Annotated in this window: 37 protein-coding genes (2 of these 37 running past the window's edge); 16 read left to right on the forward strand and 21 right to left on the reverse strand. The window is 73.4% G+C overall.

What is annotated here, in order from left to right; genetic code table 11:
* The 4 genes from IE275_RS16620 to pssA all read left to right on the forward strand — a co-directional run.
* Window positions 1–186, forward strand: partial view of a MaoC family dehydratase gene (locus IE275_RS16620; RefSeq protein WP_189712071.1) — the final stretch only. 327 nt of this gene lie to the left of the window's left edge; only the last 186 of its 513 coding nucleotides appear in the window; the start codon falls outside the window, past its left edge; its stop codon occupies window positions 184–186.
* A 2-nt stretch (window positions 187–188) separates the two neighbouring features.
* On the forward strand, window positions 189–1394 hold the full coding sequence (locus tag IE275_RS16625; protein WP_189712072.1) for an acyl-CoA dehydrogenase family protein: 1206 nt from the start codon (window positions 189–191) through the stop codon (window positions 1392–1394).
* A gap of 171 nt (window positions 1395–1565) precedes the next feature.
* The gene (locus tag IE275_RS16630) at window positions 1566–2222 is read left to right on the forward strand and encodes a phosphatidylserine decarboxylase (RefSeq protein ID WP_189712073.1); all 657 of its coding nucleotides are present in this window, start codon (window positions 1566–1568) and stop codon (window positions 2220–2222) included.
* A gap of 22 nt (window positions 2223–2244) precedes the next feature.
* Complete coding sequence (gene pssA, locus IE275_RS16635; protein ID WP_189712114.1) at window positions 2245–3063, forward strand: CDP-diacylglycerol--serine O-phosphatidyltransferase; 819 nt, start codon at window positions 2245–2247, stop codon at window positions 3061–3063.
* A gap of 123 nt (window positions 3064–3186) precedes the next feature.
* On the opposite strand, the gene IE275_RS16640 is transcribed toward pssA, so the two are convergent.
* Window positions 3187–4305: a glycerate kinase gene (locus IE275_RS16640; RefSeq protein WP_189712115.1), complete on the reverse strand. Its 1119-nt coding sequence runs from the start codon at window positions 4303–4305 to the stop codon at window positions 3187–3189.
* Window positions 4306–4516: 211 nt separating this feature from the next.
* Here IE275_RS16640 and IE275_RS16645 point away from each other — a divergent pair, with 211 nt between their 5' ends.
* Together IE275_RS16645 and IE275_RS16650 are read left to right on the forward strand one after the other, a co-directional pair.
* Window positions 4517–5587 (forward strand): ADP-ribosylglycohydrolase family protein, encoded by a 1071-nt coding sequence (locus IE275_RS16645; RefSeq protein ID WP_189712074.1) that lies wholly within the window; start codon window positions 4517–4519, stop codon window positions 5585–5587.
* A gap of 163 nt (window positions 5588–5750) precedes the next feature.
* Window positions 5751–6251: an NUDIX domain-containing protein gene (locus IE275_RS16650; protein WP_189712075.1), complete on the forward strand. Its 501-nt coding sequence runs from the start codon at window positions 5751–5753 to the stop codon at window positions 6249–6251.
* A 4-nt stretch (window positions 6252–6255) separates the two neighbouring features.
* Here IE275_RS16650 and IE275_RS16655 read toward each other — a convergent pair whose 3' ends face one another.
* Window positions 6256–6456, reverse strand: a complete 201-nt coding sequence (locus IE275_RS16655) for a type II toxin-antitoxin system VapB family antitoxin (protein WP_189712076.1) — start codon at window positions 6454–6456, stop codon at window positions 6256–6258.
* A 78-nt stretch (window positions 6457–6534) separates the two neighbouring features.
* Between IE275_RS16655 and IE275_RS16660 the strand changes: the two genes are divergently transcribed.
* Complete coding sequence (locus IE275_RS16660; protein WP_189712077.1) at window positions 6535–7269, forward strand: Sir2 family NAD-dependent protein deacetylase; 735 nt, start codon at window positions 6535–6537, stop codon at window positions 7267–7269.
* A gap of 16 nt (window positions 7270–7285) precedes the next feature.
* Here IE275_RS16660 and IE275_RS16665 read toward each other — a convergent pair whose 3' ends face one another.
* The 3 genes from IE275_RS16665 to IE275_RS16675 all read right to left on the reverse strand — a co-directional run bounded on the left by IE275_RS16665 (window position 7286) and on the right by IE275_RS16675 (window position 11441).
* A complete protein-coding gene (locus tag IE275_RS16665; protein WP_189712078.1) occupies window positions 7286–7768 on the reverse strand; it encodes a methylated-DNA--[protein]-cysteine S-methyltransferase in 483 nt (160 codons plus the stop codon).
* A 9-nt stretch (window positions 7769–7777) separates the two neighbouring features.
* On the reverse strand, window positions 7778–9274 hold the full coding sequence (locus IE275_RS16670) for an AlkA N-terminal domain-containing protein (RefSeq protein WP_189712116.1): 1497 nt from the start codon (window positions 9272–9274) through the stop codon (window positions 7778–7780).
* 136 nt (window positions 9275–9410) lie between these two features.
* Window positions 9411–11441, reverse strand: coding sequence for a heavy metal translocating P-type ATPase (locus tag IE275_RS16675; RefSeq protein ID WP_189712079.1), 2031 nt, complete (start codon window positions 11439–11441; stop codon window positions 9411–9413).
* Between the two features lie 43 nt (window positions 11442–11484).
* Between IE275_RS16675 and IE275_RS16680 the strand changes: the two genes are divergently transcribed.
* A complete protein-coding gene (locus IE275_RS16680) occupies window positions 11485–11847 on the forward strand; it encodes an ArsR/SmtB family transcription factor (protein ID WP_189712080.1) in 363 nt (120 codons plus the stop codon).
* Window positions 11848–11880: 33 nt separating this feature from the next.
* Here the strand turns inward: IE275_RS16680 and IE275_RS16685 are convergent, their stop codons facing one another.
* Both IE275_RS16685 and lpdA read right to left on the reverse strand, forming a co-directional pair.
* Complete coding sequence (locus IE275_RS16685) at window positions 11881–13266, reverse strand: GumC domain-containing protein (RefSeq protein WP_189712081.1); 1386 nt, start codon at window positions 13264–13266, stop codon at window positions 11881–11883.
* Window positions 13267–13484: 218 nt separating this feature from the next.
* Window positions 13485–14897 (reverse strand): dihydrolipoyl dehydrogenase, encoded by a 1413-nt coding sequence (lpdA, locus tag IE275_RS16690; protein WP_189712082.1) that lies wholly within the window; start codon window positions 14895–14897, stop codon window positions 13485–13487.
* Window positions 14898–14982: 85 nt separating this feature from the next.
* Here lpdA and IE275_RS16695 point away from each other — a divergent pair, with 85 nt between their 5' ends.
* Entirely contained in the window at window positions 14983–15297 is a 315-nt protein-coding gene (locus IE275_RS16695) for a DUF6980 family protein (RefSeq protein WP_189712083.1), read from the forward strand.
* 43 nt (window positions 15298–15340) lie between these two features.
* Here the strand turns inward: IE275_RS16695 and IE275_RS16700 are convergent, their stop codons facing one another.
* Both IE275_RS16700 and IE275_RS16705 read right to left on the reverse strand, forming a co-directional pair.
* Window positions 15341–19249 (reverse strand): glycoside hydrolase family 2 TIM barrel-domain containing protein, encoded by a 3909-nt coding sequence (locus tag IE275_RS16700; RefSeq protein ID WP_189712084.1) that lies wholly within the window; start codon window positions 19247–19249, stop codon window positions 15341–15343.
* A 168-nt stretch (window positions 19250–19417) separates the two neighbouring features.
* Complete coding sequence (locus IE275_RS16705) at window positions 19418–23527, reverse strand: bifunctional nitrate reductase/sulfite reductase flavoprotein subunit alpha (RefSeq protein WP_229870268.1); 4110 nt, start codon at window positions 23525–23527, stop codon at window positions 19418–19420.
* A gap of 281 nt (window positions 23528–23808) precedes the next feature.
* Between IE275_RS16705 and IE275_RS16710 the strand changes: the two genes are divergently transcribed.
* On the forward strand, window positions 23809–25653 hold the full coding sequence (locus IE275_RS16710) for a M1 family aminopeptidase (protein ID WP_189712086.1): 1845 nt from the start codon (window positions 23809–23811) through the stop codon (window positions 25651–25653).
* Window positions 25654–25691: 38 nt separating this feature from the next.
* Here the strand turns inward: IE275_RS16710 and kynU are convergent, their stop codons facing one another.
* The 9 genes from kynU to paaA all read right to left on the reverse strand — a co-directional run bounded on the left by kynU (window position 25692) and on the right by paaA (window position 33412).
* Window positions 25692–26948 (reverse strand): kynureninase, encoded by a 1257-nt coding sequence (kynU, locus tag IE275_RS16715; RefSeq protein WP_189712087.1) that lies wholly within the window; start codon window positions 26946–26948, stop codon window positions 25692–25694.
* Window positions 26945–27790, reverse strand: a complete 846-nt coding sequence (locus IE275_RS16720; protein ID WP_189712088.1) for an alpha/beta hydrolase family protein — start codon at window positions 27788–27790, stop codon at window positions 26945–26947. The genes kynU and IE275_RS16720 overlap by 4 nt, the downstream gene beginning before the upstream one ends.
* Window positions 27780–28628 (reverse strand): tryptophan 2,3-dioxygenase, encoded by an 849-nt coding sequence (locus tag IE275_RS16725; RefSeq protein WP_189712089.1) that lies wholly within the window; start codon window positions 28626–28628, stop codon window positions 27780–27782. Before IE275_RS16725 ends, IE275_RS16720 begins: the two co-directional genes overlap by 11 nt.
* Window positions 28629–28706: 78 nt before the next feature.
* On the reverse strand, window positions 28707–29483 hold the full coding sequence (locus IE275_RS16730; protein WP_189712090.1) for an SDR family oxidoreductase: 777 nt from the start codon (window positions 29481–29483) through the stop codon (window positions 28707–28709).
* A 100-nt stretch (window positions 29484–29583) separates the two neighbouring features.
* Window positions 29584–30756 (reverse strand): 2Fe-2S iron-sulfur cluster-binding protein, encoded by a 1173-nt coding sequence (locus IE275_RS16735; protein ID WP_189712091.1) that lies wholly within the window; start codon window positions 30754–30756, stop codon window positions 29584–29586.
* A gap of 11 nt (window positions 30757–30767) precedes the next feature.
* A complete protein-coding gene (gene paaD / locus IE275_RS16740) occupies window positions 30768–31280 on the reverse strand; it encodes a 1,2-phenylacetyl-CoA epoxidase subunit PaaD (RefSeq protein WP_229870274.1) in 513 nt (170 codons plus the stop codon).
* Window positions 31277–32071 (reverse strand): 1,2-phenylacetyl-CoA epoxidase subunit PaaC, encoded by a 795-nt coding sequence (gene paaC / locus IE275_RS16745; protein ID WP_189712092.1) that lies wholly within the window; start codon window positions 32069–32071, stop codon window positions 31277–31279. The genes paaD and paaC overlap by 4 nt, the downstream gene beginning before the upstream one ends.
* Complete coding sequence (gene paaB / locus IE275_RS16750; protein ID WP_189712093.1) at window positions 32058–32366, reverse strand: 1,2-phenylacetyl-CoA epoxidase subunit PaaB; 309 nt, start codon at window positions 32364–32366, stop codon at window positions 32058–32060. The genes paaC and paaB overlap by 14 nt, the downstream gene beginning before the upstream one ends.
* Complete coding sequence (gene paaA / locus IE275_RS16755; RefSeq protein ID WP_189712094.1) at window positions 32363–33412, reverse strand: 1,2-phenylacetyl-CoA epoxidase subunit PaaA; 1050 nt, start codon at window positions 33410–33412, stop codon at window positions 32363–32365. Before paaA ends, paaB begins: the two co-directional genes overlap by 4 nt.
* Window positions 33413–33612: 200 nt before the next feature.
* Here paaA and IE275_RS16760 point away from each other — a divergent pair, with 200 nt between their 5' ends.
* Together IE275_RS16760 and IE275_RS16765 are read left to right on the forward strand one after the other, a co-directional pair.
* Window positions 33613–33861 (forward strand): acyl carrier protein, encoded by a 249-nt coding sequence (locus tag IE275_RS16760; RefSeq protein WP_189712095.1) that lies wholly within the window; start codon window positions 33613–33615, stop codon window positions 33859–33861.
* Window positions 33861–35348, forward strand: coding sequence for a class I adenylate-forming enzyme family protein (locus IE275_RS16765; protein WP_189712096.1), 1488 nt, complete (start codon window positions 33861–33863; stop codon window positions 35346–35348). The genes IE275_RS16760 and IE275_RS16765 overlap by 1 nt, the downstream gene beginning before the upstream one ends.
* A gap of 70 nt (window positions 35349–35418) precedes the next feature.
* On the opposite strand, the gene ccrA is transcribed toward IE275_RS16765, so the two are convergent.
* From ccrA to IE275_RS16780, 3 genes are all read right to left on the reverse strand, one after another.
* Window positions 35419–36642 carry a crotonyl-CoA carboxylase/reductase gene (gene ccrA, locus IE275_RS16770; protein WP_189712097.1) on the reverse strand — a complete coding sequence of 408 codons (1224 nt, stop codon included), beginning with the start codon at window positions 36640–36642 and terminating at the stop codon, window positions 35419–35421.
* A gap of 115 nt (window positions 36643–36757) precedes the next feature.
* Window positions 36758–40558 (reverse strand): type I polyketide synthase, encoded by a 3801-nt coding sequence (locus IE275_RS16775; protein ID WP_189712098.1) that lies wholly within the window; start codon window positions 40556–40558, stop codon window positions 36758–36760.
* Window positions 40551–49274 carry a non-ribosomal peptide synthetase gene (locus tag IE275_RS16780; protein ID WP_189712099.1) on the reverse strand — a complete coding sequence of 2908 codons (8724 nt, stop codon included), beginning with the start codon at window positions 49272–49274 and terminating at the stop codon, window positions 40551–40553. The genes IE275_RS16775 and IE275_RS16780 overlap by 8 nt, the downstream gene beginning before the upstream one ends.
* A gap of 862 nt (window positions 49275–50136) precedes the next feature.
* Between IE275_RS16780 and IE275_RS16785 the strand changes: the two genes are divergently transcribed.
* The 4 genes from IE275_RS16785 to IE275_RS16800 form a co-directional block, all read left to right on the forward strand.
* Window positions 50137–51462, forward strand: coding sequence for a phthiocerol/phthiodiolone dimycocerosyl transferase family protein (locus IE275_RS16785; RefSeq protein ID WP_189712100.1), 1326 nt, complete (start codon window positions 50137–50139; stop codon window positions 51460–51462).
* 123 nt (window positions 51463–51585) lie between these two features.
* Complete coding sequence (locus tag IE275_RS16790) at window positions 51586–52110, forward strand: RNA polymerase sigma factor (RefSeq protein ID WP_189712101.1); 525 nt, start codon at window positions 51586–51588, stop codon at window positions 52108–52110.
* A gap of 7 nt (window positions 52111–52117) precedes the next feature.
* The gene (locus tag IE275_RS16795) at window positions 52118–52954 is read left to right on the forward strand and encodes an AfsR/SARP family transcriptional regulator (protein ID WP_189712102.1); all 837 of its coding nucleotides are present in this window, start codon (window positions 52118–52120) and stop codon (window positions 52952–52954) included.
* Window positions 52955–53231: 277 nt separating this feature from the next.
* On the forward strand, window positions 53232–57671 hold part of the coding region annotated (locus IE275_RS16800) for a type I polyketide synthase (RefSeq protein WP_189712103.1) (this coding region is incomplete at its 3' end). The annotated region continues 1682 nt past the right edge of the window; 4440 of 6122 annotated nt are visible.

Raw genomic sequence — 57671 nt, forward strand, 5'->3', positions numbered from 1 at the left:
GACAAGTGGCCGTCGAAGTCGAAGAACGACCGCGGCATCGTCTACGTCGAGACCAAGGGCTACAAGCAGGACGGCACGCTGGTCTGCGTGTTCCGCCGCAAGGTCATGGTGCCGACCGAGACGTACATCAAGGAGCGCGGCGGCGAGCAGCCCGGCCGCCCCCAGCTCAAGGAGCAGGAGAAGTAGTCATGGCGCGACTCGCCCAGACCGCCGGTCTGACCGACATCCAGCAGGAGATCCTCTCCACCGTCCGCGACTTCGTGGACAAGGAGATCATCCCGGTCGCGACCGAGCTGGAGCACCGCGACGAGTACCCGCAAGCGATCGTCGACGGCCTCAGGGAGCTGGGCCTGTTCGGCCTGATGATCCCCGAGGAGTACGGCGGCCTGGGCGAGTCGCTCCTGACGTACGCCCTGTGCGTCGAGGAGATCGCCCGCGGCTGGATGTCGGTGTCCGGCATCATCAACACGCACTTCATCGTGGCGTACATGCTCAAGCAGCACGGCACGCAGGAGCAGAAGGACCACTTCCTGCCGCGCATGGCGGCGGGCGACATCCGCGGCGCCTTCTCCATGTCGGAGCCGGCCCTCGGCTCGGACGTGTCCGCCATCTCCTCCAAGGCGGTGAAGGACGGCGAGGAGTACGTCCTCAACGGCCAGAAGATGTGGCTGACCAACGGCGGTACGTCGTCCCTCGTGGCCGTTCTGGTGCGAAGTGACGAAGGACACCCCGAGGGCACGCCGCCCCACAAGTCGATGACGACCTTCCTGATCGAGAAGGAGCCCGGCTTCGGAGAGGTCCGCCCCGGCCTCACGATCCCCGGCAAGATCGACAAGATGGGCTACAAGGGCGTCGACACCACCGAGCTGATCATGGATGGCCTGCGGCTTCCCGCGGATCGGGTGCTCGGAGGGGTCACGGGCCGAGGTTTTTACCAAATGATGGACGGCGTCGAGGTGGGCCGCGTGAATGTCGCGGCGCGTGGCTGCGGCGTCGCTCAGCGTGCGTTCGAGCTCGGCGTCCGATACGCCCAGCAGCGTCACACTTTCGGCAAGGCGATCGCCCAGCACCAGGCGATCCAGTTCAAGCTCGCCGAGATGGCTACCAAGGTCGAGGCGGCGCATGCCATGATGGTGAACGCCGCACGCAAAAAGGACTCCGGGGAACGAAACGACCTTGAGGCAGGGATGGCGAAGTACCTCGCCTCCGAGTACTGCAAGGAGGTCGTGGAGGACGCCTTCCGGATCCACGGCGGCTACGGCTTCTCCAAGGAGTACGAGATCGAGCGCCTCTACCGCGAGGCCCCGATGCTGCTGATCGGGGAAGGCACCGCCGAGATCCAGAAGATGATCATCGGGCGCAGGTTGCTCGAGGAGTATCGGTTCCAGGGCTAGTTATCCGGGTTGGGGGTGTTTTCTTCGAGAAGAAGATCACACCCCGTCATCCCGCCCCCTCGACCGACTCGGCTTCCTGACTTACCCAGTTGTGGCCCCGAACCGCTACGATCGCCGGAAAGCCGCCGTCCCCCCGTCGAAGCGCGGCATCATCCGCTACGAAGGTCATCCATGCCCCACAGCAAAACCTCTGCACACCGCGACAGCCTGGTGGGCGCACGCCTCGCGCGCGGAGCGTCGCCGTGGCTTCTGCCGACCGTCGCCACCGCAGCCGTCAGCCTGCTCCGCGCCCGCCGCTCGGGCGTCGCCAAGGCCGTCGCCGTGCCCGCCACCGCTCTCGCGGCGGGCATGCTGTGGTTCTTCCGTGACCCCGAGCGCGAGATCGCCTCGGGCCGGGTCATCTCCCCCGCCGACGGTGTGGTGCAGAGCATCATGCCGTGGAAGGACGGGCGCACCCGGGTCGCGATCTTCATGAGCCCGCTCAATGTCCACGTCAACCGCGCGCCGCTCTCCGGCACGGTCACGTCGGTCGAGCACATCCCCGGCGGGTTCGTTCCGGCGTTCAACAAGGAGAGCGAGAACAACGAGCGCGTCGTCTGGCACTTCGACACCGAGCTCGGTGACATCGAGATGATCCAGATCGCCGGTGCCGTGGCCCGCCGTATCGTCCCCTACATCCCCGAGGGCACGAAGGTGGAGCAGGGCGACCGGGTCGGTCTGATCCGCTTCGGCTCGCGCGTCGACATCTACCTGCCCGAGGGCGTGGACGTCGCGGTCGAGGTCGGGCAGAAGACCGTGGCAGGGGTGACTCGCATTGACCGTGATTGACCCGGAGACACAGGCCGGCTGGGTGCCGGAGGCCGACGAGGCGAACGAAGAGGAGGAGATGCCCCTCTCTCTTCGTCTGTCGATAGCGGACACCCTCACCCTCGGCAACGCCACGTGCGGCTTCATGGCGGTGTACTTCACCACCACCGGCATCCTGATCCCGCACCTCACCGGTAGCCAGGAGTCCGGCATGGCCCGCCACAGCGCGGCCACGGCGGTCATCCTGATGCTCTGCGCGGCGGTCTTCGACCTCTTCGACGGCCTCGTCGCGCGCAAGCTGCGCAGCTCGCCGATGGGCGCGGAGCTGGACAACCTGTCCGACCTGATCAGCTTCGGCCTCGCACCGGCGTACTTCGTCCTGGTCTACGGCATGGTCGCCGACGACGCCCACCAGCGGGTGGCGGCGGTCGGCGCGATCGTCGTGCTGCTGGCCGTGGTGCTCAGACTCGCGCGCTTCTCGTGCGTGACCCCACGCAACGGCATGTTCCAGGGCATGCCCTCGCCGTTCGGCGCGCTGACGGTCGTCTCGATCGTGCTCCTGGAGCTGCCCTTCCCGGCGACGCTGATGGCCATCCTCGGCACCGCCTGGCTGATGGTGAGCCGGGTCGAGTACCCGAAGCCGCGGGGACGCCTCGCCGGTGCGATGCTCGGCTGGATCGTGCTGTCGATGGGCCTGCTGGCCGCCTGGGCCTTCGACGCCCCGAGCGGACAGCTGCTCCTCCAGACCGGCTGCGCGCTTCAGCTGGTCATGGGCGCGGTCATCCCGCTGTTCGCCACGGCCCGCCGGGTGAACAACTTCCGCGACAACCGGCGCGAGGCACGGGCGGCACAGCTGCCGTAGTGCTCCGCCGAGTGCGGGACCAGAGAGAACAGAAGGGCCCCGGGTCGATGACCCGGGGCCCTTCTGTGTGCCCGTGGGGGGCGGGGCGGCGCCGTCGCCCGTCGTCCCGCGCCCCCGAGAATGTCAGGTCAGGAAGTCGCGGCCGATGCGTTCCGCGACGCGCTCCAGGATGGGTCCGGCATCGGAGATGCAGGTCGCCACGTCCGGCTCGACGTCCGTCAGCGGGTAGGCCCGGCGGATCCCGGCCCGGCCCAGCGCCTGCGGGGGCAGGGCGAGCCGCCCGCAGACGGCGACGACCTCCTTGCCGGCCGCACGGGCCGCGGCGGCGACCCCGGCGGGGGCCTTGCCGTGCAGGGTCTGCTCGTCCAGCGAACCCTCGCCGGTGATCACCAGCTCGGCCCGCTCCAGCGCCGGCGCGAAGCCCAGCACGTCGAGCATGACCTCGATACCGGCCCGGAACCGGGCACCGAGCAGGAGCGCGCCGAAGCCGATACCGCCCGCGGCCCCCGCGCCCGGCGCGGCCGCGTACCGGGCCGCCTCGGGCCCGACGGCTCCCTCCAGCACCTTCGCGTAGTGCGCGAGCGCCGAATCCAGCGCCTCGACGTCGTCGGGCGAGGCGCCCTTCTGCGGGCCGTACACCGCCGGTGCGCCCTTCGGCCCGGTCAGCGGATTGTCGACGTCGCTCGCGAGGACCAGCTCGACGGTGGACAGCCGCGGATCCAGCCCCGACAGGTCCGCGCGGGCCAGCTCCGCGAGCCCGCCGCCGCCGGGTGCCACCGGCTCCCCGTCCTCGTCGAGGAAACGGGCGCCCAGCGCGGACAGCATGCCCGCGCCGCCGTCGGTGGTGGCGCTGCCGCCGACCCCGAACACGATCGTCCGCACGCCCGCGTCCAGCGCGGCCCGCAGCAGCTCACCGGAGCCGTACGTCGATGCCGTGAGCGGTGCGAAGACACCGGCCGGCAGCCGCTGAAGGCCGCTCGCCTCCGCCATCTCCACGACCGCGGTGTCGCCGCGCACCGCGAACGCGGCGGTGACCTCGTGTCCGAGGGGCCCGGCGACCCGTGTCTCCCGGCGCTCGAACCCGGCCGCCACGGCCGCGTCGACCGTGCCGTCGCCGCCGTCGGCGACCGGCAGGGCCTCGACCTCGACGTCCGGTACGGCCCGGCGCAGCCCCGCCGTCACCCGCTCGGCGACCTCCACGGCCGTCAGCGACCCCTTGAACTTGTCCGCGGCCACGAGCACCCGTCGGGTGCCCTGCGCTCCGGCGTCCGCCACCTTCCAACCCCTTGCTCTCCGGGCCCCGCGCACGTCAGGGCCAGTCGCGCCGCTGTGACCTTAACCGCCCGACACCCCCGCCGTCATGCGGTGCCCGCACCCTGGAACAACCCTGAGCGCCCGCTGTGGGACGGCTGCAACCCGCGCGGGCTCCCGCGGAATCGGGTAGACCGGTTGCATGACCCCTGTGGGCACCGACGCCGAGTTCGCCGACCGGGTGCTCGGCGGCTGGCTGGGCCGGATCGCGGGCAACATGCTCGGCAAGCCGGTCGAGCAGGGCGAGGTGTGGACCCGCGAGCGCATCGACGGCTATCTGCGCCGCGCGGGCGCCCTGCCGCTCACCGACTACCTGCCGGAGCCGCCCACCGAGGAGGACCGCGCGCGGCTGCGCCCGGAGTGGCGCACGTGCGTGCGCGGCCGGGTGCACGGCAGCTGCCGCGACGACGACGTCGACTACGCCGTCCTCGGTCTGGACCTGCTGGAGACCCACGGCTTCGGCTTCAGCACCGAGCAGGTCGGCGACCTGTGGCTGCTGAGGCTGCCGTATCTCCAGACGTTCACCGCGGAGCGGGTCGCGTACCGCAACCTCGCGAGTGGTCTGAAGCCGCCGCTCACCGCGACGTACGACAATCCGTACCAGGAGTGGATCGGCGCCCTGATCCGCGCCGACGTCTACGGCTGGACCAGTCCCGGCGACCCGAGCCGCGCCGCCTCCCTGGCCCGCCGGGACGCCGTGCTCTCGCACACCGGCAACGGTGTCTACGGCGCGATGTGGGCGGCGGCGACGGTCTCGGCGGCGTTCACCGCGCCGACGGTCCGCCACGCGGTCGACGCGGCGCTGGCCGTCGTACCGGCGGGCTGCCGCCTCGCGCGGACCGTACGCCGGGTCGTCTCCCTGCACGACGCCGGACTGGCCTGGCAGGACACGCTCACGACGATGGAGCGGGAGACGGCGGGACTCGGCTGGATCCACACCGTCCCGAACGCGGCCGTCCTCACCGCCGGGCTGCTGTACGGCGACGGCGACTTCACCCGCACCGTCGCCCTCACCGTCCGCGGCGGTCTGGACACGGACTCCAACGGGGCGACGGCCGGGTCCGTGGCCGGTGTCCTGACGGGCGCGACGGGCATCCCCGCGCACTGGAAGGACCCGCTGGAGGACACCGTGCGCAGTGCGGTGTTCGGTTTCGACGGGGCGCGGATCAGCGAGCTGGCGGAGCGGACGGTACGGCTGGCGGCCGAGGTCTGAGGCGGGGCGGCCCCGGCAACCCGTACCGGCAAGATCACTCCGCGAACTGATGAACGTATGACCGCTGTTCACCCGGCTCCGCCCCGGCCGCCGGGGACACGGACGGGAACGGGGCGCGCCGACTAGTCCGATGAGCGACCCGCGGTCTGGTTACCCTTCGTGAATGAGTACTTCCAGCACGCCCGACTTCGCGGCGTACCTCGCTTCCCTGCCCCGCGTCCTGGCCGGTGCCGCCGTCCTCTTCCGTGACGCCGAGGACCGGGTCCTGCTCGTCGAACCCAACTACCGTGACGGCTGGGCACTCCCCGGCGGCACGATCGAGTCCGACGACGGCGAGTCCCCGCGCGAGGGCGCGCGCCGCGAGACGCTCGAGGAGATCGGCCTGGACCGTGAACTCGGCCGGCTGCTCGCGGTGGACTGGTCGAGCGGCCCCGGCCGGCCGCCGCTGGTGGCGTATCTCTACGACGGTGGCGTGCTCGGCGAGGAGGACCTCAAGGAGATCACGCTCCAGGAGGAGGAGCTGCTGTCCTGGCGGATGGTCCCGCGCGAGGAGATCACCGAGCACCTGCTGGGCTCGCTGGGCCGCCGTGTCCTGGTCGGGCTGGACGTGCTGGCGGACGGCTCGGGCACGGTCGAGCTGGAGAACGGCCACCGGGTGGCCTGACCGCTCAGCCCTGTGTGTCGCGCGGCTTGCCGTCCACCTCGCGCAGGGCGTCGTCCCGCGCGGCGGTCCGGGCCTCGGTGCGGTGGCCGCGCGCGATGTAGTCGCGGACGACCAGCTCGACGGCGTCCTGCGGGCTGCCGACGCCGGAGAGAACCATGACCTCGACGACGAGTTCGGCGTCGAGGGAGACGGTGACCTTGGCCATGGGGGGACCGTAACACCGGTGCCGGGCGCCCGGATATCCGTTCGCGGCCCCCGGACCTCCCGCCTTACGCTCGGCCGCATGAGCAAGCCCCTCGTAGCCCTCCTGACCGGCGCAGGTGTCTCCACGGACTCCGGGATCCCCGACTATCGCGGTCCGAACGGGCTGTGGCGGCGGGATCCGGAGGCGGAGAAGCTCGTCACGTACGAGCACTACATGCGGGACCCGGAGATCCGGCGGCGTTCCTGGCAGCTGCGGCGCGACACGCGTGCGCTGCGGGCCGAGCCGAACGCCGCGCACCGGGCCGTGGTGGACCTCGAGCGCTCCGGTGTGCCGGTGCGGGTCATCACGCAGAACGTGGACGGACTGCACCAGCTCGCCGGCCTGCCGGCCCGTAAGGTCCTCGAACTCCACGGAACGGCATGGGAGTTCGTGTGCACGAAGTGCCAGGCGCGCGGCCCCATGGAGGACGCCCTCGCCCGTCTGGACGCCGGCGAGGACGATCCGCCGTGCCTGGAGTGCGGCGGCATCCTGAAGTCCGCGACCGTCATGTTCGGTCAGCGCCTCGACCCGGTCGTGCTCGGCGACGCCCTCTCCATCGCCAAGGCCTGCCACGTGTTCCTCGCCGTCGGCAGCACCCTCCAGGTCCAGCCCGCCGGCGGCCTCGCCGGGGTCGCCGCCGAGCACGGCGCCCGGCTCGTCGTCGTCAACGCGGAGCCGACGCCGTACGACGAGGTGGCCGACGAAGTCGTCCGGGAGCCGATCGGGACGGCGCTGCCGCGGCTGCTGCGGGAGCTGGCCCGGACGGAGTCCTGACGGGGTACGGGCCGCGCTAGAACAGCGCGGTCCCGCTCTCGAAGTCGAGCAGGCGCTGCTTGCGCTCCAGGCCGCCGCCGTAGCCGGTCAGGCTGCCGCCCGCGCCCACGACGCGGTGGCAGGGCACGATGATGCCGATGGGGTTCTTGCCGTTGGCGAGGCCCACCGCGCGGGAGGCGCCGGGGTTGCCGAGGGCCTCGGCGAGGTCGCCGTAGGAGCGGGTCTCGCCGTACGGGATCTTCCGGAGTTCGGCCCAGACCGTGCGCTGGAAGGGGGTGCCGTGCAGGCGGAGGGGGACGGTGAACTCCTTCAGTTCGGAGGCGAAGTAGGCCTCCAGCTGTTCCTCGGCCTCGGCGAAGAGGCTGTCCTCGCGGGGGCCGAAGTTCTCCTCCGGCGGCCGGTGGCGCTGGGCGGTCATGTAGAGGCCGCACAGGACGCCGTCCTCGGCGACGAGGGTGAGGGGGCCGTACGGGCTGTCGACGACGGTGTGCTGCTTCACGGTGTTTCCTTACGCGGGAAGGAAGTTGATCGGGTGGCTGTCGGTGGCCCAGAGGTACTGCACCGCGTACGCGCGCCACGGGCGCCAGGCCGCCGCACGGGCGGTGAGGGCCACCGGGGTGGCGGGCAGGCCCAACTCCTGGGCCGCGCGCCGGACTCCGAGGTCGGTGGGGAGGAAGGCGTCCGGGTCGCCGAGGGCGCGCATCGCGATGACGTCGACCGTCCAGGGGCCGAAGCCGGGGAGCGCGAGGAGCCGGGCGCGGGCTGTCGGCCAGTCGCTGTCCACGTCCAGGTGGAGTGATCCGTCCGCCAGTGCGCGGACCAGGGTGGTGAAGGTGGTCCGGCGGGTGCGGGGCATCGCGAGCGTCTCGGGGTCGACCTCGGCGAGCGCCTCGGGGGTGGGGAAGAGATGGGTGAGGCCGCCCTCCGGGTCGTGCACCGGGTCGCCGTGCGCGGTGACCAGCCGGGCCGCGTGGGTGCGGGCCGCCGCGGTGGAGACCTGCTGGCCCAGGACGGCGCGTACGGCGAACTCCGCCTCGTCGACCGTACGCGGCACGCGACGGCCGGGGGCCTTGTCCACCAGCGGTGCGAGCACCGGGTCCGTGCGCAGCTGGTCGTCGACGGCGACCGGGTCGGCGTCCAGGTCGAGCATGCGCCGGCAGCGGCTGATGGCGACGGTCAGGTCCCGCAGGTCGCTGAGGGTGAGGCGGCAGCCGATGTGGTCGGGGTTCGGCGTCAGCGCGACGATGCCGTGCCCGTAGGGCAGGCGCAGGGTGCGCCGGAAGGCTCCGTCCCGCCATTCCTCCACGCCCGGTACGCCCGTCGCCGCGAGGTGGCCGAAGAGGTTGTCGGGGTTGAGCGGGGCGCGGAAGGGGAGGCGGAGGGTCAGGGTGCCGGGGGTGGCCCCGGTGCCGGTGCCCGTCGCCGGGCCGGCGCCGCCGCGCCGCGGGACTCGGGCGCGCAGTTCGCTCGGGGAGAGCGCGAACACGTCGCGAACGGTGTCGTTGAAGGTGCGGACGGAGGCGAAACCGGCCGCGAACGCCACCTCCGCCATGGGGAGTTCGGTGGTCTCGATGAGGAGGCGGGCCGTCTGCGCGCGCTGGGCCCGCGCCAACGCCAGGGGGCCCGCGCCGAGTTCGGCGAGGAGTTGGCGTTCGACCTGGCGGGTGCTGTAGCCGAGGCGGACGGCGAGGCCCGGAACGCCGTCCCGGTCGACCACGCCGTCGGCGATCAGCCGCATGGCGCGGGCGACCAGGTCGGCGCGCTGGTTCCACTCCGGTGAGCCCGGACTGGTGTCCGGCCGGCAGCGCTTGCAGGCGCGGAAGCTGGCCTGCTGGCAGGCGGCGGCACTGGGCAGGAAGATCATGTTCTCGGGTTTGGGCGGTACGACCGGACAGCTCGCCCGGCAGTAGATGCCGGTGGTCGTGACCGCAGTGAAGAACCAGCCGTCGAACCGCGCGTCCTTGGACCGCACGGCGCGCACACAGCGCTCCCGGTCGCTGTGCATCCCGTTCTGCATGCGTCCAGGATCGACGACGGGGCCGGTCCGCGCTGGCGAGAATCCGACATCAGCCTCGCGCGGCCCGGAGCGCTCGTCCGGTCCCGGTCCCGGTCCCTGTCCTGGTCCCGCCTCCGCCCCCGCTTCACTTCCCGTGCCAGGCGCGCTCCCGGAGCAGCCGCAGGCCGTTGAGGCCGACCAGCACCGTCGAGCCCTCGTGCCCGGCCACCCCGAGCGGCAGGGGCAGCCGCCCGAGCAGGTCCCACAGGACGAGCACGGTGATGGCGGTGGCGGCGATCACCAGGTTCTGGAGCACCAGCCGGCGCGCGGTCCGGGACAGCCGTACGACCGCGGGGACGGCGGTGAGGTCGTCGCGGACGAGGACCGCGTCCGCGGTCTCCAGCGCCAGGTCGGAGCCCACGCCGCCCAGCGCGATCCCGGAGTGCGCGGCCGCGAGGGCGGGCGCGTCGTTGACCCCGTCGCCGACGAACAGCACCTTGTGTCCGTGCCGCTGGAGATCGCGTACGGCGTTCACCTTGTCCTCGGGCAGCAGATCGGCGCGGACGTCCGTGATGCCGGTGGCGGCGGCTGCGCGGGCGGCGGCACCGGCGTTGTCGCCGGTGAGCAGGACCGGGCCGGCGTCGGTGAGGCCGGCGAGCGCGGCGGCCGCCGCGGGGGCGTCGGGGCGCAGCCGGTCGGTGAGGGTGAGGGTGCCGACGGGGGTGGCATCGCGGCTGACGAGGACCGTGGTGGCACCGGTGGGGGTGGAGTCGCGGCCGTCGGCGGGGCGGGCGGGGGGCCGTACCTCGGTGGGGACGCGCGTCGCGTCGGCAGCGGCAGCGGCAGCGGCAGCGGCAGCGGCAGGGTCTTCGGAGCGGCCCACCGTCACCCTGCGGCCCCCGACCACCGCCGCGACCCCCCGTCCCGGCATCGCCGTGAACTCCTCGGCCGGCACGATCGGCAGACCCCGCGCGCGGGCCGCCGTCACGACCGCGCGGGCGACCGGATGCTCGCTGGGGTGTTCCGCGGCCGCGGCGAGCGCGAGGAGCGCGTCCGCGTCGAGGCCGGAGCCCGGCAGGGGGCGTACGCCGGTCACCTCGGGCGTGCCCTCGGTCAGGGTGCCGGTCTTGTCGAGGGCGACCGTGTCGACCTCGCCGAGGCGTTCCATGGCGACGGCCGACTTGACCAGGACGCCGTGGCGGCCGGCGGTGGCGATGGCGGAGAGCAGGGGCGGCATGGTGGCGAGCACGATCGCGCACGGGGAGGCGACGATCATGAAGGTCATGGCGCGCAGCAGCGCGTCCGTGAGGTTCGCGCCGAGGGCGAGCGGTACGGCGAACACGGCGAGGGTGGCGGCCACGACGACGAACGCGTAGCGCTGTTCGATCCTCTCGACGAAGAGCTGGGTCGGGGCCTTGGTCCGGGAGGCCTCCTCGACGAGGGTGACGATCCGGGCGATCACCGACTCGGCGGGGTCGGTCCCGACCCGGACGCGCAGGGCCCCGGTGCCGTTGAGGGTGCCGGCGAAGACCTCGTCCCCGGGGCGCTTGACGACCGGCAGGGGTTCGCCGGTGACGGTGGCCTGGTCGGCCTCGCTGACGCCGTCCACGACCCGGCCGTCGGCGCCGATCCGCTCCCCCGGCCGGACCAGCAGCAGGTCCCCGACGGCGAGTCCGGCGGCCGGGACGGTCTCCTCGCCGTGGGCGGTCAGCCGGGTCGCGGTGTCGGGGGCGAGGTCGAGCAGGCCGCGTACGGAGTCGGCGGTGCGGGCGGTGGCGAGGGCCTCCAGGGCGCCGGAGGTGGCGAAGATGACGATGAGCAGGGCACCGTCGAGGACCTGTCCGATCGCGGCGGCGCCCAGCGCGGCGACGATCATCAGCAGGTCGACGTCGAGGGTCTTCGCACGCAGCGCGCGCAGTCCTTCGAGGGCCGGTTCCCAGCCGCCGGTGAGGTAGGCGGCCGCGTACGGGACGGCGCAGACCCAGGCCGGCAGGCCGAGGCCGATGTCGAGGATCAGGCCGAGCAGGAACGCGAGGGTCGACGCGAGCGCCCAGCGGGCCTCGGGCAGGGCGAGGACGTGGGTGCGCCGGCGCGGCACCGCCGGGGCGGACTGCTCGACGGGGGTGGACACGGAGGTGAGGGTCGCTGACACCCGGGCCACGATACAGGAACACATGAAGACTCATTCATCTGTTCATGTGCGATGGTAAGATGGCCGCATGGGTCATGGAGCCGTCAGCACCGCAGCGACCGCCGTCGAGCGGGTGCGCCTGGACGCGGACAATGTCGCCAAGGTGGCCACCACCCTCCAGGCCCTGTCCACCCCCTCCCGGCTGCTGATCCTCGCGCGGCTGCGCGAAGGCCCCCTGCCCGCCACGGAGTTGGCGGCCGAGGTGGGCATGGAACAGTCGGCGTGCTCGCACCAGCTGCGGCTGCTGCGCAATCTGGGCCTGGTGGTCGGCGAGCGGCGCGGCCGGTCGGTGGTGTACGCGCTGCACGACGACCATGTCGCCGGGCTCCTCGACCAGGCCGTCTACCACGTCGAGCATCTACGGCTGGGCATCAGCGACACGGCCGAGTAGCGCGGCCCGTCGGCCGACGAGCCGGCCGCGGGGTCATGCGGGGGATTCGGTTCCGGAGTCGCCGGCGGGTACTTCGGTTCCGGAATCGTCGGCGGGTGCTTCGGCGGACAGGAAGTCGACGACGCTCAGGGCGAACAGCAGGGTGAGCGCCAGACCGATGACGACCCAGCCGGTCGGGTACGGCCACAGCAGGTAGACGAGGACGGTCGCCGCGACCAGGATCCAGGTGATCCAGGTACGGAACCGGCGCACGAACGGGCCGACCGGGCCGGTGCGCAGTCCCGCGTGGTCGGCGGTCGTACGGACCGCGCCGATGCCCGCGTGCCACAGGCCCCGGACGAAGACGGCCCGGCGGCCCGGCCCGGTGAGCCAGGCGGCCACGGCCACCACCACACCGAGGGCGACCACCACCCGCACGCCGGTGCGCAGGAAGCGGGTCAGCGTGTCGTACACGGACGCGGCGGCCGGCTGGGAGACACCGGCCGGGAGGGCGTCCAGGTAGACCACCCGGAACACGCTCAGGGCGATGCCGAGCGAGAGGGTGGCGAGGGCGAAGCAGAGGGCCGAGACGACGAGGGCGCGGCGGCGGTGGGCGGCGAGCAGCACGCCCGCCGCGACCAGCAGCACGGCCAGTACCGGCAGCCAGAGCCCGGCCAGTTCCAGCAGCCGGACGTAGGTGCGGATCCGGCCGATGTCGTCGGAGCGGACCAGCGTGAAGTCGGTGTGGAGGGTGGGGATCCGGCGGGCGACCGTCAGGCCGTCGTCGGCGAGGCGTTCCTTGACCTCCTCGACGACCGGGGCGAGGTCGAGGGTGACGGTGTCCTTCTCCAGCCGGACCGCGCCGCCCCCGCTGCCGGTGAGGGCCTTGTCCAGGGTGTCGTGGACGCGCCGGTTGGCGTCGGCCCAGATCCGCTGGAAGGCGGCGGAGGCGACGACCGCCCGGGCCTTGTCGTGGACGAAGCTGCGGACCGCGTCCTGCAACGGCTCCCCCAGCGCGCCCAGGGCCTTCTCCAGCAGCGGCCGCTGGGCCGGGGCCGCGCTCTGGAGCAGGGCCGGGAGGTCGAGGCGGCTCATGACGGCGTCGGTGACGCTCGCCGCGGCCGCGTTCTGGATGTCCGGGTCGGAGGCCAGCGGGCGGACGGTGTCGACGTACCGGTCGGTGTCCCCGACCAGTTCGGCGCTCCAGGCGGCGACGACACCCAGCGGGGCCAGCAGGCAGCCCAGGACGACGAGGACGGCCGCGAGGAGGGAGCGCAGGGGGTGGCGGGCAGGGCGGGAGGGAGCGACGGCCGGGGCGGTGGGGGCGTCGCGGGCCGCGCGGAGTTCGGTCTCCAGTACGGCGACCCGGGCGCGCAGCCGCTCCACTTCCCCCGGGCCGGAGGCGTCCTCGGGGCCGGCGGGCGCGGCGCTGTCCGGCATGGCGCGCTCCCTCGTCCGTCGCTGGGGTCCTGTGGCTGTTGCCAGGACACCCCGGGCGTACGGGGACGGCGAGCGTGGCGGGGCCGTCCGGGTGAGCGGCCCCGCCCTAGGCCGTGTCCGCAAAGTGGCGTCGTCTGCCCGCAGGGCAGGGCGTCGCGAGCCAGACGGGACTTTGCGGACACGGCCGAGGGGGTGTCTCGTCGAGACGCCCCCTCGGCTCACATGTTGATCATGTGGCCTGCCAGGCCGTGCACGGCCTCCTTGACGGCCTCGCCCAGGGTCGGGTGGGCGTGGACGTTGCGGGCGACCTCGTGGACGGTGAGGTCCCACTGCTGGGCCAGGGTGAGTTCCGGCAGCAGTTCGGTGACGTCCGGGCCGATCAGATGGCCGCCGATCAGCTCGCCGTGCGTGGCGTCGCTGATGAGCTTGACGAAGCCGGTGGTGTCGCCGAGGCCGTGGGACTTGCCGTTGGCGGAGAAGGGGAACTTCGCGACCTTGACGTCGTAGCCGAGGTCGCGGGCCTGGGCCTCGGTGTAGCCGAAGCTGGCGATCTGGGGCTGGCAGTAGGTGGCCCGCGGGATCATCGCGTAGTCGAGTTCCATCGTCTCGGCGTCGGCGAGGGTCTCGGCGGCGATCACGCCCATCGCCTCGGCGGTGTGCGCGAGCATCAGCTTCGCGGTGACGTCGCCGATGGCGTAGATGTGCGGGACGGACGTACGGCAGCGGCCGTCGACCTCGATCGCGCCCCGCTCGGTGACCTCGACGCCGGTGCTCTCCAGGCCGTAGCCGGTGACGTTCGGGGCGAAGCCGATCGCCTGGAGCACCTTGTCGGCCTCCAGGACCTTCGAGGTGCCGTCCTTGGCGGTGACGGTGACGCGGACCTGCGGGCCGGACTCGTCGATGGCGTCGACCCGGGTGGAGGTGAGCACGTCGATGCCCAGCTTGCGGTACTGGCGGGCGAGTTCGGCGGAGACCTCGGCGTCCTCCAGGGGTGCCATGCGGTCCAGGAACTCGACGACGGTGACCTTCACGCCGTAGTGGTGCAGGACGTAGGCGAACTCGATGCCGATCGCGCCGGCGCCCGCGACGACGATCGACTGCGGGAGGTCCTCGGCGAGGATCTGCTCCTCGTACGTCACCACGCGCGCGCTGCGCTTGGTGCCGGGCAGCAGCCTGGGGGTGGCGCCGGTGGCGATGATGCAGTGGTCGAAGCCGAGGGTGCGGGTGTTGCCCTCGTAGTCGCTCACCTGGAGGGTGTGCGGGTCGAGGAAGGTGCCACGGCCGTCGAACTCGGTGATCTTGTTCTTCTTCATCAGGTAGTGGACGCCCTTGACGCGGCCGTCGGCGACCTTGCGGCTGCGGCGGTAGGCCTCGCCGTAGTCGAAGGAGATCTGGCCGTCCACCTTGATGCCGAAGGTCTTCGCCTCGTGGGTGAAGATGTGCGCCAGTTCGGCGTTGCGCAGCAGGGCCTTGGTGGGGATGCAGCCCACGTTCAGACAGACCCCGCCCCAGTACTTCTCCTCGACGACCGCGACGCGTTTGCCCAGCTGGGCGGCGCGGACCGCGGCGACGTAGCCGCCGGGGCCGGCGCCGAGGACCACGACGTCGAAGCGTTCGTCCTGCTCGGCCATGGGAGGTTTCCTTTTCCGTGGAGTGCGTGACGGGCGGTGCGTAGTGCTGGTCCGATTCTTCCGCGTCGTCGGGCAGAATGCGCGAGTGATCGAACACTGCTGTCATGAGATGGCCCACCAGGTCGATCGGCGGTGCGAGACGCACGCCGACGCCTTCGCCTGCCCGGACGCGCTCGTGCGGTTCGGACCGCGGTTCCAGGAGTACGGGCTGATCGTCCATGACGGGGGCACCGCGACCGTCCGGATCGCTTTCTGCCCGTGGTGCGGACAGCGCCTGCCCGAGTCCCAGCGGGACCGCTGGTTCGACGAGATGGAGGCGCGCGGGATCGACCCCTGGGAGGACGAGGTCCCCCCGGAGTTCGAGGACGGAAGGTGGCTGAGCACGGTCACCGAGGGGTGACCGTGCCCGGCCGAGGAAACGGTTGTCCGCCGGCCGGAGCCCGCTACTCGGGCGTCGCCGTCGGCCGTCGCGACTCCCTCGTCGCGTCGTCGACGTTCCGCAACGGCCGCAGCCGGTAGGTGTAGGCGTAGTCGCGGTCGGCGAACAGCTTGTACTCGTCGTGGGTGTGCGCGCCCCAGCTGTTGTCGCCGCCCACGCCCATCTGACGGTGGCTGACGCGCAGCACGACTTCGGGGCGCGGGGTGAGCTGGTAGTCGTGGCGGGCCCCGACGGACAGGTCCTCGGGGGTGAAGTGCGAGGCGTTGACCTCCAGGAGCGTTTCGCCGGAGACGAGCAGGCCGGTGCCGTCGCGGCCGGTGAGGGCGATCCAGCGGACGTCCGTCCGGTTGCCGTTCTCCTGCGGGCGCAGGTAGGAGGTCCCCTGCCCGGTGACGGTGCCGGAGTACAGGCCGACGTCGGTGGCGTTGTTGCGGTCCCAGTGGTTCTCCTCCGGGCCGCGGCCGTAGTAGCGCAGGTTCTCCAGCCGGGCGGGCAGGAACAGCAGGGTGCCGACCTCCGGGATGTACGGCAGCGAGGCCGCGCCCGGGTGCAGGGTGTTGTCGACCTTGATCTCGGCGTTCCCGAAGACGGTGTAGGTGGTGGTGTACGTCGACTCCGTGGTCGTGGGCAGGGTGCCGGTGACGCCGATCTCGACGGCCCGGTCGCTCAGCGCCCGTACGGTCACGCCGGTCACCGTGCGGCGGGCGCCGGCGTCGCGCCAGGTCTGGTTGCGGGTGTGCTGGCCGTTGCCCCGGTCGTTGTCGGTGGGGGCCCGCCAGAAGTTCGGGGCCGGGCCAAAGGAGAGCAGCTCGGCGCCACCGGCCCGGTACGAGGTGATGACGCCGGTCTGCTTGTCGACGGCGACGGAGAAGCCCCGGCCGGTGACGGTGACCGTGTCGGCGGTGTCCGTGTGGGCGAGCGCCGGGACACCGTCCGGTGACACGGGGGTGACGGCGGGGCTCGCGGCGTCGACGGCGAGCTGCTGCTTGGCCACCTCGAAGCCGGCCTCGGCCCACTTCGTGGACTCGCGGGTGGTGAAGGACAGCCGGAGGAAGTACTCGGCGCCGGGGGCCGGGTCGCCCGGGAGCCGGAAGGGCACGGTGATGTCCTTGCTCGACAGCGGCGCCACGTCGAGCTGTGCGCGGCTGAGTCTGCCGCGCCGGACCACCTGTCCGTCGCCGACGAGTTCCCAGTGTCCGTCGAACGCGCGGAGGTTGGTGAAGAGGTACTCGTTGGTGAGGGTGACGGCCGCGCCGGGGGCGAGCCGGTCGCCGTCGGCGGGTGCGGCGTTGACGGCCTGGTAGATCTGCTTGACCTCGGCGGACTTGCCGGTGAGGCCGCGGTCGGCGGTGACGATGCCGTCGCCGGAGAAGGCGCCGTCGTTGGGGTTGTCGCCCCAGTCGCCGCCGTAGGCCAGGAACGTCTCGTCGCGGGGCCGCTTCTCGGTGTGGCCGGCGGTGGCGGCGTCGAACCAGAACCGTACGCCGTCGTCGCCCGCGCCCCGGCTGTCGGAGGCCAGTTCGGCGGCGGTCAGGGAGCGTGCGTAGACCCGGGCCCGGCGGACGGTGCCGCTGAACTCGCGGGTCGGGTTGTCGACGTCGGTGGCGAGGGCGAGGGACGCGGTGTTGCCGCTGGGGCGCCGGGTGGTGGTCCGGGTGGCGCGTACGGAGCCGTCGACGTACAGGGTGAGGGTGCCCGCGTCCGCGTCGAAGACACCCGCGACATGGTGTTCGCGGCCGGTCCAGTCGTCCGGGAGCGCCCAGGTGGCGGTGATCCACTGGCCGCCGCCGTGGATGAAGAACTCCAGGGTGCGGCCCGACTGCTTGAGGGCGTACTGGGTGTCGCCCTTGGCGATGATCGGCTGGTGGTAGCCGGTCGCGCCCGGGGTGATCCAGGCCTCCAGGGTGAGGGAGCCGGTGAGGTCGAGGCGTTCGTCGCGGGGGAAGACGGTGCCGCCCCGGACGCCCTCGTCCCGGCTGAAGGTGCCGGCGGGGGCGATGATCTCGCCGCTCAGGGCGGCGGGCCCGGTCTCGGTGAGGAACGTGCGGGCCGGGGTGGGCCAGCTGAGGGCCTGGTCGACGAAGTCCCAGATCCAGCCGCCCTGGAGCACGTCGTGGCGGCGGACGAGGTCCCAGTACTTCTTGAAGTTGCCGTTGGAGTTCCCCATCCCGTGGGAGTACTCGATCATCACGTACGGGCGGGTGTCGGCCGTGTCCTTCGCGCGGGCCTCGACGCGGGAGGGGCTGTCGTACATCTCGGAGCGGATGTCGCTGATGCCGGGGCGGTCGTCGCCCTCGTACTGGATGACGCGGGTGGTGTCGTAGGAGCGGATCCAGTCGTACATGGCGGTGAACGTGCTGCCGCCGCCCGCCTCGTTGCCGAGCGACCAGATGACGACGCTGGCGTGGTTCTTGTCGCGGTGGACCATGTTCTGGGCGCGGGCGACGCACGCCGTGGTCCACTCGGCGTGGTCGCCGGGGTACTGGCCGCGGATGCCGTGGGTCTCGAGGTTGGTCTCGTCGACGAGGTACAGGCCGTACTCGTCGGCGAGTTCGAGCCAGATCGGGTTGTTGGGGTAGTGCGAGGTGCGGACGGTGTTGATGTTCAGCCGTTTGATGATCTCGATGTCCCTGACCATGTCGGCGCGGGTGAGGGCCGATCCGTGCACCGGGTGCATCTCGTGGCGGTTGGTGCCCCGGAGGGAGACCGGCTTGCCGTTGATGCGCATCAGGCCGTCCCGCAGCGCGAACTCGCGCAGGCCGACCCGGTGGGAGAGGGTCTCGATCACCTTTCCGGCCGGGTCGCGCAGCCGGAGCACGGCGGTGTACAGGTCGGGGTGTTCGGCCGACCACAGGCGTGGCCGGGGCACGGCCCTGGTGGCCCGGACGGTCTGTTCCTCGCCCGCGCCGAGGGCGACGGCCTGCGTGAGCGGTCTGGGCCACACCGGGTGCCCGTCGGCGTCGTGGAGCTGGGTCTCGACGGTGTAGCGGCCGGCGCCCTCGCCGCCGTAGTCCCGCACGCTGGCGGTGACCGAGAGCGCGGCGGCCGTGTGGTCGTCGCTCAGCGGGGTGTCCAGCCGGAAGTCGCGCAGATGGACGGCCGGGGTGGAGTACAGGTAGACCGAGCGGAAGATGCCGCTCAGCCGGATCATGTCCTGGTCCTCCAGCCAGTCGCCGTCGGAATAGCGGTAGACCTCGACGGCGATCTGGTTGGTGCCCGGCGAGAGGTGCGGGGTGATGTCGTACTCGGCCGGGTCGTAGGAGTCCTCGTGGTAGCCGACCAACTGGCCGTTGATCCATACGTAGTGGGCGGACTTGACCCCTTCGAAGTGCAGGAAGGTCCGCCGTCCGTCCCAGTCGCGCGGGACGGTGAAGGTACGGCGGTACTGGCCCACGGGGTTGTAGCGGGTGGGGGCGGCCGGCGGCTGCGCGTCCTCGCCGTGGCCGTTGGCGCCCCACCACGGGTAGGTGATGTTGATGTAGATCGGGCGGTCGTGGCCGTGCAGCTGCCAGGCGGAGGGGACGGGGATGGTGTCCCAGCCGCTGTCGTCGAGGTCGGTGCGATGGAAGTCGGCGTCGCGGTCGTCCGGGCGGTCGGCGTGGGCGAACCTCCAGATGCCGTCGAGGCTCAGCCGGTACGGGGAGCGGGTGCGGTCGGCGGCGAGGGCCTGGGCGAGGGTTCCGTACGGCATGAGGGTGGTGTGCGCGGGCTCGGTGCCGAGGCGGAAGACGTCGATGTGGCCGTTCCACTCGGGGGTGGTGCCGGCCGCGGCGGCCCGGTGGGTGCCGGCGGGTGCGGACAGGGCGAGCGCGCCGAGGACGGCGGCGGATCCTTCGAGGAGACGACGACGGCTGACGACCACCCGCTGGGGGCGGTCCGGCCGGTCCATGGACGACACGTGCGGGTGCGACATGACCACGACCTTCCTCGGGGCGGACCGTGCGGCTGCACGGACGGAGGGTGCGTCAGATCTTGTCGGATAGTGTTGATAAACCGAACAGTGGCACGCCGTGATGGCCAAATTTCAACTCACTTCGGCGCAACGCCACTTGGCTCCCGGCGGCCCCGTCCGCCGCCGCCCTCAGTACACGTCCCGCACGTACCGCTTGTCGGCGGCGAGCTGCTTGACGTACGCCGCCGCCTCCGGCTCGCCGAGGCCGCCGTGGACGACGGCGACGTCGCGCAGCGCCTGGTCGACGTCCTTGGCCATGCGGGAGGCGTCGCCGCAGACGTAGAAGTGCGCGCCGTCCTGGAGCCAGGACCACAGCTGGGAGCCGTGCTCGCGCATCCGGTCCTGCACGTACACCTTGGCGCGCTGGTCGCGGGAGAACGCGGTGTCCAGGCGGGCGAGGGTGCCGTCGGCCGTCAGGGCGGCCAGTTCCTCCTCGTAGTAGAAGTCCGTCGCCCTGCGCTGCTCGCCGAAGAACAGCCAGTTGGGCGCCCGGTGCCCGCGGGCCCGGCGCTCCTGGAGGAAGCCGACGAAGGGTGCCACGCCGGTGCCGGGTCCGACCATCACCATGGGCGTGGCGGAGTCGGCGGGCGGCCGGAACTGCGGGGCGCGCTGGACGTGCACGGCGACCTCGGTGTCCGGGGCGGCGTCCGCGAGGAAGGGCGAGCAGACGCCCTGGCGGGGCCGGCCGGCCAGGTTCTCGTAGCGCACCACGGAGACGGTGAGGGAGACGAGGTGGGGGTCGATCAGCGGGCTGGAGGATATGGAGTACAGGCGGGGCTGGAGCCGGCCCAGCACCTCGGCCCACTCCTGGGCACCGGCCCGGATCCCGAACTCGGCGACCACGTCGACGGCCTGCCGGCCCCAGGACCACTTCGCCAGCTCCCCCTTGTTGTCCGGGCGCAGCAGCTTGCGCAGCTCGCGCGGGTCGCGGGCGCGCTCGGCGGTGAAGCGGAGCAGGGCCGGGGTGATCCGGGTGATGTCGAGGTGGCGCAGCAGCGCCTCGCCGAGGGGGAGCTCGCCGGTCGCGCCGAGCCGCACCGGTGCGTGCGCGTCGAGTCCGGTGACGGTCAGCCACTCCTGCACCAGTGCCGTGGAGTTGAGCGGCCGCACGCCGAGGGCGTCGCCCGCCTCGTACGTCAGCGGGGTCTCGCTGTCGCGGGTGTCGAAGGTGAAGCGCCGGACCTCCTTGCCGGAACCCGGAAGGCTCAGCAGCCGGTTGCCGGTGAGGCGGGCGATGACGGGGGCGGGGCGCTTGGGGCGGGCGGGGACGGCGGCCGGAGCCGCGGCGGGGACGGCCTCGGTGACCGTCGTGGCCGCCGAGGGAGCGGCCCCCGCCGCCTCCTTGAGCGCCGTGAGCACCTGGTCCAGCCAGGCCTCCGCCTGCGGCTCGAAGTCGGGTTCGCAGTCGGTGCGCGGGGCCAGCCGGACCGCTCCGAGTTCGTCCATCCGGTCGTCCAGGCGGCGGCCGTGCCCGCAGAAGTCGTCGTAGGAGGAATCGCCGAGGGCCAGGACGGCATAGCGGCGGCCGCTGAGGCGGCCGGTGTCGAGGGCGGTGAGGCCGTCCCAGAAGCCGGCGCCGTTGTCGGGGGCGTCGCCGTCGCCGAAGGTGCTGGTGATCAGCAGCAGGTCGGCGTCGGAGGGCAGGGTGGCGGGGTCGGCCTCGTCCATGGCGACGAGGGAGGGCGCGTGGCCGCCCGCCTCTAGCCGGGCGGCGGTGGTGGCGGCGAACTCCTCGGCGTTGCCGGTCTGCGAGGCCCACAGGATCACCACGCTGCGGCCGGGGGCGTCCTCGTGCGGGTGCGCGGGTGCCGTGGCCGTGCGGGAGTACATGCCGGCGAGGGTGCCGTTGACCCACAGGGCGTGCTCGGGGCTGAAGGGCGCGTCCGCGGGCAGGACGGGGACGCCGGGGGCACCGGCCGGGATGCCCGCGAGGAAGCCGACCAGGTACTGGCGCTCACGCTCGGTGAGGACCGGCGGCGGGGCGGGCGCCAGCCCGAAGACGGAGGCGGCGGACGGCAGCACGGCGGTGGGCGCGAGGACGGGGGCCGGTGTCACGGCCGCCGGGGCCTGCACGCTGACCGGTGTGGACACTTTCGTCAGGGACACCGCGCATACCTTCAGCTCGGGCTGGAAGGAGAGCGGGTCGACGGCGTCGCTGGTCACCGCGTTGACGCTGAGGTACTCGCCGAAGAGGTCGTTCCAGTGGAACGGCGCGAAGCAGGAGCCGGGCAGCACCCGGTCGGTGACCACGGCGGGCAGCACGGCGCGCCCGCGCCGGGAGGCGACCTCGACCGAGTCGCCGTCGGCGACGCCGAGGGCTGCCGCGTCCTCGGGGTGGACCTCGACGAACGGCCCGGGGTCGAGCTTGTTGAGCTTGGCGACCCTGCCGGTCTTGGTCAGGGTGTGCCACTGGTGCTGGAGCCGGCCGGTGTTCAGGACGAACGGGTAGTCGTCGTCCGGCATCTCGGCGGGGGCGAGGTGCGGGCGGGGGTGGAAGACGGCGCGGCCGGACGCGGTGGCGAAGGTGAGCGTGCCGTCGGGGCCGGCGTAGCGGACCGGGTTGCGGGCGGGGCCGCCGGCGGTGGCGGCGGGCCACTGCACGGGGGTCTCGCGGAGCCGGTCGTAGGTGACTCCCCGCAGGTCGTAGCCGGTCTGCGGGTTGTGGAAGCGCTTGATCTCCTCGAAGATCTCCTCCGCCGAGTCGTAGGAGAAGCCGTCCTCGTACCCCATCGCGCGGGCCACGGCGGCGATCAGGCGCCAGTCGGCGGTGGCCTCGCCGGGCGGGTCGGCGGCGGGGCGGGCGAGGGTGAGGTTGCGTTCGCTGTTGATCAGGACGCCCTCGGTCTCGGTCCACAGGGCGGCGGGCAGGACGACGTCGGCGTAGGCGTTGGTCTCGGTGTCGGCGAAGACGTCCTGGGCGACGACGAACTCGGCGGCCTCCAGGCCCTCGATGACCGTCCTGCGGTTGGCGACGGAGGCGACCGGGTTGGTGCAGATGATCCAGCAGGCCTTGATCTCGCCGTCGGCCATCTTCCGGAACATCTCGACGGTGCCCTTGCCGACGCCGTCGGCCCGGATCGTGCCGGGCTCGAGCCCCCAGACGTCCTCGGTGAGGGCGCGGTCGGCGTCGACGAGCACGGAGCGCTGGCCGGGCAGGCCGGGGCCCATGTACCCCATCTCGCGCCCGCCCATGGCGTTGGGCTGGCCGGTCAGGGAGAACGGGCCGCTGCCGGGGCGGCAGATCTTGCCCGTGGCGAGGTGCAGGTTGATCAGGGCGTTGGTGTTCCAGGTGCCGTGGGTGGACTGGTTGAGGCCCATGGTCCAGCAGCTGGTCCACTCCCCCGCCTCGCCGATCAGCCGGGCGGCCTCGCGCAGGTCGGCCTCGGGGATGCCGGTCAGCTCCGCGACGGTGGCCGGCGGGTAGTCGGCGAGGAAGCCGGGCATCGCCTCCCAGCCCTCGGTGTACGCGGCGACGAAGTCGGGGTCGGTGTGGCCGTCCTCGTGCAGGAGGTGCAGCAGGCCGTTCAGGAGGGCGAGGTCGGTACCGGGCCTGACCTGGAGGAACAGATCGGCCTTGGCCGCCGTGGCGGTGCGGCGCGGGTCGACGACGATCAGTTTCGCGCCCGCCTTCACCCGGTCCATCATCCGCAGGAAGAGGATGGGGTGGCAGTCGGCCATGTTGGAGCCGATGACGAAGAAGACGTCCGCCGTGTCGAGGTCGTCGTACGAACCGGGCGGGCCGTCGGCGCCCAGGGACAGCTTGTAGCCGGTTCCCGCGCTCGCCATGCACAGCCGGGAGTTCGACTCGATCTGGTTGGTGCGCAGATAGCCCTTGGTCAGCTTGTTCGCCAGGTACTGCGCTTCGAGGCTCATCTGGCCGGAGACGTAGAGGGCGACCGCGTCGGGGCCGTGCTCGTCGACGATCGCCCGCAGCCGCCGGGCGGTCTCGGCGACCGCCGCGTCCACCGGGGCGGGCTCCGGTTCCTCGCCCCGGTCCGCGCGGACGAGGGCGGTGGACAGCCGGCCGGGGGCGGCGAGCATGTCGGCGGTGGTGGCGCCCTTGGTGCAGAGCCGCCCCTGGTTGGCGGGGTGCTGCTTGTCCCCGGACGCCTTCAGGACCGTACGGCGTCCGTCCGGTCCGCGGCCGATGTCGAGGACCATGCCGCAGCCGACACCGCAGTACGAGCAGACCGTGCGCACCTTCGTCGCGCTGTCGGTCCGCGGGTCCGGCACGGCCACGGGCGCTCCCTTCGTTCTGACGATCGGCCTGGTGAGAGCCATGGTGACCGTACGAAGTGTGCATTACGCAGGTGTCTCCCGAACGGGCCACCAGGGGTTAAGCCCGGCGCACAGCGGACGGCGGGCGGATGTGAGCGGGAGCCCGTGGCCCTCCCGGAGCCGCTTTCTGTGGGATTCCTTTGCCTTGCCTCTATGGCATGGACTTGTCAAACATGTCAGGCTTCCCTCACCCGTCGCACACCGCTGCTCTCCGTTCGGCCCACCCCGCAAAGGAGCCACGTGTGAGACCCACCCCCCGCAAGGCCCTGGCCGCGAGCGCGCTCGCTCTCGCCGCCGTCGCCACCCTCTCCCTCCCCGCGACCCCGGCGGCCGCCGCACCGGACGCCGCCTGCACCCCGGCCCAGGTGGTCGCCAACGGCGGCTTCGAGAGCGGTGCCACGTCCTGGACGCAGTCCTCGACGAGCGTGGTCACCAACCGCACCGGCCAGAGCGCCCACGGCGGCGGCTACTACGCCTGGCTGGACGGCACCGGCGGCACCCACACCGACACGCTCTCGCAGAGCGTGACCGTCCCGTCCGGCTGCGCCAGTGCCACCCTCACCTTCTGGCTGCACATCGACACCGCCGAGACCACGTCCTCCACGGCCTACGACAAGCTCACCGCCAAGATCGGCTCGACGACCCTCGCGACCTGGTCGAACCTCGACAAGAACACCGGATACGTCCAGAAGACGTTCGACGTGTCCGCGTTCGCCGGCCAGACCGTCGCCCTCGCCTTCACCGGCACCGAGGACTCCAGCCTCCAGTCGAGCTTCGTCCTCGACGACATCGCGCTGAACACCGCCGACGGCACCACCCCGCCCGCGGACTCCACCCGGACGCCCATCTCCCCGTCGTACACCGTCAGCCTCACCAGCAACACCGCCGGGACCGTGTGGACCGGGCACCAGAGCGCGACCTTCACCAACGCCTCCGCCACTCCGCTCGGCGAGGTCTATCTGCGGCTGTGGGACAACTACCACGGCACCTGCTCCACCACGCCGATCACGGTCGGCAATGTCACCGGCGGCACCGCGGGCGCGCTCTCGGTCGGCTGCACGGCACTGCCGATCACCCTGTCCACCCCCCTCGCACAGGGGCAGAGCGCCACGATCGGCTTCGACCTGGGCATCTCCGTACCCAGCGGCGCCGACCGGTTCGGCTACGACGGGGCGTTCAGCTTCATCGGGAACGCGCTGCCCGTCCTGGCGGTGAAGGACGGCGCGGGCTGGCACCTGGACCCGTACACCAACAACGGCGAGTCGTTCTACTCGCTGGCCGCCGACTTCCGGGTGACCCTCGACCACCCCAGCACCCTGCTCGTCCCGGCCACCGGCACCTCGGTGGACACCCCCGGCACCAGCGGGCGCACGGTCACCACCGCGACCGCGACCCAGGTCCGCGACTTCGCCTGGGCCGCCGGGCCGTTCAGCAAGATCTCCGGCACCTCGGCCGCCGGCACCCCGGTCAACGTCTACTCCGTCTCCGGCATCAGCGCCGCCAACGCCCAGTCGATGCTGACCACCGCCCGGACCGCCGTCGACGCGCACGCCGCCCGGTTCGGCGCCTACCCGTACGGCGAGCTGGACGCCGTGATCGACAACAACTTCTGGTTCGGCGGCATGGAGTACCCGGGCTTCGTCCTCGACCTGGTCAGCACGACCGCGCTCACCCATGAGATCGGCCACCAGTGGTGGTACGGCATCGTCGGCGACGACGAGTACACCAGCCCCTGGCTGGACGAGTCGTTCACCGACTACGCCACCGACCTCGCGCTCGGCAAGACCGGCACCGGCTGCTGGAGCAGCGTCTCCTGGGCCTCGTCGGCCGAGAAGATCACCAACTCGATGGCCTACTGGGACACCCACTCCTCCCGGTACTCCACCGTCGTCTACGGCTACGGCAAGTGCGCCCTGCACGACCTGCGGCGGCTGATCGGCGAGACCGCCATGACCAAGCTGCTGAAGGACTACGCCACGGCCCACTGGTACGGCGTCTCGACCACGGCCGAGTTCAAGGCGGCCGCGCAGGCCGCCACGACCACGGACCTGACGTCGTTCTGGACCACCCACCGCATCGAGGGCTGAGCGGGCCCCGGGGACGGCACGGCCGCGGCCGTGCCGTCTCAGGTCACCGCACCGCGCTCGGGCGCCGCGTCGTACGCGCCCGTCGTCACGATCTCCCGCAGACAGGTCACCGCCCGAAGGACGTCCGCGTGCGAGAGGTAGAGGGCGTTGACGCCGAAGCGCAGCAGGTCGGGGGCGCGCATGTCGCCGACGATCCCGCGCGCGGCCAGCGCGCGGACCAGGCCGTAGGCGTGCGGGTGCCGCAACGACACCTGGCTGCCCCGGCGTTCGGGGTCGGCCGGGGTGACCGGCTCGAAGCCCAGGCCGTCCAGCAGGGTGCCGGCGCAGCGCAGCAGGAAGCCGGTCAGGGACAGGCTCCTGGCGCGGACCTGCTCCAGGTCGAGGTCGTCGAAGACGGTGAGCGCGGCTTCGAGGCAGAGCAGGGAGAGCATCGGGGGTGTGCCGATGCGGCCCCGCGCGATCCCGGGGGCCGGGGTGTAGGTGTCGTGCAGCCCGAACGGGTCGGCGTGGCCGGTCCAGCCGGTCAGGGCGGGACTCCAGTGCTCGTGGTGCCGTTCGGCGACATAGAGGAAGGCGGGGGCGCCCGGTCCGCCGTTGAGGAACTTGTAGCCGCAGCCGACGGCGAAGTCCACGCCGAGCGCGTCCAGCCGGACGGGCATCGCCCCGGCCGCGTGGCACAGGTCCCACAGGACGAGCGCGCCGGCCTCGTGCGCGGCCCCGGTCAGGGCGGCGATGTCGTGGAGTTCACCGGTGCGGTAGTCGACGGGCGAGTAGCCGACCACGGCGACCCGGTCGCCCTCGGCGGCGAGCAGGCCGTGGAGGTCGGCGGGCCGTACCCGGCGCACCTCCAGACCGGTCCGGGCGGCCACCGAGTCGGTGAGGTACCGGTCGGTGGGAAAGTGGTCGGGGTCGGTGACCAGCAGGGGGCGGCCGGGGCGCAGGGCGGCGGCGGCGCCGAGGGCGTTGTACAGCTGCACGCTGGTCGAGTCGCCGACGAGGGTCTGCCCCGGGGCGGCGCCGACGATCCGGCCGACGGTGTCGCCGACCCGGACGGGGGCCTCCCACCAGGCGTGGGTGTTCCAGGAGGCGATGAGGTCGGTGCCCCACTGCCGGTGCAGGACGTCGTCGAGGACGGGCGGGACGGCGGCGGGCAGCGGGCCGAGCGAGTTGCCGTCGAGGTACACGACGTTCTCGGGCAGCAGGAACCGGCCGCGGGTGTCCGCGAGGGGCGCCTCGGCATCCAATGCGGCTGCTCTGGCGGCGAGTTCGGTGTGGGAGGGTGGTGCGGTGGTCACGGTCGGGGGGACTCCTCCGGTGCGGGGCCGCCGTCCCCGGCCCGGGGTACGGACAGACGGCGCAGGGTGTCGGCGACGGCCCGCGCGGCCGGGGCGCCGGGCTCGATCAGTGTGTAGTGGCCGGTGCCGGGCAGGACGACGGTCTCCAGGTCCCGGTGCACGGCGGCGTAGTCCGCGAACTGGGTGAGCGGGACCTCCTCGTCGGCCTCGCCGTGCAGCAGCACGGTACGAACCCCGGTCGTGCCCGCCTCCTTGAGCAGGGTGAGCGGATCGACGAACGGCAGCCGTTCGTCGAACTCCGCGGGTCCGCCCAGGAGTTGCAGTGCGGCATCACCGCTGAGGCGGTCCCGGCGGGTGGCGTCGAGATCGGTCAGCGGGGCGAGCGCGAGAACGGCCGGAGGCAACTTTGCGGTGTGCCAGGGGGATTCGGGCGGCAGCAGGGAGCGGGCCGCGCACCACAGCGCGAGATGACCGCCCGAGCAGTGCCCGGCCAGCACGTACGGGCGCCCCTGGGGCAGGGTGTCGACGATCCGGGCGATGTCGTCGAAGGTCTCGGGGTACCCGCCGGCGCCCCCGGACCTGCGGAAGCCGGGCAGCAGCACCGAGAAGCCCTGCTGCGCGAGGTGGGCGGCGAACGGGGTGAGGTGCATCCGGTCGTAGCGCCAGTAGCCGCCGTGCAGCAGGATCACCAGCGGGGCGGCCGGGTCCTCGGCGGGCCACGCGTCGTAGACCTGGTGCGGATGGTCGCCGTACCGGCCGTGGACGGGGGCCAGGACCGGCCGCAGCGACAGGACGCGCTTCTCCTCCTCGGCGGCGAACGCCGAGATCTCCCTAGATGTCACCGCGGACCGCCCACAGTTCGGGGAAGACCAGCCGGTCCGCGCGCGCCCGGAGGAAGTCCACCCCCGAGGAACCCGCGCTGCCGGTCTTGGCGCCCATGGCGCGCCGCACCACCATGACGTGGTCGAAGCGCCAGCGGGTGACCCGTTCGGCGATGTCCGTGAGGAGTTCGCCGAGCGCGAGCAGCGGATGGTGCTGCGGGCCGGTGTACACGTGCCGCCAGGCCTCGGTGACTCCGGGATCGGCCTCGTAGGGCAGGGTGACGTCCCGCTCCCGGACGTGTTCCGGCACGGGCAGGCCCTGGCGGTACAGATACGCCAGCACCTCGTCGTAGAGCGAGGGTTCCCGGTGGGCGTCGCGCAGCGCCTCGTGGACCCTCGTATCGCCCTGATGGGCGCGGACCAGCGTCGCGGACTTCTCGCCGAGCAGGAACTCCATGTGCCGGTACATCGCGGACTGGAAGCCGGAGGCCTGGCCGAACGCGGCCCGGAATCCGTTGAACTGAAGGGGCGTCAGGGCAGCGATGGGCTGCCAGGAGTCGACGAGGGCACCCACCGCGCGCCGGCTGCGCACCAGGGCGTCCGTGGCGGCGTCCAGGTCGTCCTTGGCGAAGGCGTCCCGGGCGGTGCGCCATTCGTGGACGATCAGGGTGAACCAGAGTTCCATCACCTGGGTGGTGACGAGGAAGCCCATCTCGTCGGCGGCCTCGGTGAGCGGCTGCTGGAGGGAGTTGAGGACCGAGGCGTGCACATAGTCGTCGTAGGGGCTCACGCCGGGAAACGGCTGGACCAGCGGGTCGTCCGGTGACAGATCCGCGAGCGCGGACGTGCCGTCGTTCATGGATGGCTCCTTGGGGCTTCCGCTCTGGGGGGTGGGCGGGGCGCGGCGGGGGTGGTGCGCGCGCCGGTGGGGCGGGGCTCACAGGCCGAGGTGGACGCCTCCGGTGGCGTCGATCCACTGGCCCGTCACCCAGCGGGCCTCGTCGCTCGCGACGAAGGACACCACGTCGGCGATGTCCGCGGGGGCGCCGAGCCGGTTGAACACCGAGGCCGCGGCGAGCGCCTGGCGGATCTGCGGGTTCTGCAGGGTGGGGTTGATCTCGGTCTCGGTGAAGCCGGGCGCGACCGAGTTCACGGTGATGCCGCGCGGGCCGAGCTGGAGGGCCAGCGAGAGGGTGAGGCTGTCCAGGGCGGCCTTGGTCATCGTGTACGTGGCGATCGCCGGGTAGGCGATCCTGGTGGCGCCGGAGGAGACGGTGATGATCCGTCCGCCGTCCCGGATCCGCCCGAGGGCCTGCTGGAGGATGAAGTACGGCGCCTTGGTGTTGATCGCGAAGACGCGGTCGTAGTCCTCCTCGGTGACGTGCTCGATCGGCCTGGGCAGGGTGATGCCCGCGTTGTTGACGACGATGTCCACGCCGGGCGCCGCGTCGCGGGCGGCCAGGGCGCGGTCGAAGGCGTCCCAGAGGGTGGCGGCGTCGCCGGGGACGCCCAGTTCGGCGTGGATCGCGAAGGCTCGGCCGCCGTCCGCCTCGATCTCCTTGACCGTGCGCTCGGCGGCGGTGTGGTCGTGCCCGTAGTGCACGGCGACCAGCGCGCCCTCGCGGGCGAGGCGTCCGGCGACGGCCCGGCCGATGCCGCGGCTGCCGCCCGTGACCAGGGCGGTCCTGTCCTGGTGTCGTCCGGTGGTGGTCAAGTGCGTGTCCTTTCGGGCGGCCGCCGGACGGTTCTCGGGCGGCTTTGGGGGCTTTGGGGGCTTTGGGGGTCGTTCGAAGTGCGTTCGGGCGACGAGCCCTTCACGCGTCGAAGTCGAGCGTGAGGTCGTCGCCGGCGGGCCGGGCGCGGCAGGCGAGGGTGTAGCCGGCCGCCAGGTCCCGCGGGTCGAGGGCGTGCTGACGGCCCAGGGTCACCTCGCCGGACACGACGAGTGCCCGGCAGCTGCCGCAGACGCCGTCGCGGCAGGCGTACGGGGCGTCCGGGCGGGCCCGCAGCACGGCGTCCAGCACCACGTGGTCGTCGGGGGCCATCGTCACGGCGGTGGTCCGGCCGCCGATCACCGCGCGGACCCGGCCGGGCCGGGCGGACCCGGCGGATCCGGCGGGGGTGGCGGTCGTGGCGGGGTCCGGTTCGGGGGGCGCGCCGTCGGCGGAGAAGAGTTCCCGGCGGATGTTCTCGGGGGGCGCGCCCCAGGCGGTGAGGGTCGTGCGCGCGGTCTCGACCAGGCCCCACGGTCCGCACAGCGCGAACGTGGTGGAGCGGTCGGGGCGGGCGCCGAGGAGGGCGAGCAGACGGCGCAGGCGGTCGGCGTCGACGCGACCGGTGAACAGGTCGCTCTCGCGGCGCTCGCGCGAGAGGACGTACAGGGCGGTGAAGCGGTCGACGAACGCGTCCTTGAGTTCGGCGAGTTCGTCGGCGAGCAGGGCCGTGCCCGCCGTGCGGGCGGCGTGGACCAGGGAGACCCGGCAGCCGGGGTCGTCGCGCAGGGCCGCGGCGGCCAGGGCGGCCAGCGGGGTGATGCCGCTGCCGCCGGCGATCAGGACGTGATGGGCGCCGGGGATCGCCGGCAGGGCGAACGTCCCTGCGGGCGGAGCGAGTTCGAGGGTGTCCCCGGCCTCCAGGGCGGTGCGGGCGTGAGCGCCGAAGCCGTCGGGGGTGTTGCGCTGGATCACCAGGCGCAGGGCGCCGGGGTCACCGGGCGGCGGGCACACCGAGTAGGTGCGGCGCAGTTCGCGGCCGGGCGGCCGGTGGCGTACGACGACATGCCGGCCCGGGGCGGCGGCGAAGGTGGCGGCGAGGTCCGGCGGGACGACCAGCGTGACGGCGACGGCGTCCTCGGTCAGCGGCTCCTTGTGCGCGACGGTGAGCCGGTGCCAGCCGGTACGGCGGGCCGCGGTCACGGGAACCGCCGATGCGGCCGATACGGCCGGGGTGGTCGGGGTGGTCGGGGTGGTCGGGGTGGTCGTGTTCATGGTGGCGCGCCTCACACCGTGGCCAGGTAGGGGAACGTCTCGCGGCAGGACGTGCACACCAGCACCGACTGGCACCGGGTCGGCCCGAACGGCGAGTGCGGGCGGGTGGCCCGGCTGCCGCAGTTCGGGCAGGGGGCGCCGAGGCCGATCCGGACGGGCCTCGGGGCGGTGGTCGGGCCGGGCGGGGCGATGCCGTGCTCGGCGAGCGCGCGCCGCCCGGAGGGGGTGATCCGGTCCGTGCTCCAGGCCGGGGTGAGCACCTGGCGGACCCTGCCGTCCGGGTGCCCGCACTCCGCGAGCGTCCCGGCGACGGCGGCGGTGATCTCGGACAGGGCGGGGCAGCCGAGGAAGGTGGGGGTGAACTCGACCTCCATCCGGCCGTCGGGAGCGAGGAACACGCCCCGGACCACGCCGAGTTCGCCGAGGGTGACGAACGGCAGCTCGGGGTCGGGGAGGGCGTGCACCCGGGCGCGCACCTCGTCGGCCGTGAGCGGCTGCGCGCCGGTGCGGGCGGGGCCGGTCACCAGGTACCTCCCGGGAACTGCCGGTGCACCGACTGGAGTTCGGCGATCAGTGGCGCGAACTCCTCGCCGTGCAGGCCCTGCCGGCCGCCGCGCGCCTCCCAGCGCGGGGCGGGCACGGCCAGTCCGGCGCGCTCCACCACCGCGTGCACCCGCTCCCGCCACACCGGACGCAGCGGTCCGGGCGACGCGGCGGCCCCGGTCCCGGCCAGCCGGGCCACCAGGTCGTCCTCGTCGAACAGCTCGGCCGTGTACGGCCACACCCGGTCCAGGGCGGCCTGCATACGCCGCCCGCTCTCGGCGGTGCCGAGGCCGAGGCGTACGGTCCAGCCGTCGGCGTGCCGCCGGTGGTAGTCGACCTCGGTGGCGGCCCGCGCGGCGCACGCGGCCAGCCCCGGTTCCGCGCTGCCGGCGAGCGCCTCGTAGTAGAGGACGGCGTAGTGGCTGTAGGCGAGCTGCCGGGCGACGGTCACCGCGAAGTCCCCGTTGGGCAGCGCGGTGAGCAGGGTGTTGCGGAACTCCCGGTCGCCTCGGCCGTAGGCGAGGTCGTCCTCGGTGCGGCCGGTGCCGTCAAGGGTGCCGCTCAGGGCGAGCAGGGCGCGGGCGTGGCCGATCAGATCGAGGGCGATGTTCGACAGGGCCAGGTCCTCCTCGATCGTCGGGGCCCGGGTGATCCACTGGCACAGGCGCTGGCCGAGGACGAGGGCGTCGTCGCCGAGCCGGGCGGCGAGCAGGGCGAACCCTGCCGTGTCGCCCCGCGCTTCCCGGGCGCCGTGCGTCTCAGTCGTCGTCATCGTGGTCGCCTCCCCCGGTCAGCGGGGTGAAGTGCTCGGGGTAGCGGTACGGCTTGTGGTGGGCGTTGCTGAAGAACGGGTCGCGTTCGGTGGGGGACGCGGCGTGCACGTCGGCAGAGCGCACCACCCACAGCGACAGCGGTTCGCCCCGCCGGGTGTACAGGTCGCGGGCGTGCTCCAGCGCCATGTCCGCGTCGCCGGCCCGTACGGAGCCGACGTGCTGGTGGGACAGGCCGCGGCGGGGCCGCAGGAACACCTCCCAGGACGCCGTCACACCCTCCGTCTCCCGGCTCACAGCGCGGCCTCCGGGGCGTCCTCGCGGGCGGCGTACGCGGCGGCGGCCTCCCGGACCCAGGCACCGTCCTCGTGCGCGGCGACCCGGTGGGCGACGCGCCGGCGGGCGGTGTGGGAGTCGTCGGCGAGTGCGCCCCGGTAGCTCTCCCAGTCGATGGGCCCGAAGTCGTAGTGGCCGCGTTCCTCGTTCCAGCGGATGCCGGGGTCGGGGAGGGTCAGGCCGAGACCGCGCGCCTGGGGGACGCAGTGGTCGACGAAACGCTGGCGCAGTTCGTCGTTGGTGTGCCGCTTGATGCCCCAGGCGATGGCCTGCGCGGAGACCCGCGCGCCGAGGGCGGCCGTGCGCGCGTCGGCGCCGCCGGCGAGCGTGTCGGGCGGGCCGAACATCAGGGCCACGGCGGGCAGCCACCAGCGGTCGACGGCGTCCTGCGCCATCTCCCGCTGCGCGGGGGTGCCCTCGCACAGGGCCTTCATCAGGTCGTATCCCTGCCGGACGTGGAAGGCCTCCTCCTGGCAGACCCGCCGCATCGCACGGGCGTAGGGCCCGTACGACGTCCGGGTCAGCGGGGCCTGGTTGATGACGGCCGCGCCGTCCGTGAGCCAGGCGATGGCGCCGGTGTCGGCCCAGGTCAGCGCCGGATGGTTGAAGGTCGCGGCGTAGCGCTGCTGGCCCCGGTGGAGGGCGTCCAGCAGGTCGGCGCGGTCGACGCCGAGGGTCTCGGCGGCGGCGTACAGGTACAGGCCGTGGCCGGCCTCGTCCTGGACCTTCGCGAGGAGCACGGACTTGCGGTGCAGGGAGGGTGCCCGGGTGAGCCAGCCGCCCTCCGGCTGCATGCCGATGATCTCGGAGTGGGCGTGCTGGGCAATCTGCCGGACCAGCATGCGGCGGTAGCCGTCGGGCATCCAGTCACGCGGTTCGACGGTCTCGCCCGCCCGCAGGAGCGCCTCGAAGTGCGCGGCGAGGGCGGCGGCCTCCTCGTCCGGCGCGGCCTCCCCGTCCGCCGCGCCGCCGGCCGCCTGAACGATCGCCTCGGCCGTGTCCACCATCACTCCCTCGCCTCGGTCCGTCCCCGGGACGGACCTCCCCGGGGGCTTTCACCGATACAAGAGGCGGTGGACCCGGCCCGCTATCCCGGCCGCCCGCGGTCGGTGCGCGTGACACATGTCACCCGCATGTCCGGGGAGTGCGGGGCTCCGCGGGCCTCTCTTCCCCTGATGACACGCAGGACGAGATCGAAGGGGAAGACATGAGCTCCATCAGGGAGTTGCTGGTCGAACTCACCGGCACGGTCGAGTACGCGCAGACCATCGGCGACGAGGTCGACCTGGCGGGCAGCGGTATCGACTCCGGTGACCTGGTGCGGCTGGTGCTGCTGGTCGAACAGCGGACGGGCGTGGAGATCACCGCCGAGGACATGGAGAAGCTCCGTACGATCGGCGACTACGAGCGGTTCGTCGCCGAGCGCGCCGCCGGCGGTGTGTCGGGCGGCGCGTGATGTGGCTGACCCAGCTGCTGGAGCGCAACCGGCAGTGCTTCCCGGACCGGTTGGCCCTCGTCGACGAGCAACGCTCGGTCACCTGGGCGGAGTTCGACGCGCGCACCACCGAACTCGCCCTGGGTCTGGCCGAACTGGGCATCGAGCGCGGCGACCGGGTCGCGGTCCTCTCCCTGGACCGGATCGAGGTGCTGGAGAGCTACTTCGCCCTGGCCCGGCTCGGCGCGGTGTTCGTCCCGCTCAATCACAGCCTCGCCCTGCCGGAGGTGGCCGGGATCATCGAGCGGGTCGGCGCGGTCGCGGTGCTCGGCGAGTCCGCCCTGCTGGACCGGCACACCGAGCTGCCCGCCTGTGTGCGGATCCGGGTGGCGCTCGACAAGCCCGTGTTCGCCGCGCTCGGCTCGGTCGCCGCGCCCCGCGCGCTGCCCGGCGTCCCGGACACCGACCCGGTCGCCGTCCTGCACACCTCGGCGACCACCGGGCAGGCCAAGGGTGTCACCGTCGACGAGGGGTCGTTCCGGGCGATCGGGCTGGGCTGGCTGGCCGTCGCCCGGCCCGACGACGACATCGTGATGGTCAACTGCTGCCCCCTCTACCACGGCAGCATGGTCGTCTCCCTCACCTATCTGGCGGCCGGGGCCACCGTCGTCCTGATGCCCGGCTTCACCCCGCAGCGGGCGCTGGCCGCCGTGGAGCGGCACCGGGCCACCCATGTCTGGCTGGTGCCGCAGATGCTGCGGTTCCTGCTCCAGGCGAAGGCCTCGCACCGCACCGACCTGTCCTCGCTGCGCGAGATCCTCTACGGCGCCGCGCCGATGCCCCTCGACGTGTACGCCGACGCGGTGGACCGCCTGGGCTGCGGCTTCCGGCAGGTGTACGGCATGACGGAGGTCGGCGGCCCGTTCGTCACCCTCGGCCCGGACGAGCATCCGGCGCCCGGTGACGTCAGCGCCCGCATCCCGTGCGGCCGGGTGATCCCGGGCATGTCCGCGCGATCGCTCGGCAAGGACGGCCGGGAGGCCGCCCGGGGCGAGGTCGGGGAGATCGTGGTGCGCGGCCCGGGTCTGATGCAGGGCTACTGGAACGATCCGGCGGCCACCGAGGAGGTGACCGACGACGGCTGGGTGCGCACCGGGGATCTCGGGTTCATCGACGAGGAGGGCCGGATCCACCTGGTCGACCGCAGCAAGGACCTGATCATCCGGGCCGGGCAGAACGTCTACCCGTCGGAGATCGAACGCGCCCTGATGACCCATCCGGCGGTCCGGGACGCGGCAGTCGTCGGCATCCCGGACGAGGACTACGGCGAGGTGCCGCTGGCGTACGTGGTGGCCCCCGAGGGCACCGACGCCCGCGCTCTGCTCGCGCACCTGGGCGAGCGTCTCGCCCCGTACAAGCGGCCCCGGAACATCGAGTTCATCGAGCAGGTGCCGCGCAACCCCGCCGGGAAGATCATCAAGAAGCTGCTCCGGGCGGAGACCGGCTAGGGCGCGGCGGTCCACGACGGGTACCCGGGGAGGGGCCGGCGACGCGAGGTCGCCGGCCCCTCCCCTTCGTTCATGCGCCCGCGTTGACCAGGACGGCCATGTTGCCCGCCGGATGCCGGTTCTCGTGGAGCAGCTGGTGGGCCAGGCCGATCTCCTCGAAGCCGAAGGTCCGTGACAGGCACGGGTCGATCGCACCCTGGTCGATCAGCCGGGTCACCTCACGGGCCTCCCGCCGGCTCGCCACGTGCGAGCCCTGGAGCCGCTTCTGGCGCATCCACAGGAACCGCAGGTCGACATCGCCGTTGTAGCCGGTCGTGCCGCCGCAGATGACGACCATGCCCGCGTTGTCGACCATGTAGATCGAGGTCGGGATGGTGTCGGCGCCGGAGTGCTCCAGTACGATGCTCGGCGCGCGGCGCTCGCCGAGCACCTCCCAGTAGCGGCGGCCGAAGGCACGGGCACCGGACAGCCAGGCGCTCATGGCGGCCTCGTCGTCGGTGTGCGGCAGCCGGCCCCAGTGGTCGAACTCCCGGCGGTCGATCCATCCCTTGGCGCCGAGCCGCATGCAGAACTCGCCGCGTTCCTCGCTGGAGACGACGGCGATCGGGATGCCGCCGGCGTGCTTGACGAGCTGGATGGCGATGCTGCCCAGGCCGCCCGCGCCGCCCCAGATCAGGACGGGGTCGCCGGGCCGTACGGTGTGCGGCTGCCAGCCGAACAGCTGCCGGTAGGCGGTGGCCGCCGTCGCCATGTAGCAGGCCGCCTCGGCCCAGTTCAGGCGGGCCGGCTTGGGGTGGACCATGTAGTCGTCGACGACCGCGAACTGGGCGAAGGAGCCGTAGTTCTCCTCGTAGCCCCAGACCCGCAGCGAGGAGGAGGTGACCGGGTCGGCGCCCAGGCGGATGTCCTCGGCCGACTCGTCCCAGCGGCAGGCGAGGACGGTCACCTCGTCACCGGGCTGCACTCCGCGCGCGCCCTCGCCGACGGCCCAGACGATGCCGGACAGGTCGGAGCCGCCGATGTGGAAGTCCTCCGTGGCGCCCTGCTTCTGCCGGGCGGCGATCACGTCGAGTGGTGTACCGAGCGCCGCCCACACGTTGTTGTAGTTGACGCCGGCCGCCATCACCTTGATCAGGACCTGGCCCGGCAGCAGCGGCGGCACGTCCACCACCTCGGTGCGGAAGGCGCCGATCGGCTCCCCGTAGCGCTCCTGGCGGATGAGCGAGGCGTACATCCGCCGGGGTGCCGTGCCGAGTTCGGGGGCGTCGCCGAGTTCGTACAGGTCCTTGTTCACGGGGAGTCTCCTGAGCGTCGGTTCGGTGGCCGGCGAGAGGCCGTCCGGTGGTGCGGGGAAGGGGTACGGGGGGCGGGACCCCGGGAGGCCCGGGTCCCGCCGAGGGAATGAGCGGTCAACCGGCGGCTGAGCGGAGGTACTTGGCCACCGCCCCGCCGATCAGGGCCATCGGCGCCGGTTCGGTCATCTCGTAGTGGCCGCAGGGCACGGCGTGGTCGTCGAGCGAGCCGTCGACGTACGGGCGCCAGCTGTCGGCCTTGTCCGGGGCGAGCGAGAGGTCGTCGCCGGCGCCGGGGGCGTCCCGGGTCGCGCTGAAGAAGAGCACGTCGCCGTGGAACACGCCGGGCCGGAACTGCGGGGCGATCCGCAGGTTGTTGCGCATCACGGCGGCGATCGCGGCGGCCTCGGCGCGGGTCACGGGCCCGGCCGCCGGGTCGTCGGACGGGTCTTCGGGGATCCGCCGGAGCACGGCGTCGACGTCGAGGCCCGGGGTGTCCAGCCCCGCCACCCGGGCCAGCAGCGCCGCCACCTGCCGCTCCGCCTGGTCCGGGTGGTGGGCGGTGCCGTGCGGCTGGGGCGCGTCCAGCAGGGCGAGCAGCTCGACCTCCTCGCCCTGTTCCTGGAGCGCGCAGGCCATCGCGTGGGCCACGAACCCTCCGTAGGACCAGCCCAACAGCCGGTAGGGGCCTTCCGGTTGAGCCTCGCGGACCAATTCCGTGTACGCCGCCACCATCGCCCCGGCGTCCGGCGCGGGCGGCCGGGTCCCGTCCAGCCCGAAGGCCTGGATGCCGAACACCGGCTGCCGCTCGCCGAGATGGGGCAGCAGCCCGGTGTACCGCCAGGAGACGCCCGCGCCCGGATGGACGCAGAACAGCGGGGCCTCGGTGCCGTCGGCGCGCAGGGGCAGCAGGGGCCGCAGGGCCTCGGGTCCCGGTGTGCGCCGGGTCGCGGCGGCCAGCAGCGCGGCGACGGTGGGGGTGGCCAGCAGCGCGGCCGCCGGCACGTCCAGCACCCCGGCCTGGCGGAGCCGTCCGGCCAGCAGCACGGCCCGCATCGAGTCGCCGCCCAGGTCGAAGAAGTTGTCGTGCACGCCGATCCCGTGGACGCCGAGGGCCTCCTCCCACAGCTCGGTCACCGCACGCTCCTCCACGGTGCGTGGCGCGAGGTGCTCGGTGCTCAGCCGCGGGCGGGGGACGCGCGCGCCGCCCGGGTCGGGGGCGGACTCGTCGTCGTGCGCGGTCGCGGTGGCGCCGGGCGCGTCGATCCAGTGCCGGCGCCGCTCGAAGGCGTAGCCCGGCAGCGGCACGCGGCGCGGGGCCGCGCCGTCGCGGCCGCCGTCGTCGGGCAGTGCGGCGTCCACTCCGGCGGCCCACAGCCGGCCCAGCGCGCCGGCCAGCACGAAGCCGTCGGGCCCCTCGGCCTTGGCGTGCCGCATGGTGGTGACGGTCACCGGTTCCTGGTCCGCCAGCCGGGCGCGGGCCAGTTTGACCATGCCGTCGCCGGGTCCGATCTCCACCAGGACGGGCCGGTCGCGTTCCCAGAGGGCGGCGACGCCGTCGGCGAACCGGACCGTGCGCCGGGTGTGGGCGACCCAGTGGTCGACGTCGGTGGCCTGGGCGTCGGTGATCCAGGTGCCGGTGACGTTGGTGACGTACGGGACGGCGGGCGGCCGCAGCCGCAGGGTGCGCAGGCGGTCCGCGAAGGTTCCGAGGACGGGGTCGAGGACGTGCGAGTGGGCGGCGGCGGGCATCCGCAGCCGGCGGAACGGCACGCCGCGGCGGGTGAGTTCGGCCTCCAGCCGGTCCACCGCCTCGGTGCGGCCCGCGACGGTGCAGGCCTCGGGGCCGTTGACGGCGGCCAGCGACAGGTCCGCGCCGAGCAGCGGGGCGAGGTCGTCGGCCGGGGCCGCGATCCCGACGGTGGCCCCGCCGCATGCGGCGATGAGCCGGATGCGTTCGGCGACCAGGGGAAGCATCCCGTCCAGGTCCATCACCCCGGCCAGGCAGGCCGCCGTGTACTCGCCCAGGGAGTGGCCGATGAGGGCGTCGGGGCGTACGCCCCGGTCCATGAGGGTGCGGGCCAGGGCGTACTCGGTGACGACCAGGGCCAGGAAGGCGGAGGTGCCGCCCGGGTCGACCCGCTCGAAGAGCGCGGTGCGCAGGTCGTCGCCGGTCACCGGCCGCAGGATGCGGGCGCATTCGTCCACCACGTCGCGGTAGACGGCGTGGTCGCGGTACAGCTCGGCGCCCATGCCGACGTACTGGGTGCCGCCGCCCGGCAGCAGGAACGCCACCCGGGGCGGGTCGTCGGGCACGGGCGGGAGGGGCGGTGCCGGGGTGCGCAGCGCGGCCACGGCCTCGGCGGTGGTGGCGGCGGTGACGGCGGCGCGGTGGCGCAGCGCCGGGCGGTCGGTGCGCAGGGTGTGGGCGAGGTCGTCGAGCCGTAGTCCGGGCCGCCGTTCCAGGTGGCGGGCGAGGGCCTCGGCCTGGCCGGGCAGGGCGCCCGCGGTGCGCGCGGACAGGGGCAGGACGTGCCGGCGCGGGACCTCGGCGGGCCGGGGCACCTCGGTGGCCGCGGGCGCCTCCTCCAGGACGAGGTGGGCGTTGGTGCCACCGACGCCGAAGGCGCTGACGGCCGCGCGCCGGGGGTGGCCGGCGGCCGGCCACTCCTCCAGCGAGGTCGGCACCCGGAACGGGCCGGAGGCGAAGTCGATCAGCGGGTTCGGCCGGTCGAAGTGGAGGCTGGGCGGGATCTGACGGTGTTCCAGGGCGAGGACGGCCTTGACGAACCCGGCCATGCCGGCGGCGGCGCCGAGGTGCCCGATGTTCGTCTTCACCGAGCCGAGGGCGCAGAAGCCGCGCCGGTCGGTGCTCTGCCGGAACGCCTCGGTCAGCGCGGAGACCTCGATGGGGTCGCCGATGTGGGTGGCGGTGCCGTGCGCCTCCACCAGGCCGATCGTGCCGGCGTCGACGTCGGCCTCGGCCTGCGCGGCGAGGATCACCTCGCGCTGGCCCTCGGCGCTGGGCGCGGTGAAGCCGACCTTGCGGCGGCCGTCGTTGTTCACCGCCGAGCCCCGCACCACCGCGCGGACGCGGTCGCCGTCGGCCAGGGCGTCCTCCAGCCGCTTGAGGACGACCGCGCCGACGCCGTCGCCCGAGGAGGTGCCGGCCGCGTCCGCCGCGAAGGCCCGGCAGCGGCCGTCCGGGGAGAACGGTCCGCCGGGCACGTGCCGGTAGCCGAGCAGCGCCGAGGGGTTGAGGGAGACGGCCGCGGCGAGCGCGGTGTCGCAGCGGTGGTCGAGCAGGTCCTGGCAGGCGGTGTGCAGGGCGACCAGCGCGGTCGAGCAGGCCGTCTGCAGGGACAGGCTCGGCCCGGTCAGGCCCAGTTCGTAGGAGATGCGGGTGGCCAGGGTGCCCAGCGAGTTGGCGGTGGCCGCGTGGACGAGCGCCACCGAGCCGGGCTGTCCGGCGTAGCGCGGGTGCAGGTGCGCCGGGTAGTAGCGGCTGTCGCCCGCGCCGGCGTACACGCCCGTGGTGCCCTCCCGGGCCGCGCGCAGACAGCCGGCGTCCTCCAGCGCGTGGTGGGCGGTCTCCAGCAGGAGCCGTTGCTGCGGGTCGACGACGGCCGCCTCGGCGGGGCTGTAGCCGAAGTACTCCGCGTCGAAGCGGTCGATGCCCTCGATCACCGACGCCATCCGTACGAGGCTCGGGTCGTCGAGGTCCCGGGGGTCGCCGCCCGCCGCGAGGAACTCCTCGTCGGTGACGGGCCGTGCGGCGTCCCGGCCGGCCGCGAGGTTCTCCCAGAACGCGTCGATGTCGTCGGCGCCCGGGAAGCGCGCCGCCATGCCGATGACGGCGATGGCGGGCAGGTCGTCGTCGCCTCGTCCGATGGGGTTCTCCGCCGGTGCCTCAGCCATCGCGCCGGTCCTTTCGTTCGCGTGCGGAGCGGCGGGCGCCGCGGGCGGCCCGCTGCCGTTGTGCCTGCTGTCGGGCCTGGTCGAGCGCGGTCGGCGGGGCGGTCTGCGGGGTCGGGGTCGCCTCCTCCGGTGCCGCGCCGGGTGCCGCGGGGGCGGCGGGTACGGCCGTCGTGCCGACCAGGTGCCGGGCGAGCGCGCGCACGGTCGGGCGGGCGAACAGGTCGACCACGCCCAGATCGCAGCCGAGGGCCTCGTTGACCGCGGACCGGGTTCCGACCAGGAGCAGTGAATTGCCGCCCAGGTCGAAGAAGTTGTCGTCGCGGCCCACCCGGTCCCGGCCCAGTACGCGGCACCAGATCTCGGCGAGCCGCGTCTCCAGCCGGCGCAGTGCGTCGTCGGCGCCCGGGTCGGCGGTCCGCCGGGCGCTGCCCGCCGAGCGCAGCGCCCAGGCTTCCCCGAGGCCGAGGCTCCGTGCGCCCCGCGCCGCGGCGGTGTACAGCGTGCCGAGGTCGGTGCCCTCGTCGAGTCCGACGCGGGCGGCCACCCGGCGCACCTGGCGTACCGGGCCCGTGACATGGCTGCGGACCCAGGGGGCGGTGCGGTCGGCGCCGATCAGCAGATGGGGTTCGTCGACGGAGCGCGCGAAGTCGAAGGAGCGCAGCGCGGCGGCGGTGTCCAGGACGCGGTAGCCGCGGGCCTCGGTGAGGGAGGTGAGCCCGTAGCCGCGGCTCATGCCGGTCTCCCGCCACATGCTCCAGGCCAGGCTCTGGGCGGGGAGTCCGGAGCGTCGGCGGTGCACGGCGAGCGCGTCGAGGTAGGCGTTGGCGGCCGCGTAGGCGGAGTTCATCGACCCGCCGAACCAGCCGTTGACGGAGGAGAAGGTGACGAAGGAGCCGACGGGGTGGTCGGCGGCCACCTGGTGCAGGGCCTGGGCGCCGCGCACCTTGGCGTCCAGGGCGGCGTGCCAGCTGTCGGGGTCCAGGTCGCGGGCGGGCCGTTCGTCGAAGGCGCCGGCGAGGTGCAGCACCGAGGTCAGCGGCACGCCGAAGGCGTCGGCCGCTTCGCGCACGGCGGCCCGCACCTGGGCGGGGTCGGTGACGTCGGCGCGGGTGTAGCGCACCTCGCCGAGCAGGCCGAGGCGGCGCAGGGCGTCGGCCCGGTGCTCCGCGCCCGGCGCGGCCGGATCGGTCCGGCCGATGAGCAGCAGCCGGGTGCCGGGGGTCCTGAGCAGATGGGCGGCCACCTCGGTGCCGACCCCGCCCAGGCCACCGCTGACCAGGTGGAAGCCGTCGGCGGCCGGGGGTGCCGGGCGCGGCGGCGGGTCGGGCAGGGGTGCCAGCCGGCGGACGTGGCGCAGGCCGGCGCGGTGGGCGACCTCCGTGTCCACGGGCGGGGCGGCCGCCTCGGCGAGGAGTGCGTCGACGGTGGCCGGCGCCGTGTCGGCCGGGAGGTCGACATGGACGCCGCGCAGCCACGGGGCTTCCTCCCGCAGCGACTTCAGCAGGCCCACGGCGGGGGCGTGGGCGCAGGCCGGTGCCGGGTCGTCGGGCACGACGGCCTGCGCGCCACATGTCACGAGGACCAGGGTCAAGGGGTCGTGCCGGTCCGGATCGTGACGGTCCGTCAGCGCGCGGGTGAGCGCCAACAGGGACAGGGCGGGGTCGTGGTCGGGGTCCGGGAGGACGGTGTCCGTGTCCAGGGCGCCCAGGTGCAGGACGGCGTCCACGGCCCGCCCGTCGGCGGCGAGGGCGTCCAGCAGCCTGCCGTGGTCGGTCACGTCGGCGGGCCGCACCCGGTAGTGGGCGGCGTCCAGGCGCTCGTACGCCGGTCCGTGCTCGACGACCGTGCACAGGCCGCCGTCGGCGCGCAGCCGTCGGGCGGCGTGTGCGGCCAGGGCGGCCGCCGGTTCGGCGCGCCCCGTCAGTACGAGGGTGTGGCGGCCGGCGGGGGGCGCCGGCGGGTGCAGGACGGCGGCGGGTGTCCAGACCGGGCGCAGGAACCAGTCGGGCAGGGTGGCGGCGGTGCCGAGGAGGAGCTGGGTCTCGCGCACCCGCTCGTCGAAGTCGCCCGCCTCGAAGCTCTTGCGGAGCCTGGTGCGCTGGATCTTGCCGATCTCCGTCTTGGGGATGTCCTCGGCGGCGACCGGGACGAGGAAGGCGGGGCTGACGCCGATCTCCCGGGTCACCTTGCCGCCGATCTCGCGCAGGGCGGCGGCCGGGTCCTGTCCGGGGTCGAGGCGGACGAAGAGGGCGAGTTCGTCGGTGGTGGCCGAGGGGTCGCTGCGGACCGCGCAGGCCGCCGTGAAACTCCGTACTACGTACGGGAGTTCCTCGACGCAGGACTCGATCTCGTGACTGTAGTGGTTGACGCCGTTGACGATGATGACGTCCTTCACGCGGCCGGTGATGTACAGCTCGCCGTCGCGCAGGAAGGCCAGGTCGCCGGTGTCGAACCAGCCGTCCTCGGTGAACGCCTCGGCGTTGGCCTTCGCGTTGTCGTGGTAGCCCCGGGTCACGGAGGTCCCGCGGACCTGGAAGCGGCCGACCTCGCCCTCGGCGAGCACGGTGTCCCGGTCGTCGACGACCCGCATGGCGAACCCGGGGTAGGGCAGCCCGCAGCTGACGAACGCCTCGTCGTGGTCCGGGGGTGTGCCGGGCAGGACGGCGTCGGTCACCACGGAGCAGGTCTCCGACATGCCCCAGCCGGGGTGCATCACGTCCTGCGGCAGCCCGAAGGGGCGCAGGGCGTGCAGGAAGCCGCGGGCGGCGGAGGCGACGACCACCTCGCCGGCGTTCATCACCAGCCGCATCGGCGTCAGGTCCCAGGCGCGCCCGGCGAACCGGTCGGCCTGGGCGGCGAGCAGTCCGAAGGCGAAGTTGGGGGCCCAGGTGACGCTGACGCGGTGCCGGTCGGCGAGGTCCATCCAGCGCAGGGGGTCCTCCAGGATCCAGGAGGTGGGCGCGTGGATCTGGCGGCAGCCGAGGTAGACGTCCCGGAGGTGGAACATGACCACGCCGGTGACATGGTCCATCGGGATCCAGTTGAGGCTGACGTCGTGCTCGCCGAGGCCGTTCATGGCCTCGGTCGCGGCGGACCGGGTGAGCACGCCCCGGTGGGTGATCCGGACGGCCTTGGGCAGGCCGGTGCTGCCGGACGTCATCAGCATCAGGATCAGGTCGTCGGGCCGGGCGGGGTGCCAGTCGCGGTCCTCGGGCGCCTCGCGCAGCGCGTCGGCGGTGGTCAGCCGCAGGCCCGGCAGTTCACCGCGCCCGGCCAGGTCCTCGAGGCCCGGCGCCTCGGCGGGCGAGGCGACGATCCACGGCTTGTCCAGCATTCGCCAGATGCCCTCGAGCTTGGTGAGGGCGGCCGAGGCCGTCGTGTACGAGGTGGGCACGGTCAGCGGGACGGCGACGAACCCGCCGAGGACACAGCCCCAGAGCGCGGCGACGAAGTCCTCGGTGTCGGAGCACTGGAGGATGACCTTGTCACCGGGGCGCAGTCCGTGCGCGCGCAGTCCGGCGAGGGTCCGGGAGGCCTCCGCGACGAGCGAGGCGTAGCTGCGCGGGGTCTCGGAGCCGTCGGCTCGGACGTGCACGATCTCGCCGCGCGCCCGCCCGGCGGCCCGGGTCAGTGCCTCGGCCCAGCCGGACACGGAGGGCTCGGGCAGCGGGGCGCCCTCGCTGAACGCGGGCACCCGCTCGTCCGGTACGGCATCGGCGTCCGGGGCGCCGCGCTCGGCGGGCGCCTCGGTGCGGGGCGGTCCGGCGTGCACGCGGCCCAGTTCCTCGGCGAGGTCCTCCGGCTCGGTCTCGGCCGTGCGGACGCCGGGGATCAGGGCGAGGAGGTTTGCCCACTCGGCGGCGGCCATGCGGTCGACGGCGGGCAGGGCGCGCAGGGCGGCGGTGTCGAGGGCGCCGTCGGGGGTGCGCGGCAGGGTGTTCACGGCGGTGACGCGCACGGTGGGCCGGGAGTCACCGGCGAGGAGCTGTTCGACCTGGCCGGCGGCGCCGGCCCGGCCGGGCACGACGTACAGCGACGGCGGACCCGGCTCCCCCCGCGGCGGCAGGGCGACCGCGTCCCGGACGCCGGCCACGGACCGGGCGGTCGCCGCCGGGTCCGCCGGGGCGCCGGCCGGGGCGGGGGCGCCCTCGGTGCGCGGCGCCGGGGCGGGGAGGGAACCGACGGGGAGGCCGGGGTCGGCGCAGACCGCCTCCAGCGCGGCCGTCAGCGCCTGGGCGAACCGGGCGGCGGTGTCGGCGGTGTACAGGTCCGTGGCGTACTCGACGTACAGGTCGAGGCCCTCGGGCGTGCCCTGTTCGTCGTGCCGTTCGAGGACGTCGACGAAGAGGTCGAACTTGGCGGTGCCGGTCGCCGTGGGCCGCAGCGGGGTGCGCTGTCCGCCGAGCCGGAGCACGGCCGGCTCGTTGTTCTGGAGGGCCAGCATGACCTGGAAGAGGGGGTGGCGGGCCGGGTGGCGGCGCGGGTTGAGGGCGTCGACGAGCAGGTCGAACGGCAGGTCCTGGTGGTCGAGGGCGGCGAGGTCGGAGCGGGTCGTGCGGGCGAGGAGGTCCCGGAACGCGGGGTCGCCGGCGGTGTCGGTGCGCAGCACGAGGGTGTTGGTGATCAGGCCGATCACATCGTCCAGGGCGGGTTCGGAACGCCCGGCGACGGGGGTGCCGATCGCCACGTCCGGCCCGGCGCCCCAGCGGGAGAGCAGTGCGCCGAGGACGGTGTGCAGCACCATGAAGAGGCTGGTGTCCTCGGTCTCGGCCAGCCGCAGCAGCCGGCGGTGCAGCGCGGGGTCCAGGGCGGCCGAGACGCTCGCGCCGCGTCCCGCGGCGGTGGCGGGCCGGGGCCGGTCGGCGGGCAGGGTGCTCTCCTGCGGCAGTCCGGCCAGGGCGTCCCGCCAGAACGCGGTGAGGCGGTCGGCGCGGCCCGCGCCGTCGGGCCCCGGGTCCAGCACGCGGCGCTGCCAGAGGGCATAGTCGGCGTACTGCACCGGCAGCGGTTTGCCGTGCGGTGCACGGCCCTCGCGGCGTGCCTCGTAGGCGGCGCCCAGGTCGTCGGCGAGCGGGCGCAGCGACCAGCCGTCGGCGGCGCTGTGGTGGAGCACGAGCAGCAGGGTGCGGGTGCCGCCGCTGCCGAAGACGCCCGCCCACAGGGCACTCTCCCGGGTCAGGTCGAAGCGGCGGCGGGCGGCCGCGGTCACGTGCGCCGCGACCTCCTCGGCGGGGCAGTCCACGATCCGCAGCTCGGGCCGGAGCGCGCCGGGCGGCAGGATCCGCTGGTACGGTCCGCCCGCCTCCCCCTCGTGACCGCGGTCGTCGGCGATGACGGTGCGCAGGCTCTCGTGCCGGTCGACGACATCGGCCAGGGCGGTGCGCAGCGCCGTGTCGTCGAGGGCGTGGTCCAGCGGGACGACCAGCGGGATGTTGTACGTGGCCGCCGCGCCGTCGAGCCGGTCGAGGACCCACATGCGTTCCTGGGCGAACGACAGCGGCACCCGGTCGGGCCGCCGGGCCGCCTCCAGCGCGGGCAGCCGGGGCGCGGCCTCGGCGTCCGCGACGAGCCGGGCGGCGAGCGCGGCCGGGGTGGGCGTGTCGAAGAGCACGGTCAGCGGGATCTCACGGCCCGCCTCGGTGCGCAGCCGGGAGAGCAGGCGCACGGCGAGCAGGGAGTGGCCGCCCAGGTCGAAGAAGCTGTCGGTGACGCCCACGGTGTCGGCGGGCAGCCTGAGCACCTCGGCGAACAGGGCGCAGACGAGGGCCTGTTCGGGGGTGGCGGGCCGCAGGTCGGGGGCGGCCGCGGTGAACTGCGGGGCGGGCAGGGCGCGGACGTCGAGCTTGCCGTTCGCGGTCAGGGGCAGTGTGTCGAGCAGGACGGTCGAGGCCGGGACCATGTGGGCGGGCAGCCGCTCGGCCAGGTGGGCGCGGAGCGCGGCCGGCTCGGGCGGCTCGGCACCGGCCGCCGGGACGGCGTAGGCGACCAGCCGGGCCTCCTCGTCCTCGCTCGTGCGCAGGACGACGGCCGCGGCGGCCACCGCGGGGTGCTCGGCGAGGACGGCCTCGATCTCGCCCGGTTCGACCCGGAACCCGCGGATCTTCACCTGCTGGTCCGCGCGGCCCAGGTAGGCGAGCAGGCCGTCGCCCGTGCGCCGGGCGAGGTCGCCGGTGCGGTACATCAGCGCGCCGGGGGGCCCGTACGGGTCGGGCAGGAAGCGTGCGGCGGTCAGCTCCGGGCGGTCGAGGTAGCCGGGGGCCACGCCGGCTCCGGAGACGTACATCTCGCCGGTCACGCCCGGGGGCACGGGCCGCCCTGCCGTATCGAGCAGGTGGACGCAGAGGTCGGCGAGCGGGACGCCGATCACGCCGGCCCGCCGCGGGTCGTCGAGGTCGGCGCGGGTGAGGCGGTGGAACGTGACGTGGACGGTCGTCTCGGTGATGCCGTACATGTTGACCAGCGCGGGCGCGTCCGGTCCGTACCGGTCGGCCCAGGGGCGCAGTCGCTCCGGGCGCAGTGCCTCGCCGCCGAGGACGACGTACCGCAGGTCGCCGCCCGGCTCGTGCTCGGCGTCGGCGCGGATCAGCTGCTCGAAGGCGGACGGCGTCTGGTTGAGGACGGTGACGCGTTCGGCGCGCAGCAGCCGCAGAAAGTCCTGCGGCGAGCGGCTCACCGTGTACGGCACGACGACGAGCCGCCCGCCGTGCAGCAGCGGCCCCCAGATCTCCCAGACGGAGAAGTCGAAGGCGTACGAGTGGAACAGCGTCCACACGTCGTCCGCGCCGAAGTCGAAGTGTTCGGCGGCGGCCGCGAACAGCCGCAGCACGTGGGCGTGCGGGATCGGCACGCCCTTGGGGCGGCCGGTGGAGCCCGAGGTGTGGATGATGTACGCGAGGTCGTCCGGCCCGGTGGCGGCGGTGCGCTCGGCGTCGGTGAGGTCCCCGGCCGGGCGCCCGGCGAGGTCGTCGGCCACCTCCGGGGTGCCGAGCACGACGGTGGGGGCGGCGACCGGCGGCAGTGATCCGGCCGTGCCGGCGTCGGTGACGAGTACGGCGGGCGGGACGTCCTCGGTGACCAGGCGGAGCCGTTCGGCGGGGTGTCCGGTGTCCAGGGGCAGATAGGCGGCACCCGTCTTCAGGACGGCGAGCAGGGCGACGACCAGCTGGGCGGAGCGGGGCAGCGCGAGCGCCACGACCCGGCCCGGACCGGCGCCGTGGCCGATCAGGAGCCGGGCCAGCCGGTTGGCCCCGGCGTTGAGCCGGGCGTAGGTGAGGGTCTCGTCCTCGCAGGTCAGGGCGGGTGCGTCGGGGACCCGGGCCGCCTGCTCCTCGAAGCGTCCGGTGAGCGTGCCGGTGACCGGGTAGGTGCGTGCGGGCCGGGTGGCGGGCTCCTCACCGGGCAGCAGCAGATCGAGGTCGGCCACGGTCGACTCGCCGGGAACGAGGGTGAGTTGCCGCAGCAGTTTCAGGAACCGCCGCAGATGCCGGTCGAGCTCGGCCTGCTCGTAGACGGCCGGGTTGGCGTCGAAGGCGATCCACAGGCCGCCGGGCTCGGCCCCCGGGCGGACGGAGATCTGAAGGTCCTCGACCGCGCCGCCGGACAGGTGGTGGGAGGTCGAGGGGTGCCCGGCGAAGACCAGGTCCTCGGAGAACGGCACGATGTTCACCACCGGGCCGTGGACCCGGTTGCCGGCGCCGAGCAGGCCCAGGTCGCGGCGGACGAACTCGCCCCGGTACTGCTGATGGACGCGCAGCGCACGCAGTTCCCCGGCCACCTGGCGGGCCAGTTCGCCGACCGGTGTGCCGGCGGTGGCGGCCACCCGCAGCGGCAGGATGTCGGAGGCGGTGCCGGGGGTGCGCAGCGCGGCCGAGCCCAGCCGGCTCATGGTGGCGAGGCCCAGGACCAGGTCGTCGGCGCCGGTCATGCGGTGCAGGTGGGCGGCGACGGCCGTGACCAGGAGGTCGGTGCGGGAGACCTCCGACCGGCGGGCCGCGGCGGCCAGTTCACCGGCCTCGGCGGGGGTGAGGTCGTGGGTGGCGCGCAGGAAGGGGGCGGTGGGCGGCGCGGTGCGCCCGGTGAGCCGTACCGGCGTGGGCAGGCCGGTGAGCCGGGCGGCCCAGTGGTCCCGGTCGCGGGTGTGCCGCGGCGAGGCGAGGTACGCCTCCTCCTCGTCGTACAGCCGGGTGACCGACTCGAAGCCGGCGGGCGGCGGTTCGTCCCCGGCGGCCAGCGCGGTGTAGGTGTCGGCGAGGCGGCGCGCGACGAGCTTGTAGCTGTAGCCGTCGAGCAGGATGTGATGGGCCCTCAGGAACCACAGGTGCCGGTCGGGCGCGACGGTGATCAGCGCGTGCGAGAACAGCGGGCCCGCGACGAGGTCGCAGGGGATCGCCAGGTCCCGCCGGATCCAGTCCTCCGCCGCGGCCCCGGGGTCGGGTTCGGCACTGACGTCGACGCGGTGCAGCGGCCAGTCGTCCGGCGCGGCGGCCCACTCCCGGCGCGGCCCCTCGGGGGTGTCGGCGAAGCGCAGCGCGAAGGTGTCGGCCTCGGCCACGGTCCGCCGCAGCGCGGTCTCGAACAGTGCCGGGTCGACGGGGCCGTGGATCTCCACGTACTCACCGGTGTTGTACGCGGCGGCGTGCGGCGCCAGCCGCCCGGCGAACCACAGTCCCTCCTGTGCTCCCGACAGCGGTCGACGTTCGTGCTCGTGGACTGACATGGCACCAACCCTCAACTGGCGAGCGGTTCTTCACACGCCTCGCACACGGAACCCGGCGGGCGGCCGGGGCGGTGAAGCCGGACAGGCGTACGCGATGCCACCGGCCGCCCGCACACCGGGCCGCCGCGCCCTGCAACGGGGCGCGGGTGAATACGGTGGCGGATACGGCGGCACGGCGGCCGATATGGCGTAAGGAAACGGATGCGCGCGGCGGCGCGGGAATCGTCTGGTCTCGGAACGATCATCTGCCGACGCCTCACTCTGCACGACCGGTCGTCGGACCGTCAAGGCGGCTCGATGCGTGCAGAATGACGCACGGAATACGTCCCCGGAACACTTTTCAGCCGCGCCGGCAACGCTTCTCGGCCCAAGGAATTGATTTCAGACATCCTTCTCGGGCGCCCTGTTGCCAGCCGCCCGGACACATCCCTGACCTGCCGTTACCGCACCGGAAGGCCCGAACCGGCCCCCGGCACGACCACCACGCACCCCGGCCGCGGGCTCGATCCTGGTTGTGAATCAGTCAACTTGCGAAGTCCATCTGTCCGTTGGCGGATACCTTGTGGGGAGTGACCGTACTCGTGAGGGATTCGGCGGCAGGAGCAATGGAGAACCCCAGTTCTTTTCCACTGAGTGGAAAGCCCGCAGTAAACCCCGCTTTCCACTGGATGGAAAGCGCATGCAGTCACCAGGGCTTTCTCCGGCGAACCGGGGAGATCCCTCGTACCGCCCCCTTCACCGTTTACCACTCCCTTACCGCTGGGCGGTCAGGCTCCCCAGCGGAATCTCTCGACCACGTGTGAAGAAACCGTCGGCAGACCGGCAGTCGGGCGCGAATCCGACGGGAAGAAAGGCTGAACGTATGCGACGCGAGCTGTGCCCGGTGGAAACCCTGTACGTACCCCAGCGGAGCAGGGCGGTCCTGTCCTGCGCCCTGGCCGGCCCCGTCGACGCGCCGGCCCTGGCGACGGCGTTCGAGGCCGTGACCGCCGAACAGCCGACCCTGCTCACCCACATCGTCGCGGCCGAGGCGGGCCCCGTCCTCGAACTCCTCCCGGAACCCGAACGGCCACGGCTGATCACCCGGCCCTCGGACGAGGACGCCTACGCCGAGGAGCTCAACAACCCGCTCACCGTGGGCGGACCACTGGTCAGGGCCGTCCTCATCGGCGAACCCGGCGGCGACACCCACACGTTCGTACTGGCGGTGGACCATGTGATCACCGACGGACACAGCGCCATCACGCTGCTCAACAGGATCTGGGACCGGTACGGGCAGGTCCTGGGCGCCGGCGCGGACGCCGTCACCGTCGCCCCGCCGGCCGTCACCGAGGTGCCCGTGTGGCCCGCCCCGGTCAGCAGCCTCCTCCCGCCGACCGACGCGGCGGAGACCGCCAAATACCTGGACCGCCGGACCGAGGAGACCCGCCGCCGCCCGGTCGCGCTGCTCCCCTACGACGTGCCCCCGGCCGCGGAGTCCGACGAGGGACGGCCGGCGCCTCGTATCGAGGTGGCGCGGCTGCGGCTGGACGCCGACGACACCCTGCGGCTGCGCGAACTGGCCCGCTCCACCGGCCTGTCCGTGCACGGCCTCGTCGGCGCCGCCCTGCTGACCGCGGTCCGCCGGCGCATGGACGGCGCCGGCCCGCGCGTCCTCGGCTGCATGTCACCGGTGGACGTCCGCTCCCGGCTGACCCCGCCGCTGTCCGCCGAGGTCATGGTCGCCGCCGTCACCGCACACCTGCACGCCCTGGAGGTGAGCCCGGACAGCTCCCCGCTGGAGCTGGCCGGCGAGCTGGGCGCCGCCCTCGGCAACCACATCGAGCGCGGCGACCACTTCCAGGAGATGCGGATCATGCCGGAGGTGCCGCGCAATCCGCTGCTCCAGATGGGCACGGTGATCAACACGAACATGGGCGTCGTGCCCGGTCCCCGCCTGCCCGAGGGCCTGCGGGTGACCGACGTGCGGCTCGTCCCCGCCCGCGAGAACTACTTCCCGCAGGCCGGCCGCAGCCCCCTCATGGCCTGCGTGACCTCCTTCGACGGCCGCCTCGCCGTCGAGTTCCCGCACCACACCGCGTGTTTCAGCACGGAGTTCATGGCCGCGCTGCGCGACGACGTCCACGCCACGCTGCTCGCCCTGGTCGACACGGACGGGACGCGGCCGCCGGCGGAGGTCATGGCCTGACCGGCGGGGGCACCGGACGCGCCGGACGCATCGTGCGGCCGGCCGGTGCCTCCCACCGCACCGAAGTCCCGGCCGCGTCAGTCACGTTCCCGGCCTCCCCTTCCCAAGGAGCGACCCTCCGAGATGAAGACCGAGCACGAACCCCCCACCGCCGTCGCCGCCCTGCTGTCCCGGGCCCGGGCCGGCGACGCGCAGGCCATGAACGACCTGCTCACCGAGATCACCCCGTACGTCGCCCACGTCTGTTTCCCGATCGCCCGCGACAACGCCTCCGACGCCGTCCAGGAAGCCCTGCTGGCCATCTACCGGGGCCTCGGCACCCTGCGGGAACCCGCCGCCTTCTACGGCTGGGTCCGCTCGGTGACCGTCCGGGAGGCGGTCCGCACGGCCAAGCGTCTCAAGGTGGCGGAGGCGGCGTGTTCGGAGGTGGAGTCCGGCCATCCGGCGAACCCCCTCGACGCGGTCCACATCAACGACGTGCTGGACCGCCTCTCCGCACAGCACCGGCAGGTTCTCGCCCTGCGTTTCTACGGTCTGAACGAGGACGAGATGGCGGCCACCCTGTCCCTTCCGGTCGGCACGGTCCGTTCCCGGCTCTACCGGGCCCGCCGCCGGTTCCAGGAGGCGTGGCAGCCCCACGCGGCGTGACCGGACCATGAAAACCTTCTCGAAGACTTCTCCTTCAGTATGTCCCGGGAGTCTCATGCCGACCGTGGTTCACACAATCCACTTCAATGTTCTGGGCCCTTTGAATGTGTGCCTGCACGGCCGTCCCGTCAATCTCGGGTCCGCGCGTCAGCGGGCGGTGCTGTCCGCCCTTCTCCTCGCTCCGGGGCGACCGATGACGGCGGAGGAACTGACCGAGGCGATATGGCCGCGGAAAGCCCCGGCCGGCGCCGCCGGATGTCTGCACAGTTACGTGTCCCATCTCCGCCGCGTCCTGGAACCGCAGCGGGCTCCCCGCGAGCGGGACAATCTTTTGCGCCGGCAACCGAATGGCTATGTTCTCGAGGTCGCCCCGGAAAGCCTGGACGCCATCCGTTTCGAACGGCTGCTCCAGGAGGGCCGCGCCCAGTTGTCGGCCGGACGGCCCCAGCAGACGATCCTCACGGTGCGGGAGGCACTCGCGCTCTGGCGCGGCGGTCCGCATCCGGAGGTGAGCGACTATCCGGGGGCCGCACAAGTCGCCGCACGGTACGAGGAATTGCGGCTTCTCGCGCTGGAAACCCTGTGGGAGGCCGAACTGGCGTCGGAGCACGGAATGACGCTCCTGACGGACGAACTCCCGGCCCTCAGCCGGAAGTTTCCCACCCGCGAACGGTTCAGCTGGCTTCTCATGAAGGCGCTCTACCGGTCGGGGCGCAGAGCCGAGGCCATCGACGCCTACCACCACACCCGCCGCACCCTCGCCGAGGAATACGGAATAGATCCCGGAGCGGAGTTGCAGGAGTTGTTCGGCCGCATCATCTGCGGCGATCCGCTGGCCGGCTGACCCATTCCCCCGAACACCCCCCGACCTGCGAGAACCACCCCGCGCTCGGTTCGGCCGCAAGGCGACTTCAAGAGGACTTCAAGTTCCCTGCAAGTCTCCCGTGGCAAAGTTCTGTTGATCAACGTCACCGGTGTGCACGGCCCCGAGCCCGCCTTTTCCGACAGGCCATCACAAAGACGTGGGCCGAATGCACCGGACGCGGGCGGGGCCACACGTGGACGCGCGCCTTGCCACGGAGGAGACGCGCGACGAGTCGAGCGAGGAAGCCGAGTAAGCCGTGCCCGAGACAGAGCCCTGGCCCGCACCTGACCACGCCGCCGACGAACCGACCACGACGATCGCCCCGGCGACGGCGGGCATCGCCCCGGCGACGGCTGGTATCGCGCCCGCTGCGGCAGGCGCCCCTCGCGCGACGGCCGGCGGCTCCCTCGGCGTCTCCTCCGGGGCGGGCGGCGTGGACACGGACGTACCGCCGGTCGTGTCGTCCCTCGTACCGCTCGTGCTGACGGCGGCCGACGACACCGCGCTCGCCGCGCGAGCCCGGCAGCTCCTCACGCTGGCCGAGGGCGATCCGGACATGAGCCCGTCGGACCTGGGCCGGGCGCTGGCGACGACGCTCCGTGCGTCGACGGGCGAACGGCGGGCCGTGCTCCTGACCGCCGGCCGGGCGGACGCGGTACGGGGACTGCGGGCCCTCGCCGAAGGCGGTTTCGCACCGTTGCTGTTCCGCGGCTCCCCAGGTGTCGGTACCGCCCCCGCCGCCACCTCCGGCGCGGTGGGCGAGGGGCGCGCGGTTCACGTGTTTCCCGGCCAGGGCTCCCAGTGGGCCGGCATGGCCCTCGGGCTGCTCGACGCCTCCGCGGTGTTCCGGGACCACATGGAGGCCTGTGCGCGGGCGTTGGAGCCGCACGTGCCATGGTCGCTGTTCGACGTGCTGCGCGGCGCCGAGGGGGCGCCGCTGTGGGAGAGCGTCGACGTCGTCCAGCCCGTGCTGTTCGCGGTGACGGTGTCGCTGTCGGCGCTGTGGCGGGCGTGCGGTGTGGAGCCGGCGGCGGTCGTCGGCGCCAGCCTGGGCGAGATCGCCGCGGCGCACGTCGCGGGAGCGCTCACCCTCGACGAGGCCGCCCGTGTCGTGGCGCTGTGGAGCCGGATGCAGGCCCGGGCCGACGGCGAGGGCGACCTGGCCTCCGCACTGCTGTCCCGCGAGGAACTGCGGTCCCGGCTCGACGCCCCGCACCGGCGGGGCCGCGTCCACTTCGCGGGTGCCAACGGCCCGCGCACCCTGCTGTTCAGCGGCGAACGGGCGGCCGTGGCCGAGCTGGTCGGCGCGCTCACCGCCGAGGGCTTCCGCGCCAGGACGCTCGGCAACGGCCTGGCCGCCCACGCGCCGGACCTGGCCGTGGTCCCCGCCGACCTGCTCGCCGGCACCGCCTCGATCCGGCCCGCCGCGGCCACGGTCCCCTTCCACTCCTCGCTGACCGGCGGGCCGGTCCCGACGACCTCGCTCGACGGCACGTACTGGCACCGCAACATCACTTCGGAGATCCGTTTCGAGGAGGCCGTACGCGGCCTGATCGCGGCCGGTCACGTCACGTTCCTGGAGGTCAGCCCGCATCCGGTGCTGATCGGCGGGGTGCAGGAGACCCTGGAGGACACCCGGGGCGGCCCGGCGGGGGCGGCCTCGGGAACGGCGTCCTCGGGATCCGTGTCCTCGGGATCCGTGTCCTCGGGAACGACGGGCGCGGGAGCCGTCGGCACGCTCCGGCGCGGCGAGGACCCGGTGACCGGACTGCTCACCGCGATGGCGGAGCTGTACGTCCGGGGAGTCACCGTCGACTGGGAGGCCCTGTTCCGCGGCGGTACCGACGCCCGGCGGACCGTCCTGCCGCCCGCGCCTTCCGCCGTCGGCGCCCCGGCAGCGCCGCACGGGGACGATTCCCCTCGGGCCCGGTACGCCCGGCTCTCCGACGCCGAACGGCGAAGGTGGCTTGGGGAGTTGGTGCACTCCCAGATCACCGCGCTGCACGACGGCGCACCGGAGCCAGGGCCAGGGCGGGCGTCAGGGCCGAAGGTGGCGAGCGACGCGCGGACGACCTTCAAGGACCTGGGCTTCGACTCCGTCACGGCGGTGGCACTGCGCAACCGGCTGGTCGAGGCGACCGGGCTGCCACTGCCCGTCACCCTGCTGTTCGAGCGCCCCACGATCGGCGACCTGACCGATCACCTGCATGCCGAACTCCTGGGCCTGGTCCCCGAATCGACGGCGGTGTCCGGCCCCGGTGACGTGGACGAACCCGTGGCGATCGTCGGCATGGCATGCCGCTTCCCCGGTGGCGTCGACTCCCCCGAGTCGCTGTGGCGGCTGGTGTCCCGGGGCGAGGACGCCGTCTCCGGGTTCCCCGACAACCGGGGGTGGGACGTCGAGTCGCTGTACGACCCCGACCCCGACGCGCCGGGCCGGTCCTACGTCCGCGAAGGCGGATTCCTGCACGACGCCGACCGGTTCGACGCGGACTTCTTCGGGATCAGCCCGCGCGAGGCCCTCGCCATGGACCCGCAGCAGCGGCTGCTCCTGGAGACGGCCTGGGAGGCGTTCGAACGGGCGGGCATCGACCCGACGACGCTGCGCGGCAGCCGCGGCGGAGTGTTCGTCGGCGCGATGGCCCAGGACTACGGCCCCCGCATGCACGAGGCGGACGAGCGCGTCCACGGGCACGTGCTGACCGGCACGACCGTCAGTGTGCTGTCCGGGCGGCTGGCCTACGTCTTCGGCCTCGAGGGCCCGGCGGTGACCGTGGACACGGCCTGCTCGTCCTCCCTGGTGGCACTCCACCAGGCCGTACGGTCGCTGCGGCGCGGTGAGTCCACGCTGGCGCTCGCGGGCGGGGTGGCGGTGATGGCGGCGCCGGGCATGTTCGTGGAGTTCAGCCGACAGCGCGGCCTCGCGCCCGACGGCCGCTGCAAGGCGTTCGCCGCGTCGGCCGACGGTACGGCCTGGGCGGAGGGCGTCGGCGTCCTCGTACTGGAGCGGCTGTCCGACGCGCGACGCCACGGGCACCGGGTGCTGGCCGTGGTCCGGGGCTCGGCCGTCAACCAGGACGGCGCCAGCAACGGCCTCACCGCCCCCAACGGCCTCGCCCAGCAGAAGGCCGTCCGCGCGGCCCTCGCCGACGCCGGCCTGACCCCGGCCGACGTGGACGCCGTCGAGGCCCACGGCACCGGCACCCGCCTCGGCGACCCCATCGAGGCCCAGGCCCTCCTGGCGACTTACGGACAGGACCGGCCCGCCGAACGGCCTTTATGGCTGGGCTCGTTGAAGTCCAACATCGGACATGCGCAGGCGGCCGCCGGTGTCGGCGGTGTCATCAAGATGGTGCTGGCGCTGAAGCACGGGCTGCTGCCCCGCACCCTCCACGTCGACGAACCCACCCCGCACGTCGACTGGACCACCGGTGCCGTCTCCCTCCTCACCGAGCAACGCCCTTGGCCCGACACCGACCGCCCACGCCGAGCCGCCGTCTCCTCCTTCGGGATCAGCGGCACGAACGCGCACGTCATCCTGGAACAGGCCCCAGAAGCCGAACCCGACGCGACCGCTCCTGTGGCGACCTCGCCGGTCGTTCCGCTGGTGCTGTCGGCCCATGACCCGCGCTCCTTACGGGCACAGGCGGAGCGGTTGGGTGATTTCCTTCGCGAGAACGCCCCCGATGCACGGCTCGTCGCCGGGGAGTTGACACAGGGGCGAGCCGTACTGGCCCACCGTGCGGTCGTCGTGGGTGGAGACCAGGAGCAACTGCTGGCCGGGTTGGACGCGTTGGCGACAGGGGGCGAGGACCCAGGTCTCGTCACCGGGCACGGGGAGGCCGGGCGGCCGGTGTTCGTGTTCCCCGGTCAGGGGTCGCAGTGGACCGGGATGGCCGTCGAACTCCTCGACACATGCGCGGTGTTCGCCGAGTCCATCGCCGCGTGCGAGGCAGCGCTTGCCTCGCATGTGGAGTGGTCGCTGAGTGAAGTGCTCCGCAGGGGTGAGCCGTTGAACCGGGTCGACGTGGTGCAGCCCGCCCTGTTCGCGGTGATGGTGTCGCTCGCCGCGGTCTGGCGGTCCCTTGGGGTCGAGCCCGCCGCCGTCGTCGGGCACTCCCAGGGCGAGATCGCCGCAGCCGTCGTCGCCGGCGCGCTCTCACTGGACGACGGCGCCAAGATCGCCGCCCTCCGCAGCCGCGCCATCCTCAAACTCGCCGGACACGGGGGAATGGTCTCCCTGCCCCTGAGCAGCAAGGACGCGACCGAGCTGCTGAAACGATGGCCGGACCGCATATCCATAGCCGCCCTCAACGGGCCTTCCACCACCGTCGTCGCCGGAGACGCCACCGCCCTCGACGAACTACTGACCCACTGCGAGACCGAAGGCGTCCACGCGCGCCGCATCGACGTCGACTACGCCTCCCACACCGCACACGTCGAAGCCATCGAAAGCGACCTCGCCGAAGCCCTGAAGGGCATCACGCCCCGGACCAGCACCGTGCCCTTCTACTCGACGGTCACCGGCGAGCCCATCGACACCGCGAAGCTCCACGCCGGCTACTGGTACACCAACCTCCGCCAGACCGTCCTCCTCGAACCCACCCTGAAGCGTCTGACCGAAGACGGCCACACCAGCTACCTCGAATGCAGCCCCCACCCCGTCCTCGTCCCCGCCATCGACGAAACCACCGAA

The organism is Streptomyces phaeofaciens (genome assembly GCF_014648915.1).
GTDB classification, from domain to species: Bacteria; Actinomycetota; Actinomycetes; order Streptomycetales; family Streptomycetaceae; genus Streptomyces; species Streptomyces phaeofaciens.

Excerpts from the sequence above, each read along its gene's own strand:
- IE275_RS16760 (WP_189712095.1), top strand. The coding sequence starts at position 33,613 with ATGAGCTCCATCAGGGAGTTGCTGGTCGAACTCACCGGCACGGTCGAG.
- IE275_RS16785 (WP_189712100.1), top strand. The coding sequence starts at position 50,137 with ATGCGACGCGAGCTGTGCCCGGTGGAAACCCTGTACGTACCCCAGCGG.
- IE275_RS16625 (WP_189712072.1), top strand. The coding sequence starts at position 189 with ATGGCGCGACTCGCCCAGACCGCCGGTCTGACCGACATCCAGCAGGAG.
- IE275_RS16685 (WP_189712081.1), bottom strand. The coding sequence starts at position 13,266 with ATGCCGGACAGCGCCGCGCCCGCCGGCCCCGAGGACGCCTCCGGCCCG.
- IE275_RS16680 (WP_189712080.1), top strand. The coding sequence starts at position 11,485 with ATGGGTCATGGAGCCGTCAGCACCGCAGCGACCGCCGTCGAGCGGGTG.
- lpdA (WP_189712082.1), bottom strand. The coding sequence starts at position 14,897 with ATGGCCGAGCAGGACGAACGCTTCGACGTCGTGGTCCTCGGCGCCGGC.
- IE275_RS16735 (WP_189712091.1), bottom strand. The coding sequence starts at position 30,756 with ATGAACACGACCACCCCGACCACCCCGACCACCCCGACCACCCCGGCC.
- IE275_RS16765 (WP_189712096.1), top strand. The coding sequence starts at position 33,861 with ATGTGGCTGACCCAGCTGCTGGAGCGCAACCGGCAGTGCTTCCCGGAC.
- IE275_RS16780 (WP_189712099.1), bottom strand. The coding sequence starts at position 49,274 with ATGTCAGTCCACGAGCACGAACGTCGACCGCTGTCGGGAGCACAGGAG.
- IE275_RS16655 (WP_189712076.1), bottom strand. The coding sequence starts at position 6,456 with ATGGCCAAGGTCACCGTCTCCCTCGACGCCGAACTCGTCGTCGAGGTC.
- paaC (WP_189712092.1), bottom strand. The coding sequence starts at position 32,071 with ATGACGACGACTGAGACGCACGGCGCCCGGGAAGCGCGGGGCGACACG.
- IE275_RS16670 (WP_189712116.1), bottom strand. The coding sequence starts at position 9,274 with ATGCACAGCGACCGGGAGCGCTGTGTGCGCGCCGTGCGGTCCAAGGAC.
- IE275_RS16675 (WP_189712079.1), bottom strand. The coding sequence starts at position 11,441 with ATGTGTTCCTGTATCGTGGCCCGGGTGTCAGCGACCCTCACCTCCGTG.
- IE275_RS16725 (WP_189712089.1), bottom strand. The coding sequence starts at position 28,628 with ATGAACGACGGCACGTCCGCGCTCGCGGATCTGTCACCGGACGACCCG.
- IE275_RS16660 (WP_189712077.1), top strand. The coding sequence starts at position 6,535 with ATGAGCAAGCCCCTCGTAGCCCTCCTGACCGGCGCAGGTGTCTCCACG.
- IE275_RS16630 (WP_189712073.1), top strand. The coding sequence starts at position 1,566 with ATGCCCCACAGCAAAACCTCTGCACACCGCGACAGCCTGGTGGGCGCA.
- IE275_RS16700 (WP_189712084.1), bottom strand. The coding sequence starts at position 19,249 with ATGTCGCACCCGCACGTGTCGTCCATGGACCGGCCGGACCGCCCCCAG.
- IE275_RS16650 (WP_189712075.1), top strand. The coding sequence starts at position 5,751 with ATGAGTACTTCCAGCACGCCCGACTTCGCGGCGTACCTCGCTTCCCTG.
- IE275_RS16795 (WP_189712102.1), top strand. The coding sequence starts at position 52,118 with ATGAAAACCTTCTCGAAGACTTCTCCTTCAGTATGTCCCGGGAGTCTC.
- paaA (WP_189712094.1), bottom strand. The coding sequence starts at position 33,412 with ATGGTGGACACGGCCGAGGCGATCGTTCAGGCGGCCGGCGGCGCGGCG.
- IE275_RS16645 (WP_189712074.1), top strand. The coding sequence starts at position 4,517 with ATGACCCCTGTGGGCACCGACGCCGAGTTCGCCGACCGGGTGCTCGGC.
- IE275_RS16775 (WP_189712098.1), bottom strand. The coding sequence starts at position 40,558 with ATGGCTGAGGCACCGGCGGAGAACCCCATCGGACGAGGCGACGACGAC.
- IE275_RS16790 (WP_189712101.1), top strand. The coding sequence starts at position 51,586 with ATGAAGACCGAGCACGAACCCCCCACCGCCGTCGCCGCCCTGCTGTCC.